Genomic DNA, 55,954 nt, shown 5'->3' with positions numbered 1-55,954 from the left:
GTCGAACTCCTCGCCCCCTTCGATGGACGCCCAGTAGCAGTCGCCACCGAAAGCCTCCATCGCCTTGGCTGCATTGGCCAAATGATCGGGCGTCCAGACATCGTCGGAGTCGAGAAAGGCAACATATCGCGTCGCCTCCGGCACATGATCGAGTCCCGTGTTCCGGGCACCGCCCGGTCCGGCATTCGGCTGGGCGATCACCGTGACACGCGCCCTATCCTCCTCCGACAGCGACGCTAGGTCCGCATCCGGAGAGCGTGGCGACTGGTCGTCGACGACGATGACATCAACATCCTTGAAGCTTTGCGAGAAGACCGACGCCAGGGCGCGGCTGAGAATGCCGTCCTGACGTTGGTAGAAGGGGATGATGATCGTGAAGGTCGCCATACGCTCTCCTTGAGATACGCGAAGTGATGTTTTCCGCCCCTGACGCATCTAGGGGTGAATGAAAGTGCAGCAAGTCTGCTGCACTGCAAAATGATGACGTTCATTTCGGCCGAAGTTTGTCAAAGCGGGTGATCTGAGCGGGTCGTCCCAAACTGTATCGGAACGAAACGGCCGTTCAGTCCCAAGCCGCAATTCGGCCACGATCGGAGCAATTCGTCAGCCTCGCGTTGTAACAATCGTTCACTAGTCAACAAAAACTTTCAGGCCCCGCGGCGCATAAAGAACCCAGAAATTGATGAATATCATCATGTTATGAAATGCACTGCTCACGTTGACGTTGAGCTCGATTCGGCAGACCCCTGCGTAGGCGTTTTCCCATACTGAGCCAGGACAGAACGACTGTTACGAAGTGGGACCGCCGATCACTTTTTGCTGCAGTGCCATATTTTCTTCCGGGAATCCGCCGTAGCTTTCTCGGCGCGGGCTCGAGTCTGCTCTGATTGAAAACGGTCGCAAGGGGAGGTGCGGCCCAAAAGGGGTGACTGATAACGTGAATGTTGATGCGAATGTATCGTCGCGGATCAATCTGATGCGCATCGTGCTCATTTCGGGCATTGTGTTTGTTCACATACCGTTCGATGCCGCCAGCAGTCCCTACGACGGGACCTACGGCGCATTTGACTGGATTCGGGTTTTCCTGACGGAGGCGCTCTTTCGCGTCGGCGTTCCCTGCCTGAGCGCGATCTCGGGCTATCTGCTGTTTCGCGGCGGACAGGAAAACTTCAGCTACAGGAAAACCGTGCGCACGAAAGTGCAGACGGTGTTCCTGCCATTCCTGCTCTGGAACTGCGCGTTCATTGCAGCGATCATTCTGGCGACCAGTGTCGGCATCGGTGACGGCTATCTGCCTGATCCGCTGAACGCGTCCGGCCGCGATCTCATGACGCAAGTGCTGGCAGTGGAGAATTTTCCTGACAATGTGCCGCTCTACTTCCTCCGCGATCTCTTCGTCTGCATCCTGCTTTCACCGATCCTCGCGTGGCTGATCAGCCGTGCGCCGATTTTGACGTTGACCGCCTTGCTGGTGATCGCGCTGATTCCGGAGCTGTCGATCTACATCGTTCTCAAGCGCTCGATCCTCTTCAGCTTCAGTCTCGGCATCTTCATTGCCCTGCAGCAGTTCGACTTGAAGGCTCTCGATCGCTTTGCGCCGGTTGGCGTCTTTCTCTTGCTCGCCGCCTCGGCGCTCCTCGCAACGGCGATCTTCTTCACGGGCCCGTCCTTGCCGGACTGGGTGCAATTGTTTCGCAACGCGCTAGCAATCGTCGGCGCTCTTGGCTTCTGGCTGCTATCGGCGCCGCTGATCAAGACGCAACTCGGCCAACGGCTCGCGAAAACGGGAAGCCTGAGCTTCTGGATCTTCTGCGCCCACTATCCGCTACTCGTCTTTTTCTGGATCCTATGGGGCAAGTCGGACCTGAGCTTCTACCCGCTCTTCTTCGTTCTGTCTTTCGCGCTGCTGTTTCCGTTTCTCACGTTCTCGAACGGGCTCTGCCGGAAGAATTTTCCGCGGCTCTACGCAATCCTGACGGGTGGCAGAACCAAACGGTCCGCAAAACCGACGTCGCCGCACGACGTCTCCCCCGAACTTGCTACACAGCAAAGGTGACACATGACGACCCAAATCGCCCATGCGCGAAAACTTTGCCTCGGCCTGATCGCCATTACGGCAGCCTGCGCTTCAGCGCTGCCGGCTTCAGCACAGCAGGCATCCGGAAAGTCCTTCGTCGACGATTTCGACAAGATCAACCATGGCTTCTGGTACGTTTCTGACGGCTGGAACAACGGCGCCCACCAGAATTGCACCTGGTCGAAGAACAACGCGAAGGCCGAGGACGGCGCCCTTCAGCTTTCGTTCGCCGACGGAAAATCGAACGACCGCAACTACTTGTGTGGTGAGATCCAGACGACCAAGCGTTACAGCTACGGCACCTACGAAGCCCGCATCAAGGCTGGAACAGGCTCGGGGCTGAACTCCGCTTTCTTCACCTATATCGGTCCAGCCGACAAGCAGAAGCACGATGAGATCGACTTCGAAGTGCTGGGCAAGAACACCGGCGAGGTGCAGGTGAACCAGTATGTGCAGGCCAAGGGTGGCAACGAGAAACTCGTTCCGGTTGGCAACAAAGCCGATGAGGGCTTCAATGACTATGCCTTTATCTGGGAAAAGGATCGACTGCGTTACTACCTGAACGGCAAGCTTGTTCAGGACGTTACTGATCCGTCGAAGATACCGTCCAACCCGCAGAAGATCTTCTTCAGCCTATGGGGTTCCGACACACTTTCGAACTGGATGGGGCGCTTCAACTACACGAAGCCAACCACTCTCAGCGTTGACCGCGTGGCCTTCACCGCGCTCGGCGACAAGTGCCAGTTCCCTGAATCGATCGCATGCACGCTCAACTGACCAGCGCGGGCCAAGCCCATACAGCAAAAGGAACGTCGATGCTCAAAGTGCTCTACCTCGTGCACGACCTGGCAGATCCGGCCGTCAGACGGCGGGTGCTGATGCTGCGCGAGGGCGGCGCCGAGGTCGTGCTTGCCGGTTTCCGCCGCGGCGAGAACCGGCTTGCGGAAGTGCATGGCGTCACGCCGATCGAGCTTGGACGCACGGCCGATGCCAAATTTGCGCAGCGCATGAGCGCCGTCGCAAAGGCGATGACCGGCCTCAAGGCTCTGTTGAAGAACGTAGAGAAGCCCGATCTCATCATCGGCCGCAATCTGGAGGCACTGGCCGTCGCGCACAAAGCCAACACGCTTTTCGGTGGCAACGTTCCCGTTGTCTACGAATGCCTGGATATCCATCGCCTTCTGCTGCGCGACGACGTGGTCGGCAAGGCGATCCGCCGCGCAGAGGCGCATTTCGGCAGGAATACCAAGCTCATTCTGACCAGCTCTCCGGCTTTCATCGAGAACTATTTCAATCCTCGCTCCGGCGTCAAAGCCGAGATGCTTCTGATCGAGAACAAGGTCATCGCCCTTGACGAAGCCGCTATCGAGCCGGCATTTGGCCGTCCCCTGAAGCAACCGGGCGAGCCGTGGAAGATCGGCTGGTTCGGTGCGCTTCGCTGCCGCAAGTCGCTCGGCCTTCTTGCCGAATTCTCGCGCCGCATGGAAGGCAAGGTCGAGATCGTTCTGCGTGGTCGCCCCGCCTACTCGGAGTTCGAGGATTTCGATGCCTTCGTGCGCGACGAGCCCTATCTTCGTTTCGAAGGCCCCTATCGCAATCCCGAGGATTTGCGGGCGATCTACGACGACGTCCATTTCTCCTGGGCGATCGATTTCTTCGAGGACGGCCTCAATTCGAGCTGGCTCCTGCCGAACCGGCTCTATGAGGGATGCCTGTATGGCGCCGTGCCGATTGCCCTCGAAGGCACGGAGACCGCGCGCTTCCTCCAGTCACGCGACATCGGCCTAGAGCTTTCCGAAGCCAACGTTTCGCAGCTCGCAGAGTTGTTCGAAACCATGACAGGCGAGCGGCACCGCGCATTGAGCGAGGCCGTCGCCGCCAAGGATCGCAAGATCTGGCTTGCCGACCGCAGCGATTGCGCGGCCCTCGTCGCAAGCCTTTCCCGCCTTGTCCCGGCAACCGCAGAGAGGGGCGGTGCCGGCGCAATCATTCCAACAAGCGTGTCTCCAGAAGGGTGGACAACCATGAAGCCTGATGTCGGTGCCAGCGTCTCCAGTCTCATCATCATTCCCTGCCTGAACGAAGAGAAGCATATCGAGGCGTTGCTCGCCAAATTGAGCCTCGAAATCGATCACATGGATGCCCGGATCGTCGTCGCCGACGGCGGCAGCACGGATGCGACACGCGACATCGTCGCTCGCATCAGCGCTGCCGATCCGCGGATCGTGCTCTTGCACAATCCCCGACGGATCCAGAGTGCGGCGGTCAATCTCGCGGTTCAGACCTTTGGCCGTGACTACGACTACCTGATCCGGATCGACGCACACGGCGATTACCCCGCCGATTACTGCCGACGCCTCGTTCAGGAGGCCGTGCTCACCCAGGCGGACTCCGTCGTGGTCGCCATGGAAACGGTCGGCTTCGGTGTCTTCCAGAAGGCAACTGCCTTTGCTCAGAATTCCAAACTCGGGAATGGCGGTTCCAAGCATCGCGAGGGCGCCAAGGGGCATTGGACCAATCACGGCCATCACGCGCTGATGCGCATCGCGGCCTTCGACGCGGTCGGCGGCTACGATGAAACCTTCAGCCACAACGAGGATGCGGAGCTCGACTACCGCCTGAAGCAGGCGGGCTTCGGCATCTGGATGACCGACAAGACGCGAATGACCTACTATCCGCGCTCGACCATTTCGACGTTGTTCCGCCAATATCTTGGCTATGGCAGAGGTCGCGCGAAGAACATCCTGAAGCATGGCAGCATGCCCAATCTTCGGCAGATGCTCCCGCTTCTCGTCGTTCCGGTCTTTATCGGCGCATTTCTTGCCGTTCTGAACTGGGCGGCCGTTATCCCATTCAGCCTCTGGGCCGTCGCATGCGTCGGCTACGGCTTCTGGATGGCCATCGGCCACAAGAATCCATACGGCCCGCTTGCCGCTGTTTCGGCAATGGTGATGCACTTCGCCTGGTCTGCCGGTTTCTGGATGGAGCTTCTGAGCTTCCGCGGCAGAAAGGTCTCTTCATGAACGACATGCCCCCCCTGCAGATCGATATCGGCATTTGCACTTACCGCCGCGCTTCGCTTGACGAAGCGCTGCTTTCGCTTGCGGTCCTCGCGGTGCCCGATGGAGCAACGCTGCGGATCATCGTCGCCGACAACGACAAGGTTCCGAGCGCCAAGGAACGGGTCGATGCGCTTCGTCCGACCATTCCGCATGAAATTGCCTATGTGCACTGCCCGGCATCGAACATTTCGATTGCCCGCAATGCATGCCTGGAAAATGCGACGGGCGATTTCCTTGCCTTCATCGACGATGATGAGGATGCCAGCGAGGAATGGCTGGTGGAATTGCTTGCCGTTGCCAGGAAGACCAAGGCGGATGCGGTGCTTGGCCCCGTCCGCAGCGTCTACTCGTCCACGGCGCCGAACTGGATGCGCGAGGGCGACTTCCACTCGACCCTGCCCGTATGGGTCTGCGGTGAAATCCGCACCGGTTACACCTGCAACGTCCTTCTTCGCCTCGATTCGCCCCATGTGGTCGGGCGCCGCTTCAACCTTGCACTTGGGCGCACCGGCGGCGAGGACACGGAGTTCTTCAGCCACATGCATGCCGATGGCGGCGGGATTGCCTTTGCACCCGAGGCCTATGTTTATGAACCGGTGACCGAAAGCCGCGCTGGCCTGTCCTGGCTTGCCAAGCGCCGCTTCCGCTTCGGCCAGACGCATGGGCGGCTGCTCCAGGAAAAGAACGCTGGCCCGCAGCGGCTAAAGCAGATCGGCCTGGCGGCAGCCAAGGCGGCCTTCTGCTACGGCGCGGCGCTTGCCTGCGTCTTTTCTCCGGTTCTGCGGTATCGCTACGCCCTTCGCGGCCTCATGCATACCGGCGTGGTGAGTGGCCTGCTCGGCGTTCGTGAGATTCGTCAGTATGGAACGGCGGAGGCTGCATGACGCAAACCCAGCCCGACGTCAGCTTCATCGTCGCTGCCTACAATGCCGAGGAGACGCTCGCCAAGGCGATCGACAGCGCCCTTGCACAAGAGGGCGTGTCGGTTGAGGTGATCGTCGCCGATGACTGCTCAACGGACGAGACGAGAACCATTGCGGAAAGTTACGCGAACAGGGGCGTGAAGCTCCTGGCGCTTGGGCGCAATGGTGGGCCGGCGGCAGCGCGCAATGCCGCGTTGTCGGCTGCAACCGGCCGGTGGCTTGCAGTGCTCGACTCCGACGACACGGTCGAGCCGCAGCGTTTGCAGCGCATGATCAAGCGCGCAGAGAATGCCGGTGCCCAGATTGCCGTCGACAATCTCCGTGTCATTCGCGCCGACGGCACGCCGCCGGAGACGATGTTTATCCAGCAGTCGTTGGCCGAGACACCTGAGCTGACGCTTCCGATATTCATACGATCGAATGCCCTTTTTCAGACAACGCATAACTTTGGTTATCTCAAGCCGATCTTTCAGCGCGCCTTTATCGAACAGCATGGACTTCGCTTCAACGAAGCCCTCAAGGTCGGTGAGGACTATCTGTTTCTCGCCTCGGCCATGGCGCTTGGTGGGCGTTGCGTGATCGAGCCAATCCCTGGCTACGACTATCAGATTCGTGAGGGATCGATTTCACGCGTTCTTGCCCTTCATCACATCGATGCCATGATCGAGGGTGATAAGGCCTTCCTTCGAGATCACACGCTGGATGCGGAGGCGGCGGCCGCACAGGAGTTTCGCGAACAAAGCCTCCGCCGGGGCCGCGCATTCCTCATCCTCGTACAGAACATCAAAGACCGGTCGATCTCCGGAGCGATCAAGACGGCCTGGAGCAATCCGTCGGCGTTGGCCCATCTGAGGATGCCAATAGCCATTCGGATCAATCGCGCACTCGCGCCGCTTCGCCACTTGGTAAGCCCTCGGACCGACCTTACAGCCATCGATGGCGTGACCCGCTCCCGCAAAGGATAGAGCCATGAACCAACGGAACCTGACCTTGCACAGCACTCTGCCCAAAGCGGCCGACGATTCCGATTCTTTCATCGACATCGATCGCCTGATTGCCATCCTGATCCGGCGCGCCGGATCAATCGCGCTCTGCGTTGCCGCAACCGTGACGCTCGCCGTCATCTTTCTGCTCCTTGCGACCCCGCAATATACGTCGATGACGCAGATCCTGCTCGATGACGACATCGCGAAATACGCGCAGGATCCGACGCCGGCCGCCAGCTCGCAGCAGGTCGACATGCAGATCGCCAGCGCCGTCGAAATTCTCAAGTCGAACGAACTTGCGCTTCGCGTCGTCGATGCCGAGAAACTTCAGGACAATTCGACAATCCTTGACCCTTCGAAGTCGCCAGTTGAGCTAGTCAAGTCCGGCGTGAAGCTGATCGTCAGCGCCTTGGCGCCCGGCGGTCCGCCGGTAACGGAAGACGATGCGCGCAACGGCCGCCGCCAGAAGGCGGCCGCCCTGCTGCAGGAGGCCGTGGCGGTATCGCGGGTCAATCGCAGCTCCGTTCTCGCGGTTTCCTTCCGTTCGACCGACAAGCTTCTGGCACAACGGATCACCAAGGCGTACGCCACCGCCTACCTGAACGATCAGCTGAACGCCAACTTCGACGCCACGGAAAGCGCCTCGGTGTGGCTGCAGCAGCGCCTTGCGGATCTTCGCGAGCGGTCGCAGCAGGCTGCCCTCGATGTCGCGAAGTTCAAGTCCGACAACGGCCTCACGTCGGCCAATGGCGAACTGATGTCGGAACAGCAGCTTGCCGACCTGAACAAGCAACTGATCGTCGCCCAGGCAGACAGTGCCAGCGCGTCGGCCCGCTACAGCCAGTTCAAATCGATCATCGACCTTGGTCCGGAGAGCGCTGTGAACAACGCCGCGATCTCGTCAGGCCAAGCGGATAATACCGTGATCAAGGATTTGCGCACGCGTTACGCCGCGGTGAACAAGCGCGAGCAGGAGGTTACAACCAACTTCGGGGAAGACCATCCGCAGGCCGTCGCTTTGCGTGCCGAAAAGCAGGACCTGACCCGCCAGATCTATCAGGAACTGCAGCAACTGACGGCCAGCTACCACAACGAATCCGAAGTCGCGCGCGTACGCGAGGCCTCGCTCCGCCAGAACATCGAACACCTGACTGGCAAGAATTCGGAGGCCGACAGGTCGCTCGTCCAACTCAACGATCTCGAGCAGCGCGCGACCGCCCTGAAGACCCTTTATGAATCCTACCTCGGCAAATACGAGGAAGCCTCGCAGCAACAGTCCTTCCCGATCGCCAAGGCTCGCGTCATCTCTGAAGCCGGCGTGCCGGCATCGCCGTCCAGCCCGAAAAAGACCATGACGCTTGGCCTCGCCATCGTTCTCGGCCTGATGGCCGGGGGTGGACTTACGGCGTTCCAGGAATTCCGTGAACGGTTCTTCCGTGTCGAAGGCGATGTCAGGACGATCCTTGGCCTCAAGTTCCTCGGCTACCTGCCGCTCATCGGCAAGGCGCCGCGGGAGGGTAAGATCTTCCGGCCGCGCACCAATCCGCCGGTCGAAGCCGCCGAAGCAGAGTCGGATGCAACCTTCGAACGCATCATGCGCGTCGTCCTCGAGGCGCCACGCTCGGTCTTCGCCGAAACGCTGCGCAACGCGAAGCTTGCAAGCGACGTCATGTTCCTGGGCAAGTCGGACCGCGTCATCGGAGTCGTCTCGGCGATGCCGGGAGAAGGCAAGTCGACCACGGCGGCCAATTTCGCAGCACTTCTCGCCTCCAGCGGCAAGCGCACGCTGCTGATTGACGCCGACCTGCGCAATCCGGGCCTGACCCGTATGCTGCGGAACCCACCGCAACAGGGTCTTGTCGAAGCAGTCCTCGGTGAGGTTCCGTGGGCGAGTGCCGTCAAGATCGATCCGATAACGAAGCTCGCGATCCTGCCGGTTCTGCCGAACGATCACCTTATGCACACGAGCGAACTGCTTGCTTCGCAGGGCATGTTCAATCTGATGGAAAATGCCCGCAAGATGTTCGACTACATCGTGGTCGACCTTGCACCGCTCGGCCCTGTTATCGACGCCAAGGCGTTTGCTCCGCAGGTAGACGGCTTCCTGTTTGTGACCGAATGGGGCTCGACACCGACATCAGTCGTGCGCGACCTTCTGAATTCCGAGCCGCAGATCAAGTCGAAGATTCTGGGTGTGATCCTCAACAAGACCGACATGACGGAACTCGGCAAGTTCACCAACTTCGGCGGCACTGAACGCTACCGCCACAAATATGTGAGCTACTACACCGAAGAGACGTCAAGGAAGCGGGAGCCCGCAGAAGCCGGCGCCTGATCACGTCTGGAAGAGATGCACGCGCCCTCTCCACAGTCTGGCAACCGTAAGTCTGCCGCTGTGGAAGGCGCCTGTATCAAGGTTGAGCCTCATCGGCAGGACCTCGGGCTCATCGTTCGGCGTATGGCCATGAACGATCACTTTCGGCAGCGGCCGGCTGCTCTCGAAAAAGCGATGGCGGATGAAAACGAGATCCTCGTCGCTTTGCGCATCGATCGGCAGCATCGGATCGATGCCGGCATGAACGAACAGAACATTCGGCGTGTCGACGAAGATCGGCAGGGATCGCAGGAAATCTATGTGCGGCTTCGGTATTGACTGCTTGATGTAGCCCACGAGCTTGGCGGCGTTCGGAAAAACCAGCGGCAGTTGTTCCGGATCGAGCCCGTAGGAGCGTAGCAGCGCATCCGACCCCATCCGCATCCAATCCGAGAAGGAAACCAGACCGTCGAGATAGTCGAGCATCGTGGTCTCGTGGTTCCCGGTCAGGCAGATGCGGTCGAAATTCGCCGCTGGAGGCATCATCAGGTGCGAGATCACCTGTGCCGAAGAGGGGCCGCGATCAATGTAGTCACCGAGCGTGATGATAAGCTTGCGCCCCGGGATCACGGCAGCGTCGTCAATGATGGCCTGCTCCGCCTTCAGCAGCAGGTCGTACCTGCCATGAATGTCACCGATGGCGTAGATCGGAATGTCGCCGGGATCCAGTTTCAGCCGCTCATGGACTGTTGAAGGCATGTTGAACCTCTCATTGCGGACAGCGAAGCGTCGCACGCTTCGCATTAGTGCAATCAAGCGACAATAAAATTCAATCGCTCGTGCATTCGTAGAAAAACGCGCCTTATCATTGCACCCGCGATCCAGCAATCCTAGAGGCGCAACTGATAGGAGAAGCGATGGGAACCGTATCGCGGTTTCAAGACCGGACAAGACCAGCCGCGCACCGTATCGAAACCGAGGAAGAGGCGATAGCCACCGCGCGCCGCCTTGCCGCGGACTTTGCGCTGCAGGCGAGCGAGCGTGACATCAACCGGGTGTTTCCTCGCGCGGAGCTCGACGCCCTTTTCCAGTCGGGACTGACGGCCGTGACCGTGCCGCCTGAGAACGAGGGGCTGGACGTCGGCAATGCGCTTCTCGGCGAGATCGTTGCCATAATCGCTGAAGGCGATTCTTCCATCGGGGAGTGCCTCGAACGCCATTTCACGGTGCTCGAGGAACTCCGGAGTGAACAGAATGAAGAGCGAAAGGCACTCTTCTTCGCTCACGTCCTTGCCGGCGATCATTTCGTCGCAGCAGATTTTCCCGAAGCCGGTGCGGCTGTTCCCTCCGGCCTCCATTATCAATTAAGCGGCCGGAGCTTGCGTGCGCCCGGCATCCTCTTTGCCGATTGGATCGCTGTCGAAGCGACTGACACGCAAGGGCAATCGGTTCGCTTCTACCTTCCCCGCGAAGCCGCGGGCCTGCAGATCATCGATGACTGGGATGGTTTCGGGCAACGGACGAATGGCGCCGGAACCGCTGTCGCCCAAGGTGTCACCGGGAACGCCGAAGAGACGGACAATCAACGGCAACGCCACTCGACCAGTTCGGCGCTGGCCGCCCTACTCCATGCAGGCACGGACCTCGGCATTGCCCGGGCCGCGCTCGCCAACCTCCGGGAGGCGCCGCTCTCAGCCAGCATCGGCAAGCTTGCCCTTTCCGTGCAGGCGACTGCAGCGCTCCTGGAAAGCGCCGGCAACAAACTCGATTTTTCCCAGGTCGGCCCATCGACCGGCGCGGTCGAACTCGCGTTCTTCTCCGCTTCAGCTGCCAAGATCATGGCAAGCAGGACGGCCCTGGAAGTCGCCAACGCACTGTTCGAGCTGTCGGGCTCCGGCGCGACAAGCATCGGCCGGAATCTCGATCGACATTGGAGAAATGCGCGAATTCGCGCGAATGATGCGGCCGACGACGATCTTTACCGGGCGGCAGCAGAGCATTATTTTGGCGGTAGCTGATGCTGCTTAGTTGGCAACCGAGATAGCGACTTCCTCGTCCGCATCGTCCAGCTTGCTGCCCGACGCGACGAACTGCTCAAGCGTCATATTGTCAAGAATGTCTGCGATCGCATCGCGGACCTCAGTCATGGAGCGCCGCACCTGACAGTTTTCGGGATCGGAACAGTCGTCGCAAGCTTCGTAAGCTGTACGGCTCGCACAGCGAATAGGCGCCAAAGGCCCGTCAAGCGTGCGGATGACGTGGCCAATGCGAATTTCAGACGCCGGACGCGACAGCGAGTACCCGCCACCGGGGCCCTTTTTCGACCGAAGAATGCCGACATTTCGCAATTCGAGAAGAATCGTATCCAGGAATTTCTTCGGAATGTTGTTGCGCGAAGCAACGTCATTGATGAAGGCGGTTTCCCCCGGCGCAAGCCGCGCCAAGTCAACCAGCGCCTTCAGCCCATACTTTCCCTTTTTCGTCAGCATTTCTTGTTGCCTTACGCCCCCGTACTCTCCATCCCCATTATTCAGCAAATAACGCCAAAACCGTGAACACACAACAAATAGCTATTATTTATATAGTTTATATTCGCCTTCTGCTCGCCCCGGGAACGACTCCGGAAGGCGAAAGAGCTCGACCTTCTCCGAGAAGCCCTTGAGCGCGTGCCAGCCCACCGAGACGGCCTCGGCCTGAGCCTCGCACCGGAATGCATCGGACATCAGGAGCGGGACGCGAAGATCTCCGCATGCCGTTTGGATGCGGCTGACCAGATTCACGTCGGGACCGATCAACGTGAAATCGAGGCGGCGACCGGATCCGATATTGCCGTAGCTGACTTCGCCATGGTGCAGGGCGATCCCGACGTTGAGAGCGATATCGCCGAACTCGAATTTATCGATCTCACGCAGAATGTCCTTGGCGGCGATCAATGCCGAAGCGCTACTGCGGGCCGGATCATAGCCAGGAAAGAACGCAAGGACGGCATCGCCCATAAATTTCAGAACTTCGCCGCCTTCGCGCGTGATGGCGGGAATGACCTTGTCGAAATAGGCGTTGAGCAACTCGAGCACGCTGTTGCTTGGCAGCCTGTTGGATATCTCCGTGAACCCGCGCAGATCGCAAAGCAGAAGAGCCGCCTCAATGGACTCGATCTCGCCCTGCCGGACTCGCCCGGCAAGGATGCGCTGCGCTGTGAGCGGACCGATATAGGTGTCGAGCAGGCTGAGTTCGACTTGACGCATCACCCGCAATTCGCAGGTGTTGCGCAACGCCGGGAGGATCCGCTCGAGAGCCTGGATTTCGGCAGGTGTAAAGCCGCCGGGCCGCCGGGTCCCGAAGGCAGCCGCGCTCACCGGCCCGTCGGCATTGCAAAGAGGCGCGATCATCAATTGCACGAGGCCACGGCCTGCAAAGATATCGATATCCTGCCAGCGGCCGTGCATGCTGTCACCCAGCCCGACAACCAGCGGCTCGCGGCTGTCCATGACCTTGCGCAAAGGACTGCTGGCAAAGGTCTGGCGCGCGCTGTGTTCGCGATCGTGGATCTCGACCGGATCGCCCGGAGCCCAGGCAAGCGTACGGCCAATCAGTTCCGGATGAAGCGTCATGAGATGAAGCGTCATGCGATCGATAGGCAGTCCGAGTGCCAGTAGGCGGCGGCCGAGGGTGGAGATCAGGCCGGGCTCATCGAGCGCATGGCATTCATCGCCGGAGAGCCACTCGATCAACGACAGCAGTGAGTTTGTATTGCCTGCTACGCGATCTGTCTTTGAGGGGCGGGTCTCGGTTTCGATTTGGAGGATGCGGTTCATGGCGTTTCTCCCTGGTGGCGGAGTGAGGCGCTAGTGAGCGCCGCCCCCGGACAGATGACCCGGCTTCTTCAGCAGCAGCGTTGCGAGCAGTGCGACGAGCAATGCAGCACCGAGCACGAAGAATGTGTCGCTGAAGGCCATGATGTTGGCCTGCTTGCGCAGCTTGAGCGCGATGGCGACGACGGCCTTGTTGGTGGCAACGGCCTGATCGCTGACACCGTGACTCATGAAGTAGGCGGTCAGTTTCGCTACACGATCCCGAGTGGCTTCTTCGAAGACCGAGATCGAATTCGTCAGGATATTCGAATGGAATTGCTCGCGCTTGCTCAGAAAGGTCTGCAGGCTTGCGATGCCGACGGCGCCTCCGAGGTTACGCATCATGTTGAAGAGCGCGGATGCGGAACCTGCATTTTCCTGTTCGATGCCCGCTGTTGCGACGGCCGAGAGCGGCGCGAAGACAAGCGCCTGCCCGACGGCGCGGATGACGTTTGGCCAGAAGAGCTGGTCACTCGCATAGTCGGCGGTCATGTAGACATTCATGAAATTCGAAGCGGCAAACAGCGCAAAACCGAAGGCGATCAGTAAGCGAACGTCAAAACGCTTCATCAGGCGGGGCACCAGCGGGATCAACAGCAGCTGCGGAATGCCCGTCCAGGCGAGGACCATGCCGATCTGCTCGGAATTGTAGCCCTGGATGCGCGACAGATAGATTGGAAGAACGAAGGCAGAGCCATAAAGGGCGATCCCAAGCAGGACGTTCGCCACAATCCCGAAGCCGAAGTTGCGACGGACGAGGAGCCTGAGGTTTAGCAGCGGATGGGCGGTCTTCAGCTCGATAATGAGGAACAGCGTCAACGACACGACAGCGATGATCGACAGGCGGACGATGAAATCCGATCCGAACCAGTCCTCCTTGTTCCCCTCTTCCAACACCGTCTGCAGGGCGGCAAGGCCGATTGCCATGGTGATGATGCCCGGCCAATCGCCCTTGGCGAGCAGACCGAGTTTCATCGGAGCGCGATCGAGCGACGCCCAGAGCATTCCCACCATGAGCAAACCGGGAACCAGATTGACGTAGAAGATGAACTCCCAGCCGTAGTTCTCGGTCAGATATCCGCCGATGGTAGGCCCGATGGCAGGAGCAAAGGTCGCCGAGAGGGCAAAGAGGGCCAGACCGATCGGCTGCTTGGGCTTCGGCAGAAGCGTGATGATGATGGTGAACGCCATGGGGATCAGCACGCCGCCCGCAAAGCCCTGAACGGCGCGCAGCACGATCATCTGCTGGAGGTTCGCCGCGAAAGCACAGGCGACGGAAAATAGCAGGAACAAAATGGCGTTGGTCAGGAGATACTTGCGGACGGAAAAGACCTGAGCAAGCCAACCGCTGAGAGGGATGACCACGATCTCCGCAATCAGGTAGGAGGTCGAAATCCAGCCACCGTCGTCCTTGCCCGCGCCGATCGCACCCTGGATATCCGCGAGCGAAGCGTTGACGATCTGGATATTGAGGACGGCCATGAACGCGCCGAGCGTCGAACCGACGACGGCGCTCCACATGCGAAAGGCGCTCATCGCAGCTGCGGGCTTCGGAGCCGCAGCGTCCACTGGACGCGGGCTGGAATTGTTGGCGACGATCTGAAGTGTAGCCATGACGTCTCTCCTTCCGGCTATGCGGAAACAATCTCATGACGAGGTTCGGCTGATAATTCGGGAAAGGAGGGAAGGATCATCCAGTCAGGCTGGATAATCCTTCCCGGTACCACCTACCTGACGGCCGCTTTGGTATCGATCTCAGGCTCGACGGACATTCCGGCGCGAAGCAAACCGCTCACTTTCTCGTCGTCGATGACGATCTTTACCGGGATGCGCTGGACGATCTTGGTGAAGTTGCCGGTCGCATTGTCAGGGGGTAGCAGTGAGAACTCCAGCCCGCTCGCTGGTGAAATACTGTCGACATGGCCCTTGATTTCCACGTCGGGGAAACTGTCCACCTTGACCTCGACAGGCTGCCCGGCGCGTACATGAGTGAGCTGTGTTTCCTTGAAGTTGGCGACGACATAGACGGAATGCAGCGGCACGACCGCCATCAACTGCGTCCCCGAGGTTACGAACTGTCCGACTCGAATGGTGCGGGCGCCGACGGTGCCGTCGACCGGAGCGATGATCTGTGTATAGGAAAGGTTAAGTTCAGCCTGATGCTGGGCGGCGGCGGCGCGCTCACGCTGCGCGACAGCCTGCTCGCGCTGTGTCTGAAGAACGGGCACCTTCTTTTCCGCGGCGACCAGCGCGGCCCGATCCCGTTCAAGTGCCGCCTGCGCCTGATCGCGAAGTGATTGGCTCTGTTCCGCCCGCGACTGCGTACCGGCACCATTGGTGATCAGCCGTTGCGAACGGGCCGCATCGGAGCGAGCAAAATCCAGCGTCGCCAGTGATGCATCGATCGTCGCCCTGGCCTGGCCGATGATCGACTGCTGCAGTTCGATCTGCGCATCGAGATTTGTGATGGCTGCAGTTGCGGCCTTGACGTCGGCCTTGACCTGGGACAATGCGGCCTGATGGTCGCGATCGTCGATCTTGGCGAGCACCTGCCCAGCCTTGACTGCATCGTTATCACCGACAAGGACTGCGGCGACATAGCCCGAGACCTTCGGTGCAACGGTCGTATAGTCGGCCTTCACATAGGCATCATCAGTGGATTCGATGAAACGGCCAACCGTCCAATAGTGATGGCCGTAGTCCGCCACAAAGGCGGCACCGGCAAGAAACGCGGCAGCCAAGATCGTCCGCTTAACGAGCTTGCGACCCTTCTTGCCTTTGGCTTCGACGGCAGAGGCAACGTCCGCTGCCGGTGCAGCCGGGGCTTCGGTGACCCTTGCAACCTCGGGCTCGCCGGCCGCCTCGAAGGCTTCCTTGCGGGGTAATTCGACCATTGTCCTTCTCCAGTGGTTTGCCTCGTCAGGCGAGGCTAAATTCGATGAGACAGACAATGCGTCGTTACGCGCGATCTGATAATCTGCTTAAATCGGGAAGGATCATCAACTCAGAGCGGATAATCTAGGGGGTGCAATGGATCGGCTGACGAGCCTCACAGTCTTTGGTCGCGTGGTGGAGTGCGGCGGCTTTTCAGCGGCCGCGCGCCGTCTCAACATGTCGGTGACGATGGTCGGCAACCACGTGCAGTCCCTCGAGGACAGGCTGGGCGTCAGGTTGCTCAACCGCACCACGCGCAAGGTCAGCCTCACGGAAACCGGCAAGTACTACTACGAACGCTCGGCTCAGATACTTGCCGATCTCGAGGAAGCCGACAGCACGGCCGGTGCAATGAGCTCGACACCGCGCGGCACGCTCAAGGTCTATACCAGCGCGGCCATCGTCCGCTTCCTGCTGCCCGTCGTCAGCGAGTATCTTGAGCTATATCCCTCGATCGCGCTCGACCTGAGTGTTGGGGAGAGGATGATCGATATGGTCGAGGAAGGTTACGACCTCGTGATCCGCACCGTGCCGCCACCGGATTCGAGCCTTGTTGTCAGGAAGTTGACGCCATGGCGCCATATCCTGGTCTGCTCGCCGAACTACCTTGAGAACCATCCGGCGCCACAGGTCCCGGCGGATTTGGCAAATCACAACTGCCTCCAATATACGTATTACCCCTACGGAGACGAATGGCGCTTCGAAGATGCAGATGGCGCCCAGATGAGTGTGAAGATTGGCGGCAACGTCGTATCCAACAGTGCCGAGACCCTGCGGCACCTCACGACGACGGGCCAGGGCATATTCCTGGCACCAAGTTTCGTTGTGTTTGATGACATCGCCTCCGGACGATTTGTCCGGGTCATGCGCGACTATCGCGCCGTCGAGTTCAGCATCAATGCCATCTATCCGAACCGCAACCACTTGCCGACGAAAGTTCGCCTGTTCATCGACCTCCTCGCGGAGCGCTTCGCGGAGCACCGGAAATGGATGACGTGAGGGCCTTGGTCAGTTCGTGTTCTGCGTCGGCGGCGGTGCGGTGCTGGGGCTGCTTGCCCCTGCCGGTGCTCTCGGTGCAGGGCTGGTGCCACCGCCCGTCCAAACGCTGAACGCCAAGAGGACCGCGGCAACCACGAAGGCGACAGCGCCCAGCAACGCCCAGGCGGACAGGCTGCGCCCTTCTCGGGACAGCGCCGTTTCCTGCGCTTCGTAAGCAGTTTGCCGATCGCTGGAATGATTGTCCGGCCTGTTGTCATTGGCGGTCATCATTGCACCTCTGGCAACGAAACGCCGGCGGCGTTCGCCAAGTTCCAAGAGATCAGATCAGAGGATCCCGTCCTTCGGCAACGGCGAGGTTCAGTTCGCGGGCGATGTCCTCCGCGTCCCTCTTGCTAAGGCCGACGAAATCCCTTCCGTCCGTTGCCGCCGGCAAGGACGTCAAGGTATCGACGATCGTCCACCTGCCACGCGGCTCCTGACGGATTTCGTAACGGGGAAGATCCTCGGATGGACAAGCTTCATCTGTCACGTTCTTACCGCTACCTCAGAGTGCTCCTGGGCCACATCTGGCGCGATGCATGGCTTTTGCAAGGCATCTCTGCCTACGCCTTTACATCCGGAACGTTCGCTTTCAATTCCTTGAGCCATATCCGGGCGTTGCCGTCCGACGGCGCGCGCCAATCTCCGCGGGGAGACAGGGAACCACCCGACGTCACCTTCGGGCCGTTCGGCGATGCCGACCGCTTGAACTGGCTGATCGTGAAGAACCGAAAGAGGAAGACCTCCATCCAGTGCTTGATGACAGGCAGATCGAAACTGCGGCGCTTGTCGGCGGGGAAATGCGGCGGCCAGACGCCGACCTCGGCGTCCCGCCAGGCATTGTAGGCAAGGAAGGCGATTTTCGACGGGCGAAGCCCGAAACGAGTCGTGTAGTAGAGTGCGAAGTCGTGCAGATCGTATGGGCCGATCTTGTCCTCCGTGCTCTGCATGACGCCATTTTCATCGGCAGGCACCAGTTCCGGCGAAATCAGCGTGCCAAGAACGCTTTCCAATGTCGCATTGGCTTCCTCGTTGAAATCCCCTGAGCGGATCACCCAGCGGATCAGGTGCTGGATCAAGGTCTTGGGCACCGATGCGTTGACGTTGTAGTGGCTCATCTGGTCGCCAACGCCGTAGGTCGACCAGCCGAGGCCGATTTCCGACAGGTCTCCGGTTCCCAGCACCAGCGCGTTTCGCTGGTTTGCCGCACGGAACAGGAAGTCCGTGCGCAGGCCGGCCTGAACGTTTTCGAAGGTCGTATCGTAGAACGGCTCGCCGCCTGCGAAGGGATGCTTCAGATCCTTTAGCAACTGTAGCGCCAACGGCCTGATATCGACCTCCTCCGCCGTGACGCCCATGCTGCGCATCAAGGCCCAGGCGTTCGACTTGGTGGCGTCGCCCGTCGCAAATCCCGGCATGGTGAAGCAAAGAATATCCGAGCGCGGCCAGCCGAGCTGGTCGAAGGCACGCGCCGCGACGAGTAGCGCATGGGTGGAATCGAGCCCACCCGAAATGCCAATGCAAAGCCGCTTGATGCCGGTCGAGCGCAGCCGCTTCATCAGTCCCTGCACCTGGATGTTGAACGTCTCATAGCAATCCAGATCGAGGCGGCTTTCGTCAGCCGGCACGAAGGGGAAGCGCGCAACATGGCGTTTGAGGCCAATGTCGCCCTTCGGCTTCTTGAACTGGAACCCTACTCGCCGGAATTCGCGACCGGCGGTAAGAGTGAGCATCGCCGCATCATTGAACGTGCCCGTTCGCAGCCGCTCCAGCCGCAGTCTCTCGACATCGATGTCCGCAACGCACATTTGCGACGAAATTGGGAAGCGGTCGGTTTCGGCAAGCAGGCTGCCGAGCTCATAGATGCAGGCCTGGCCGTCCCAGGCGAGGTCCGTCGTCGATTCGCCGGGGCCGGCCGCCGAATAGACATAAGCCGACAAGCTGCGCGCCGATTGTGCCGAGCACAAAAGCTTGCGGGTCTCAGCCTTTCCGACCGTTATGTTGCTGGCCGAGAGATTTGCGAGAATCAATGCGCCGGCCAACGCGCCGAAATCGCTCGGCGGCGCCGGAGCCCAGAGGTCTTCGCAGATCTCGATATGGAAGATGAAATCATCCATGTCCTCGGCGGCGAAGACGAGATCCGTGCCGAATGGCACCACCTCGCCGGCGGCACGAATGCTCTCGCCTCGTACGTCTCGTCCCGACGCGAACCAGCGCTTCTCGTAGAATTCGCGATAGTTCGGGAGATGCATCTTCGGAACGACGCCGAGAATACGACCAGCGTGAATGGCGACCGCGCAGTTATAGAGCCGACCGCCACTCTGCAGCGGCGCGCCGACAAGAAGTACCGGCGTCAGGTCGCGACTTGCCCGGACGATATCGCCGATTGCAGCATCCACACCCCTGAGAAGCGCATCCTGCCCCAAAAGGTCGTCGATCGCGTAGCTGGAAATCCCGAGTTCGGGGAACACCATGAGGCCAACACCTTCGGCGTGTCCCTGCCGCGCCAGTTCCAACGTTGCCTGCGCGTTGAAATCGGGATCGCCGATCTCGCAATTCGGGGTGCAGGCCGCGACACGGACAAAACCTTGATCGTAAACCGAATAGAAATTCACCAATGCCTCCAGCAGTCACGCGCCTTATGACTGACCATTACATCCAAATGCCTCCGGGCAAAACCTGATCTCGCCCACCCGGCAATCTTATTCGACATCGCTCATGCAAGCGGTAAATAGTATCGTTTAAAATGAATGGCTTATCGACAGTTGTGACAATGTGAAAATCAACATCACTGCCCAGAATAAAATTACCAAACTGTCATAAAACTATGGAAGAGACAGCCTATATCGCTCGCGCGCACACTTCGATTTACCCTCTTCCAGAGCGATCAATGTCCAACTTTATCCGCGTCCGCGCCGGGCTGCTTCGGGAAACACATCCCGGTGAGCGTCGCGTTGCGTTGACGCCGGAGGACGTGCGGCGGCTTTCCAAGCGTGTGTCGGTTCGTTTCGAGCGCGGTTGCGGTGTCGGCGCGGGCCACGTTGATGAGGCCTATGTCGTCGCCGGCGGCGAACCGGCCGAGTTCGCTGATATGGTGCCCTCCTCGGACATATTCGTGAGCGTGCGGCAGCCGGCAACCACGCGGGTATTTCCAGCGACCGCGACCCTCGTTTTCCTTGGTTCGCACGCACCCCTGGCCACCCGTCTTCCCAGCGGAGCGCGACCGCTCCACCTCGACATCGCCCGCCTCTCCTGTGTGCAGGGGGTCAAGGGCGCCGACATCTCATCGAGACAAGCGGCAATCACCGGCCACGCCGCCGTCCTTGAGGCCGCCAGGCAGTTCGGCATTTCGCACCCAATGTTGATGGTGGACGGCAGCTTCGTGCGGCCGGTGAGAATGGCTGCCTTGGGCGGCGATGCTGCAAGCCTGCAGGCATTGGCGACCGCCCGTCGCCTCGGCGCACTGACTCATGGCTTTGGCCTTGCCAAGGATTCGCAGGACAAGATCGAACGGCTCGGGGCCAGATTTCTCGGCACGACCCTAGCTCCGATGCCCTTTCCCCGCGCATTGCCGGAGCAACAACTGGCACGGCTTCGCCGAGAGCTTTCGGATCCCCTCTCGAAGATGCAATTGATCACCACAAACGCCGTGATACCCGGTCAAACTGCCCCTCTCCTCCTCGACGAAGACATGCTTTCGCGGCTGAGTCCAGGAACGGTCATTGTCGACCTTGCCGCAGAAAACGGCGGAAATTGCGCACTGACGCGAGCCGACGAAGTCATCAACGTCTTCGGCGTGCGGATCATCGGCTCCACGACACTTGCGAGCCACGAGGCTGCCGAAGCGAGCCGGCATTTCAGTGAGGGTGTGAGAAACCTGCTGGAACACCTGATCAACACGGATGGTGTTCTTAGGCTCGATCCATCCGATCCCACCGCTGCCGCGCTGCTGAAAGAAGTGGCCAAAACGACGCGCGCGTCATCGTGATTCAGGCCCAGCGTTGACAAAAGGATGAGCCGCAGGGCGATGCAAATGCTGCGATGCAACAATATTATCCGGATGACATCCATATAAAAAACCCTTTGAATACCAAACTGTTACAGGTTGCATTAGCAACCCTCTTCTTGCGCAGAAAGTGACAGTTGCGATTGCGCAACACCCCGATTTCGCTTTGCAGCAAAACCCAATTTTTGACTGTATCTATTATTGATACATTTAACGGGAAATGTAATTTGGCGCTGCGGACGTACCGCGTTTCCCGCAAGGGCTTGTACGAAACAATTTGGGGTAGGTAGAGCCGGTTTCGGCAGTGATGACCTGTGCCCAATCGACAAAAGATTGGACTGAGAATGAACATTAAGATGATCCTTATGAGCTCGGCGGCGGCCCTGGCTGCCTTTACGAGCGCCCAGGCTGCTGACGCCATCGTTGCTGCTGAGCCGGAACCAGTTGAATACGTCCGCGTTTGCGACGCTTACGGCAGCGGCTACTTCTACATCCCGGGCACCGAAACCTGCCTGAAGATCAGCGGTTACATCCGTTTCCAGGTTAACGCCGGCCCGAATGCCAGCGCAACCACTGGCAACGGTACCTATGTTGCGAATGACTCCGACTGGGATGCCTACACCCGTGGTCAGGTCCAGTTCACCGCCAAGAGCGACACCGAATACGGCCCGCTCACCGGTGTTATCGTCCTGCAGACGAATGCCGACAACTCTAAGTCGCAGGCATCTTTGCTTGACTCCGCTTACATCGACATCGCTGGCTTCCGCGCCGGTCTGTTCTACAGCTGGTGGGACGATGGTCTCTCGGGCGAAACGGACGACATCGGCAGCAAGGTCACGCTACACAACTCCATCCGTTATCAGTACGAAGCTGAAAACTTCTACGCTGGCATCAGCGTTGACGAGCTGGAAGACGGCTACTTCAGCGCTGGTGAAAACCCGAACAACGTCGGCGTAGCAGTCGGCATCGGCGGCAAGGCTGGCATCTTCAGCTACCAGATCACGGCCGGCTACGACACAGATAACGAAGAAGGTGCCGTTCGCGCCATGGGTACCGTTGCCGTCGGCCCGGGCACCCTCGGCCTCGCAGCGATCTACTCCAGCGGCCCGAACTCCTACTATCAGACCGCCGAATGGGTTGTCGCGGCTGAGTACGCCATCAAGGCGACCGACAAGCTGAAGATCACCCCGGCCGCTCAGTACTACGGCAACTACGGCATCGTCGCGGGCGACTTCGACGACAACAACGACGCCTGGAAGGTCGGTGTCACAGTTGATTATCAGATCGTCGACAACCTCTACGCCAAGGCAACCGTCAATTACTTCGACTCGGACAAGGCTGACGACGTCACGACGGGCTTCTTCCGCCTCCAGCGCGCATTCTAACTAAAAAAGCGGCGCCGCGTTTCCGCCTCTCTCCGTTGCTAAAGTCACGGGGAAAGGCAGCGCGGCGCCGCGCTTTAAGAGTTCTGATCAGATTGACCTCCGATCAGTTAGGAGGGGTGGCACGGGTTCCCTGCCCGGCCGCCCCTTTCCAGTTTAAGGATGAAATTATTCGGCGGGGTGGCGATCGCGCACGAGGCTAGCATCCGCCGAGTGCTGATGTCCGGCAGATTTCTCGGCCTCGAGTCGACGCAGCTCCGCCACACTGTCCTCGATGGTCACCGAACCAAGCATGTCGACGACAGCCTGCTCCGCTCGATCACACAGAAACTCCGAAAGGTCGCCGATATTCTCACCCACGAGTCCCTCATGCGGAATATCGTGCCGAGTCGCCCAGATCTTCTTGTCACCGGTCACGGCGGCATAGATCTGGCTGAGCAAAATCTGGTCACGTGGTCGTGCCAAACGAATGCCCCCCTTGCCGCCCTGGGAGGTAGCAAGAATTCCGTTCTCATTGAGCGGAAGCAACAGCTTGCGGACAAAGCTTGCGCTTGTATCGAGCCCTTGCGCAAGTGATTGGCTCGTGGTGCGGAGATTGGCCTCTTCATTGACGGCAACGCTGATGACAATCTGTAAAGCGGTCGAAAAGCGCGTGTCGATCATGCTGAGCTGAGGCCTTGCGTCGGAAGCCGGAGAGCACAGATATTTACCGCTAAAACTCATTGTCAAGAACGCGTGGTTGAAATCACGCCAACTTGACTGAAACCTCGACAGGCGCGTGTACGACCACCGTACGATGTGTACTGCGAAATGAGCCAAAAGCCGGGCCGCGGGGGCCGCACCCTTCAGACTCCTCCCGAGGTCCCATCACGTGATTTCGATTTTACGCCGAGACTTACCTGCAATACGCTTCCTTCCGCTAGAAATTTCAACCGGGGAGAGACGCCATGAGACGCAGGTTTGCCTATATCGCGGCCGCTTTGGCCTTTTCAGCGGTCGGGGTCCATGCTCAGGACGCCGCCATGAGTTTCTTCGTGACCAGTGTAAATCCAGGCAAGGGTGGCGATCTCGGTGGTCTCGCCGGTGCGGACGCCTATTGCAACACGCTTGCCACGGCCGCTGGCTCGACGGGCAAGACCTGGAAAGCCTATCTTTCCACCGACGCCGAAAATGCAAAGGACCGCATTGGCTCTGGGCCCTGGTATAACGCCAAAGGCGAAAAGATCGCCGACGACGTGGCCTCTCTGCACAGCGACAAGAACAACCTGACCAAGCAGACCGCGCTCAATGAGAAGGGCGAAATCATCAACGGCCGAGGCGACACGCCGAACCGGCACGACATGCTCACCGGTTCGAAAGCCGATGGCACTGCGGCGCCGGAGACATGCGGCAACTGGACGATGGGCGGCGCTGAAGGTGTCGCGATCGTCGGCCACAGCGACCGAACAGGCCTTGATGACTCCGCCCAAGCGAAGTCGTGGAACTCCTCGCACCCGACACGCGGCGGCTGCACCGTCAAAGCCTTCAATGGGACTGGTGGCGACGGCCTGTTCTACTGCTTCGCAGCGAATTGATCGCATAGAGGACAGCGCATTCAAGGCTCGTAGTCTGGGACGATGCCGTGCTCTAAAGCCAGCCGATACGCCGAAGCACCCAGAGCGTCGCAACGGATGTGATCGTCACGAATACGACAATGATGATGAAAGCCCAGGTGTCGTTGACCCCCGGAATGCCTCCGACATTCATTCCGAACAAGCCGGCCACGACACTCGGAGGCAGTAGCAACGCCGCCAGCGCCGCCAGCCGGTTGGAATTGCGCGCGATGCGCTCGCTGATCACCGTCGAAAGGTCGTCGTGCAGAATACCCGTACGGTCGCGGATGGCATCGAGGTACTCGATGAAGCGCATCAGCTTGTCGATCACCTCGCGCATCCGCAGCTTGTCGCGCTCCAGCAGCCATGGCGCATCATCATGCTCGATGCGGTTCAACGCATCGCGCTGCGGCGCCAGATAGCGGCGAAGCTGGACAGAACGCCGACGCAGCAGCTTGAGGCGTTCGCGCACTTGGCCTGCCTCGCCGTGAAAGATCATCTCGTCAAGCTCGTCCACCTCCTCGTCCATGGAGTCGAGCACTGGCTCCAGGTCGCGCACAAGCTTGTCGCCGATCAACGCCAGCAGGTCACCGGTGCGTAGCGGGCCCTTGCCTTTCTGGAGCGCCTGGCGAATGTCGCGAAGGGCGGTAATGTAGTGACCGCTGTCCCGCAGCGAAATCACCTTGTTCGCATCGACCCACATATGGAGCGGCACGAGATCGATGTCGGTCTGCTTTTCCGACGCTTCGTCCGGCGCAGTCGCACAGACGCCGCGAAGGATGATCAGCAGGCCATCGTTGACTGGCTCGACGCGAGGCCGTGTTTCCTCTTCGAGAAGAGCTTCGGTCACGAAGCTATCGAGACCGCTTTCCCGGTTGACCCAATTGGCCGCCGCCGCATGGTCGCGCTCGAGGTGCAGCCAGATGATCCCATCTTCCGGCTTCCACATTTGCGCCCGGGCAATGTCCAACTGCGTGCAGCCGCCACACCCGTCCAAGAGCAGGGCGAAGCGTAATCCCGGCTCCGCGCCATAGGTCAGCTTAGAGGTAACTGCCGTCTCCATCGCGCCCCGCATATAGCTAGAGGGAACCAAAAAATGCAGCCGACACAAAAGCTTGGCACCGGAGATTCTAGCAGGTCGCGATAAAGGCGCAAGACCGGCGGAATCGGCACCGGGATTCGGCAGCCACCGGCTTCGGTGCTTAAAATAGGTCGCCTTCCTCTGCCAAGGCGATTTCAACGCCGGTCAGATTAGCGTATTATTCCAGTGCAACCGTGCGGGCCGATCCATGAAGGAGGGCCAGATTGATCACGACAACCACCGACGACCGCAACTGGTCACAAGGCTTCAGCGCATCTCACGATGGTGCGGCTCCACGCAACGTTCGTGATCTCACCAGCCATGCCGATATTGTCGTGCTGCTGCCCGATCCAGCCTCGGCACAAACCTGCCTCGATCTGGCCGACGACGCGGCCGATGCCGTGCAGGACAACATTGCCGCCGTGCACATCGGTGCCGATCCACTGTCGATGCTCGTATCCGCCGAGGAAATCGAACTGCAAATGATGCGCGACCTGGAGGAAGGTTCGACGCACGAGCGGTACGAACACGTCAGGCAGCTGTTCGAGGAGTGGAAATTGCATGCGCCTCACCGGCAAGACCTGATGCTCGGCGATTGCCAGGGCGATCTGCGCCGCTGCGTCAGCACTGTCTGCCGGAATGCATCGCTTGTCGTAACGCCCTACAGAGGCAATCTCGACGCTCGTGATGCCTTTCACGATGTCCTCTTTCATGAAGGCAAGCTGGTGCTGGTCCCCCCAGCCAGTGGCTATCGGGGGCACCTGCTGGACCACGTCCTCGTTGGCTGGAAGCCGCATGACCACGCACGACGGACAATGGTCGCCGCAAGGCCCTGGCTTGCCGCCGCCAACCGCATCACGGTGCTCTGCGTCGATGACAAACCGAACAGGCAGTACGAGAAGTCGGCCAGGGAAATCTGCCATCAGCTGGGGCTGGATGCCGAGATTGTCGTTACCTCGTCATCGGGCCGCTCGGTCGGCAACACCATCCTCGACTTTGGCACGTCGACGAACGCCACCTGCATTCTGATCGGTGCGTTCAAGCACGGTTATCTGCTCGAGCTGCTTCTCGGCCGCGTCACCTATCGCCTGCTGTCCCATGCCACTATTCCTCTACTTATGAGCCATTGATGGAGCCGACTAGACCGGCGCTTGATCGACGCCGCGCGCGACAAGGCGCGGAACGCTTCGTGCGGGTCAAACCGCCTGTTCACGCAGACAGCTAGGAGGCGAATATGTCCCGAATATTCAATGAAAATTTGCGTTCACGGATCATGACGGCCGAGGACGCGGCATCGCTGATAACCAGCGGCTCGACGGTGGGGATGAGCGGCTTTACCGGATCGGGTTATCCGAAATCAGTACCGCTTGCACTTGCGGCCAAGATCGAAGCAGAGCATGCGGGGGGCAATCCTTTCCATCTTCGTGTCTGGACTGGCGCCTCCACCGGTCCCGAACTCGACGGCGCGCTCGCCCGAGTGAACGGCATCGAGTTTCGACTGCCCTACAACTCTGATCCATACGCCCGCGAAAAGATCAACCGAGGCGAAATGGAATACTTCGATATGCATCTTTCTCAGGTCGCGCCCATGGCCTGGCAGGGCTTTCTCGGCCCCCTTGATACCGCGATTGTCGAAGTCTCCGGCATTCGCGCCGATGGCTCGCTTATTCCGTCCTCCTCGGTCGGCAACAACAAGACCTGGCTCGACCGCGCAGAGAAGGTCATACTCGAGGTCAATCGTTGGCAGAGTCCGGCGCTCGAAGGCATGCACGACATCTATTATGGCACGGCACTGCCGCCGCACCGGGTCCCGATACCGTTGGTTCGGCCGGATGACCGGATCGGCGAAACGGCGTTCCGCTGCGATCCCGACAAGATCGTCGCTATTGTCGAGACCGATGCGCCGGATCGCAACTTGCCCTTTACGCCGCCGGACGACGCCGCCAAGGCCATTGCCGGCCACCTGCTGGAATTCTTCGGTCACGAAGTTGCCAAGGGGCGTTTGCAGGCTTCGCTTCTGCCAATCCAGTCCGGCGTCGGCAATATCGCCAATGCCGTGCTGACTGGCTTGATCGACAGCCCTTTCGAGAACATGACGGCATTTACCGAGGTCATCCAGGACGGCATGCTCGACCTGCTCGATGCCGGTAAGCTCAGGATGGCTTCCGCGACCGCCTTCTCACTCAGCCCGGAGGCGGCACGTCGTCTTAACGAGAACATGCCAACCTATCGTGACAGGATGGTGCTGCGGCCGCAGGAGATCAGCAATCATCCCGAACTGATCCGCCGTCTTGCCTGTCTTGCGATGAATGGCCTGATCGAGGCTGATATCTACGGCAATGTTAACTCGACCCACATCATGGGCTCGCGCATCCAGAACGGTATCGGCGGCTCCGGGGATTTTGCGCGCAATGCCTATATCTCCATTTTCATGACTCCATCGACTGCCAAGGGCAGCAAGATTTCTGCGATTGTGCCGCAGGCAAGTCGTGTCGATCACATCAACCAGGACGTCCAGGTGCTGGTGACGGAACAGGGCCTTGCGGATCTGCGCGGGCTTTCGCCGAAGCAACGCGCGCGGACGATCATCGACAACTGTTCCCATCCCACCTACCGGCCCGCTCTTCTTGACTATTTCGAGCGCGCGCTTGCCGGCTCTTACGGTTTACAAACCCCAACCTTGCCGAAGGAAGCCTTGTCGTGGCACCAGCGCTTTATCGATACCGGCTCGATGTTGTGACGGAGCCAGGTTGCCATCCAAGCCATTGTTGTACGCTGGTGGCCGCTGTCTGCGCAAAGCCGTCAGTTGCCAATGATCGCCCCAAGCGGACGCGTTCCGTTCCGCGATGGGTGTTGCCGTTGAATCGGGTGTTGGCAGGAGAGAATTCGCCGGCCGCCCTTTATGAAGCGATCGACGCCGTAAGGTCTGATTTCTCCTCGGTCCGGAGGTTGCCGCATTCGTGCTGACTGACGATGTTGTGTGAAAGATCGCCGGATCCTCGGCGGTCAGACCGTTGCGAGACTGCAGAACTGACTATACGTTTCGTCATCCAACCTCGACGGGAGCGGAAAATGCAAATTGATCTTACTGGTAAGAGGGCGCTGGTCACAGGATCAACGGAAGGCATCGGCTACGCAATTGCCCGCCAGCTTTCAAGGGCTGGAGCGGATGTCGTTGTCAACGGCCGGTCCGAAGACAAAACCGCAAAGGCCGCCGCACGGCTCAAGAGCGAAGGTCCCGGTGGCAAAGTCAAGTCTGCTGCCGCCGACCTCTCAACCGCCGAGGGGTGTGCAGCGCTTGTCGCCCAAATTCCTCAGGTAGACATCCTGATTAACAACGCGGGCATCTTCCAGCCAATCGACTTTTTCGACGCTGAGGACGAGGTCTGGGATCGACACTGGCAGGTCAACGTCATGTCCACCGTCAGGCTCTCCCGCGCCTATCTCCCAGGCATGCAGAAGTTAAACTGGGGCCGCGTGATATTCCTGGCCTCCGAATCCGGTTTCAACATTCCGGTCGAGATGATCCACTATGGCGTCAGCAAGACCGCCGACATCGCGGTTGCCCGTGGTCTCGCCAAGCGCATGGCCGGCACGGGCATCACAGTGAACTCCGTCCTCCCTGGGCCCACGCTTTCCGAAGGCGTAGAAACGATGCTTGCCGAAGAGCAAGCTAGAACCGGACTGCCGCTGGAGGAGGTCGCTGCCGCCTTCGTCAAGCAGCATCGCAGCAGCTCGATCATTCAACGTGCCGCCACCGTCGAGGAAGTCGCCAACTTGGTGACCTATCTTGCGTCGCCGTTCGCTTCCGCGACCACGGGCGCGTCCGTTCGCGTGGACGGTGGGGTCATCGACACTCTCTGACAGCAGACTTTTGCCGGGTTCGACCTGCCTGGAGCCACTACTCGGGAAGAGCAGCTCTCACGCCGGTGAACCGCGACTCCATGGTCCTTGATCTCTGCGTGCCGCGCCTCCGATGGCTGCCTCGTGGCAGCCGGCAGAGCGCAGAGCAGGACGCAAAGGCGCGGGAACTCGTCCCGCGCGATGGCGACGGGCGCTAAGCGTTCTGGTCTGACCCCTTGGGCAGGTTCGCCCATCCGAGTGCGTGGTAGAGGATAATCGCTCCGATCGTCGCGGTACCAATTCCGTCAAGCGTAAATCCCCCGACCGCGAGCTTGAAGTTGCCCGCACCCAGCACAAGCGCGACGCCAACCGTGATGAGGTTGCGCGGCTCGGCGAAGTCGACCTTGTTCTCGACCCATATGCGGCCTGCAGTCGCCGCGATGAGACCGAAAACGACGATCGAAAGCCCGCCGATAACAGGTCCGGGGATCGTCTGGATAAGGGCGCCGAATTTCGGCGAGAACCCGAGCAGGATGGCGACCGCGGCCGCAACGAGGAAGACGAGCGTGGAGAAGATGCGCGTTACCGCCATCACCCCCATGTTTTCGGCATAGGTCGTCATGCCGGTACCGCCGAAGGCACCCGAAACCATGGTCGCGATACCGTCGCCGATGAAGGCGCGGCCGAGATAGGGGTCGAGATTGCGCCCCGTCATTGCCCCGATTGCTTTGATGTGCCCAAGATTTTCGGCAATGAGGATAACGACGACTGGGGCGATCAGCGTGATCGCGGAGCCGGAAAAGACCGGCGCCGTGAAGTGAGGCCAACCGAACCAAGGGGCCGCCGCGACGCCGGAAAAATTGATCGGCGCGCCGTGGCCCAAACCGTTCGCGACAAAGAAATAGGCGAGATAGGCGAGCGCGCCGCCGAGAAGAATCGGCAGGCGGCGGGCAATGCCCGGCGCGTAGACCGCGACCAGGCCGACGGCGGCGAACGTCAGAATTGCGACCCAGCGCGAGAGCTGGTCGCCCTCAGGGTTGGCAGGGCCAATGCCCGAGGCGCTGGATATGGCGATCGGCGCGAGAACAAGCCCGATTGCGGCGACGATTGCGCCGGTGAGGACTGGTGGCATTAGCCGTTCAATCCAGCGATGACCGGCGAGCGCGACCGCGACGCCGATCAGCGCATAAATCGCCCCCGCGGCGATGATGCCACCGAGCGCCAGCGCGATGTTCGGGTTGGGTGCCCCGGCGACCGCCCCCGTTGCAGCAAGAACGGGACCGATGAAGGCGAAGGACGAGCCGAGATAGCTCGGCACGCGCCCGCCTACGGCGACAAAGAAAATCAACGTCGAAAGGCCGGAAAACAGAATCGAGACGTTGGGGTCGAAACCCATGATTATCGGAGCAAGCACCGTTGAGCCAAACATTGCCACGACATGCTGGAGGCCCAGCACCATCGTCTGCCCTGTGGGCAGCCGCTCGTCGGGCAGAATGCGCCCCTCCGTCTTCAGCCGCCAACGCGGAAAATAGCCATTTGTGTCGCGCATCGCTCGCCCCGTTCCGTTCGATTTCGCCAAGCGACCTTGAAGAATTTTGAGATGGGTCGGAGGCGCTAAATAGAGTTATCGGTCATCCGAATACTCAACCGTCGCTAGGCTTAGACTTCTTGTACCGGCTTACCCGATGCTTCGATACTGATATCGGCCGCCGCTGTCATGGGGTCGGAACACTTTCCCACAACATCGACCCGCTGAATGATTCAGGCGAGGAATAAGCTGTCGGACAATACCTGTCGGCCGAATGACCGCTTGCGGTGCATCCCGGCCGAAGCTGTCTTTTGGGCGAGCGTCGACCACCTGGCGGCAGAGCACTCATTCCGATGCCAGCACCGGATTGCCCGGTCGAAACTGTGTTTCGTAGAAGATCCGGACTGACAGGACTACCCCAACAATAAGAATGGCGACTCCTGCGGTTTCTACAGCGCTCGGCCATCGCACATGGACTGCCAGCCCGCCGATGACACCAAACGCGGTTTCCGAAACGATCAATTGCGCGGCCAGTGCGACAGGCAAGTTTCTTGAGGCAATGTTCCAGGCCCACACGCCGCATACCGTTGCCAGTAGTGCGAACGATACGCCCCAAACATAGAGCGAGCCGGCGGAATGCCAGCCGAAGCCGAGCTTGGGAAGCTGGAAGAGACCCATTGCAGCTCCGGCCGGGTAGAAGGCAAGCATCAAGACGCCTCCACCGACGAGAATAAGAGCGGACCACACACCAGATGGCATGTCAGGCCGGGCGGCCAGTGCGGCCTGGTTGGAAATCGCGAACCAGACCCACAACGCGACCGCTGCAAGCGCCAATGGAACGCCGATCCAGAATGAACGGACAGAATCTAATCCTTCGGCCGTGAATACCGTACCATTGACCAACATTAGACCGACCAGGACCAACATGAGGGGCATCAGCAGAAACCGCCATGGCAATGATGCCTGCCGTTGATTGCCGATGACCATCAGAGCGATTGGAACCAGACCAAGAAAGGCGGGAGCAATTACTGGCCCCGCAAAAATGGCAGCTCCCGTTACCGTCAGGAAGTAACCGACATAGCCAATGAAGGAGAGCCAGATCGTGGAAAGCACGTTTCGGAGCGTGAGATATTGTACCGCCCCCTTATTCGAAAACAGAACGCACAAGCCGACCAATGCGGAGGCTACATGGCGGACAAGGGCAAAATCAAAGGTCGAATAGCCACCAATTATGAAGGGCACAACGAAGTTGAGCGAAAAGGCAAAAGCCGCGAAGAGTGCGGCAAGTACGCCTATGTAGAAGCCTTTTTCCATCGTCCTGCCCTCTGGTCTTCCAAACACCGGTACATCCTTGGCTGCTGCCCTGTCGACGATCTTCCAAAATCGGCGTTGAGCAACCGAGCGTTTGCGCGCGCGTTGGACTTGCCCAACATCGCGTCGGATTAGAGCGGCCGAATGTATACGGCGTGTGTTTGTTGAGCGTCGATTTGTACCGGAATGTACCTTAGGTCGCGGGTGCCGAGGTGCCGACGCATTCCAGGACGAAGGGCAAATTGACTTATCTGGCACGATCCGGACGTGATTGATCTTCTGCAGCCAGCCGGATTCGCCAAACGAACCTCAAAGTTTTCCCGAGGGTCGATCGGGGCATGGGCTCTCAGCCCTGCCTTACCTTCTGCTCCAGGCCAAGAACGGCCGATAGTGTCGCTGGACTATAAGCAGAGTTCGATCGGGCTGGATGACATAGATCTCCTCGACCTCACGCCCCGTCTGATCCGTGAACGTATGGGGGAACGAAGAGCCGATCGGCGCCTTCGTCAGCTTCGTTCGAGGCTGGCCGCCATAGGTTATGCTGCCGGGAATAGGCGCATATCCTTCCCCCGAATAGGAAACCGACGTGACCGCGCAACCCGCAACAAGAACTGCCATCATCGCCGCCGCTACTATTTGGATCATCCTCAGGCCCCCAGGTTATAGTCAGATTCTCGCACATGTAGTCACCGCCGATCAATGGTGTACCTTATTTCTCGATGTGTTTGTCGCAGAAAGCGATCGGACGCTTGAGGCTGCCTAAGGCCTGAGCGATCCAGATTGTTTGCTCTGCTGCTGCATAGGCGCAATGCGCCCCTCGCACCCAGAACCGCGGAAATGTTCGCCCTGGCGTGACCGCCATCTCAATGCGAACGGCGCGCCGCGAGCAGCTTGTCACCGGACAGCTGCCGGCCCAATGCCATCGGAATGAACAAAACGATTTCCATGACTTATCGGAGGAATTCAAGGTGTGGACATTGTATCGCAATGTATCCAAAGATCCGTTGGATACAGAGACATGCAAGCCCGCAGGCCGTAAACATACGGCGGATACATCAGGGGCGTCGCTAGCAGTGCAATAATGGAGATCGCGCGATGGAGCACATCGACCACATCCTGATCGTCGATGACGATCGCGAAATCAGGGAGCTCGTGTCGAGCTACCTGAAGAAAAACGGCCTGCGTGTCACCGCCGTCGCCGACGGCCGGCAAATGCGCGCATTCCTCGACGCGAACTCGGTCGATCTCATCATCCTCGATGTCATGATGCCCGGCGACGATGGCCTCGTTCTGAGCCGCGAGTTGCGGGCCGGACGACACAAGGCCGTTCCGATCGTCATGCTGACAGCGCGCACCGACGAGATGGATCGCATCATCGGTCTCGAGATGGGCGCAGACGACTACCTGGCCAAACCATTTTCGGCACGCGAATTGTTGGCGCGCATCAAGGCCGTGCTCCGGCGTACCCGCATGCTGCCGCCCAATCTGCAGGTGTCGGAAGCCGGCCAACTGCTGAGCTTCGGCAAGTGGAAGCTCGATACGACAGCACGCCATCTTGTCGATTCCGACGGAACGGTCATCGCACTCAGCGGCGCCGAATATCGCCTTCTGCGCGTCTTTATCGACCACCCCCAACGGGTGCTGAACCGCGATCAGCTTCTCAACCTGACACAGGGCCGCGACGCCGAGCTTTTCGACCGCTCGATCGACCTTCTGGTCAGCCGTGTCCGCCAGCGGCTTGGCGACGATGCCCGCGAACCGACCTACATCAAGACCGTCCGCAGCGAAGGCTATGTCTTCTCCATGCCGATCGAGATCACCGAGGCCCGCTGATGGCGACGCACGCCCTTCTGAATGGATTTCGTCTGTGGCCGCGCACCCTCGGAGCGCGGCTATTTCTTATTCTGCTTGCGGGCCTGGCGGTCGCCCATGCCATGTCGTTCACCGTGCTGTTTTTCGAGCGCTACACGGCCGCCAGATCGGTGATGTTCAACACCCTCGAAAACGATGTTTCGACCTCGATCGCCATCCTCGATCGCCTCCCGCCAGACGAGCGCGCCGACTGGCTCGATCGCCTTGACCGGGGAAGCTACAGCTTTGTTCTGGGGCCGGGCCTGCCAGGAAAACCGGCGCTCGATGCACGCGGCACCGAATTTGCCGCCAAGGTACGGGCGGCGATCGGGCCGAAATTTCCGATCACGGTCGAAACCATCCCCGGTCCGAATTTCCGCCTTCAGGCGCATCTCGCCCTCAGCGATGGAACGCCCCTGACGATAGACGTCAATCCCGCGGGCATTATGCCCCTCGCCGACTGGCTGCCCTATGTACTCGCCGCGCAACTGGCTTTGTTGGTCCTCTGCAGCTGGTTTGCCGTGCGTCAGGCCATTCGTCCTCTCGTCAATCTCGCAAAAGCGGCTGACACACTTGATCCGAACGTGAAGGCCCTTCGCCTGAGTGAGACGGGACCAAGCGAAGTCGCCTATGCCGCAACCGCCTTCAACGCAATGCGCGAGCGCATCGCTCAATATCTAGAGGAGCGCGTCCAGATACTTGCAGCCATATCGCATGATCTGCAGACGCCGATCACGCGCATGAAGCTCCGGGCAGAAATGGCCGAGGATTTCGGCGATCGGGACAAGTTGATGCAGGATCTCGGCGAGATCGAACGTCTCGTCAAGGAAGGCGTCGCCTATGCTCGTAGCGCCCACGGCAATGTCGAAAAACCTTCGCGCATCGACCTGTCCTCGTTCATCGAGAGCCTTGTCTACGACTACCAGGACACCGGCAAGGCCGTTGCTATCAAGGAGATGAGCGGCGGCGCGATCATGACGCGGCCGCATGCCTTGAGGCGCGTTTTGACCAACCTCATCGACAATGCACTGAAGTTCGGCGGCAGCGCCGAGATCGAGGTGAAACGCCGCTCCGATGAGGGCATCGTGATCAGCGTGCTCGATCACGGCCCCGGCATTCCGGATGATCAGTTGGAAGCCGTCCTCAAGCCTTTCTTCCGGCTGGAACAGTCGCGCAATCGCGACACCGGCGGAACCGGACTTGGCCTTGCTATTGCCGTGCAGCTGGCCGCGGCAATCGGTGGGTCGCTGACGCTGCGCAACCGCGACGGCGGTGGCCTCGTGGCGGAAATCGCCATCAACAAAACCGCGGCTTAACCCGCCGCCGGGCACACTCTCCAATAAAAAGAGCGGCAGCCGTGACGGCTGCCGCTCCTCAACATCACACACCCGATCTGACGGGGAGGACCGTTTTTCTTATCTCGTCAGACGAGGTTTATGGTGACGTTGATATTGCCGCGTGTTGCCTTGGAATACGGGCAGGTCTGGTGTGCCGCGTCGACAATGGCCCGCGCAGTTTCCTGATCAATGCCCGGCAGGCTGACGTTGAGGCGTGCCTGAAGAGAGTAGCCGCCGGTGCTGCTGCAAAGGTCCACCTCGGTATCAACCGCAAGGTTGGCCGGAAGCGCGACCTTCAGGCTGCCGGCGGCAAAGCCCATTGCGCCAATGAAGCAGGCCGACCAGCCGGCGGCAAAAAGCTGCTCGGGGTTCGTCCCCTGCCCCGTGCTGCCCGGCGAGGACAGCTTGACGTCAAGGCGACCGTCGGAGCTGTGCGATGCTCCATCGCGGCCGCCGGTCGTGTGTGTCTTACCAGTGTAGATGACTTTCTGGTTCTCACTCATACTGTTCTTCCTTTCGACGAAATGGACGCCGCCGAGGCCCGATTGCCTCGCTTGCGGTCGAACACAGATGGCGCTCCGCACGTGTCTGGAATGTTTCGCCGTCACGCTGAAATGTAACCAACTCCCCCACAGACGTGGGGCCGATACACTGCGATACGAACCACAGGCGAAAGGCCGATATCTCAACCAATTGCCGGACGCAGATTGCGACTGATGAGATCGCTTCACACGCGTACCCATGAAAAAACCCGGCGTGAACGCCGAAAACGCTCTCCGCCAGGTTCAGAATTCCAAAGGCCAAACCGGAAAAGCCGCGGCTATCCACCGGTAGAGCGATCAGAACCGGTCGACGTCGACCACGGCCTGTGCAAAGGCTTGAGGCGCTTCTTGCGGCAGATTGTGACCAATGCCGCCGGTGATCAGCCGATGCTCATACTTGCCCGAGAACTTCTTGGCATAGGCCTCCGGCTGCGGATGAGGCGCACCATTGGCGTCACCTTCTAACGTAATTGTCGGCACGCCGATAAACGGGAACTTGGCAAGCTGTGCTTCGAACTTGTCATACTTCCGCTCGCCCTTGGCCGCACTGATACGCCAGCGGTAGTTGTGAATGGTGATGTCGACGTGATCGGGATTTTCAAAGGCGGCGGCGCTGCGGTTGAAGGTCGCGTCGTCGAAATTCCACTTGGGGGACGCGAGTTGCCAGATGAGCTTGGCAAACTCGCTCCGGTATTGCTCATAGCCTTTGCGACCGCGTTCGGTCGCGAAGTAGAACTGATACCACCAGGCTAGCTCCGCCTTCGGCGGTAGCGGCGCCTTGTTGGCTTCCTGGCTGCCAATGAGGTAACCGCTGACGGAAACCAGGGCCTTGCAGCGCTGCGGCCAAAGCGCCGCGATGATGTCGGCCGTCCGAGCGCCCCAGTCGCAACCGGCGATCAGCGCCTTCTCGATCTTCAGGACATCCATGAACGCCACGATATCGGCAGCAATCGCAGCCTGCTGACCGTTGCGCATCGTCTTGTCGGAGAGGAAACGCGTAGTGCCGTAGCCACGCAGATAAGGCACGATGACGCGATAGCCGGCGGCGGCCAGCAGTGGCGCGACGTCGACATAGGTGTGGATGTCATAGGGCCAGCCATGCAGGAGAATGACCGGAGGCGCGTCGCTCGCTCCAAGTTCGGCGTAGCCGACGTTAAGCATGCCTGCATCGATCTGCTTGATTGTGCCGAACGACGTGTTGGTGCCTGGCGCGATGGCAGGAATGCGGGCAGCAGCCGGCGTCGCCGCCTGGGCAAGGCTCGTCCCGATGCCCCCTAATTGTGCGGCTGCGACGGTCAGTGCCGCCACGCCCATGAACCGCCGCCGTTGTTGATTGACTTCCTCTGCCATCGCTACTCTCCAGACTTTGTTAAAGACACCGATATTAAGCATGATCGATGTGTATCGTTTGTGTGTCCGCTGGCTGGAATTGAAACCCAATGTAGATACGTTTGTTGAGAGATACATTGGTATACATTGCACTGCTTTTGTCCGCTCCCAGCACAACCTACAACAACTCACGCGCGCGAAAATCAGCAAGGCCGGGCCAACGCGTGACCCGACCTCGAGGGCTGAAGCACCCAGCGGTTGAATATCCTAGATTCCCTGTGCGGACGACCCGATGTGGCGACAATCAAGCGGCGCGGCATTCGGCCGCACTGCGAGCCATCAAGGCTAAGAATCCGGCAGCGGTACTGGTTGAACAGCAAGGATCTCAGCTTCGGGGCGCCGGACCATTGTCGGCAAAGGCGGGGATCTCTCGAAGCCTGGCGACAACCGCTGCAATTCGGGGCCACTGGTCGAGCGGAAGCCCAGTCCGCTCCGCATTGATCGCCTGTGGGAAGAGGCAGATGTCGGCCATCGACGGCGCATCGCCGGCTACATACTGACCTGTCTGCCGCCGCGCGAGCAATTCTTCCACTGCCGTCAGGCCGACACGGATCCAGTGGCGGCTCCATTCCGCGATGTCCTCGGCCTTGACGCCGATCGTTCCCAGGTGCGCGGCCACCCGGGGCGGAAGAAGCGGATGGATATCCGCGGCGATCGCCAGGGCGACGGTCCGCGCAAAGGCGCGATCTTCAAGCTTGCCGGGCAGGAGTGGAGGTTCGGGGTAACGCTCGTCGAGATATTCGATGATGGCGAGAGACTGCGTCAGCAATACGCCTTCATCCGTCAGCAAAGCCGGAACGAGCCCCTGCGGATTGAGTTGCAGATACTCCGGCTTCCGGTTGAGTGCATCCGGCCCAAGAATTCCGATCGCCTCGCGCTCGACGTCCAGACCCTTCAGCGCAAGTGCGATCCTGACACGGGACGCAGCCGACGAGATCTTGTCCTGGAAGAGTTTCATTGTTGATTTCCTCAATAGTTCGCGTGTTGGAGCAATAGGTTATCAGACGTCACGAAGGAAGCCTTTGCAATCTGCGCGGGCTCCTGCGAGCCGGCATCCGCCGCCGGCGACAACAGCGAGAACAGTGCCGCGATCGGGGGCGGCTCGCCCGGAGCGCTATCCCAGGCGCATGGCACAGCTGCCAACGCAAGCACGGCATAAGTGATGACCAGAATGCGCATTTTTTCTTTCTCCTCGATTGCTCGGTCTGTTCGGGCCAGCGGCCGAAAAACTCAGATTGCTCGTCAGCGGGTTGAATTCAGCGTGACGGCAGCGCGTATCGTGAATGTGTTCGAATGTGCTGAGAACTGTACCTCTGTGTAAGACTCGGGATCGGGCGGAACCCGAGCCGATCTGTATTGACCATTCCTGGCCACGCGCCGCGTCGCGCGGCTAGCGTCAGCGTGACTGGTCCGCGACGAGCACTGGTCGCTCGCGATACTGCTCCGGGAAAAGCCGCTTCAGAGCTTCGATCTTCGGCTGCTCGTAGATGTAGACATAGGGCTGGCTGGGATTGTTGTAGACGTAGTCCTGATGATAGGCCTCGGCGCGATAGAACGTTTTCCCAACTTCGATCGACGTCGCAATCGGGCGACCGAACGCGCCTTCCTTGCCGAGTCGCGCGATGTAGTCGGAGGCGACCTTGGCCTGCTCGTCGTTCAGCGGAAAGATCGCCGACCTATATTGCTTGCCGACGTCAGGCCCTTGCTGATCCACCTGTGTCGGATCGTGAACCACAGAGAAGAAGATCTGCAGCAACTGGCCGTAGGTGACTTGCTTCGGATTGTAGACGATCTCCACGGCTTCAGCATGACCGGTCTGCCCTGTCTCGGTCATCTCGTAGGTCGCGGTCGAGGCACTTCCGCCGGCGTACCCCGCCGTGGCACTCACGACGCCGGCAACGTGCTGAAACGCACCTTGGACGCCCCAGAAGCAACCGCCGGCAAGCACCAGCGATTGCTTTCCGGGCGTCGCTGCCACGTCATGCAGAGCCGGAGGAACGTGCTTGGCTTCCTCGGGCTTCGAACCGCCATTCAAACTCAGCGCCACGCCGCCGCCACCGATCACCGCCAGCGCCACAAGGCCGAGGCGTGCAATGGCGCGGAATGAGGCCGAAGGGTCTTTCCGTCGATTTTTCATTGTTCTGCCCTTTCATCCGAAGGTAAAGACGAATGCCTCGACACCAGGATCGAGGAAGCGGATCTCGAACGTCCGTTCCCGAACCTCTCCCGATTGTCGCACCAGTTGATAGAGCCGGGTTTCCGAAACGGTACCGTTTCCCTCAGCGTCGATATCCGAACCGTGGTCCGCGCCGGGGGCCACGCCATCCACCTTCACCTGAAAGCGGATCTTCTTGCCGTCAGCGCCTGGCCCAAGCACGAGGTGCAAATCCCGTGCGCTGAACCGATAGGTGATGCCGCCGCCGGCCTGATCCAGCGAGGCCTGCTCACCGCCCACGGTCCACTTGCCTGTCAGACCCCATTCGTTGAGATCGGGCTTTCCCACCGTATAGTCGCGCGCAGCGTCTGCTCCGACGCCTTCCGGTGAGATGAAGTTGGCGGCGCGGAGGTAGCCGATATAGGATTCGCCGGATTGCAGCTGCGCGAAGTCGGGCGCCGCCTCGGCGCCCTTGGCATCGAGCGTGACGGTAGCTGCGTCGACCTTCTTGCTTCCAGCGGCTTCCGCCAGCAAGTCCTGGATCACCCGTTCGGACTGTTCGTAGTCTCCCTCGCCGAACTGGGTGTGCCGGATCTGGCCCTTGGCATCGATGAAGTAGTGGGCGGGCCAGTAGTTGTTGGCGAATGACCGCCAGATCTTGAAGTCGTTGTCGATCGCAACGGGATAGCCAATCTGGAACTTGTCGATCGCCTGACGGACGTTATCAACACGCTTCTCGAAGGCAAATTCGGGCGAATGGACTCCGATCACGACGAGGCCCTGATCCCGGTACTTCTCTGCCCAGGCCCGAACGTAGGGGATCGTCCGGATGCAGTTGATGCAGGAGTAGGTCCAGAAATCGACCAGAACGACCTTGCCGCGCAATTCTTCAGCCGTAAGCGGCTTCGAATTCAACCATTCCACGGCACCGTCAAGCGACACGAAGCGGCCGAGCACAGGCAGATCGCTTTGGTATCCCTTGCGCGCATCGTTCGCGGCGAGCTGCATCGCACTGCCCGACGGCTTTCCGGCCGTATCGCTTGCGTTATGCAGCCTGTCGAGCAACGACTGCTCGATGCGGGTACTACTCGCATAGGAAAGGCGCGACAACAGGCCGGTATCGAGCCCGAGCGCAATTGCCGTGACACCGGCCAGCACGGCGACGCCAAGCGCCTGCCTCAGACGTTCCCCAATGCCGAGCGATCGCTTCATCGCGGCAAAGACCTTCTCCCCGGCAAGGACAGCCATTGCTAGCGAGGTAGCAGCACCCGCAGCGTAGGCCGTCAGCAGGAGCGTCGTCTGAACGTTTGCCCCTTGCAGTGCGGCGCCAGTCAGGACGAGCCCGAGGATCGGACCGGCGCAGGGCGCCCAGAGAAGGCCGGTTGCGACGCCGAGAAGGAAGGACGTGCCCACGCTCCCCTTCTTGCCGCTCGCCTGCTGTGACAGGCGGCTGCCCAGGGCCACCGCGGGCCTCGTTACCACCGCGGCGATACGCGGCGAAAGCAGCGTCACGCCAAAGCCGGCGATCAGGGCGACGGCAGCGTATCGACCAATTTCGTTGGCATGCACAGCCCAGCTTCCGCCGACCGCAGCAAGCGTTGCCACGCCGGCAAAGGTCACGATCATACCGAGTAACATCGGCAGGATGCTTCGTGTAAACGGCTGACCTGCCCGCGACAGGACGAATGGCAGGACCGGGAGAATGCAAGGGCTGACGATGGTCAGCGCCCCTGCGAGATAAGCAATCAGGAATAGGATCATGTCGTCATCCCCTGCAGTTGACCGATGCTCACACACTGGTCGTTGATGGTGCCTGCATAGGACCGGTCCGAAGTATCCCGGATGTGTCGCATTCCCCCCGAATTGTATCAGAATGCAAGCGACCTCAGCAGCCGCCGATCAACGGCGAAAGCCGCCAACTTGGCCCGCGCCAATTGCCAAATGGCGGTAGTCACTTCCCGCTGCCAATCTCCTTGCGCCACTTGGATTGGTATACTTACCAGAAGCCAGTTGCTCCCGGCCCATGCGTATTTACTTCCCACCGACTTCGGGTGAATACTCGCCGCCGAACAATCACTATTCCGCGAGGCGGCAGAATGGATCGCATCGACGCAATGAAGGTGTTTGTGACGGCAATTGACGAGGGCAGTCTCGCCGGAGCCGCCCGTAATCTCAAACGATCGCCAACGGCAGTCAGCCGCGCTCTGAGCTTCCTGGAGGCGCATGTCGGTGTCGAACTGCTCCACCGGACGACCCGGACGCTGAAGCTGAGCGAGGCAGGTCAACGGTATGCGGCGGCCTGTCGGCGTGTGCTGGTGGATCTCGAGGAAGCCGACATGCTTGCCGGCGGCGAGCGCGCGGCACCGCGCGGAACGCTGACAATTTCGGCGCCGCCGATCCTGGGAGAAGAGGTGTTGCGCCCCATAGTGGACGACTTCCTCGAACTTCACCCGACGGTCTCTGTCCGGTTTCTTATGCTGGATCGGTTGGTGAACCTGGTTGATGAGGGCGTCGACCTTACCGTGCGCATTGGTCACCTGCCGGACTCCTCGCATGTCTCCACCCGTCTCGGTGGCGACGTGCGACGCGTCGTCGTCGCCTCCCCTCGCTATCTGGCCAACCATCCTCGTATCGTCGAACCCGCCGACCTGGCGAAACATCAGATTGTCGCGTTCAGCAACTTCGGCCTGGATTCCTGGAGCTTCACGCCGGCGAAGGGCTCGTCCATTCCGCGCACGGTTCACTTCACACCGCGCTGCATCGTCAACAGCGTTCGTGCAGCAGCGGCATCCGCTGCTGCAGGCGGCGGCTTGACGAGGCTCTACTCCTACCATGTGGCATCTTATGTGCGCGATGAACGCCTGAAGATCGTGCTCGCCGACGCCGAACACCCGCCACTTCCGGTGCACCTGCTCGCGCCGCAGGGCCGGATGTCTGTGCCGAAGGTTCGCGCCTTTGTCGATTTCGCGACACCTCGCCTCCGTTCCGAATTCGCGAATATGGCAGCGGCAGCAGGCACTCTCGCCTGATTATGCCGACATTCGGTTGATTGTTGTCCGAACAGCGACAATTCTCTCAAATGTCGAATGGATCTAAATAAATTGCACCAACGCCGAGGGCGGAGGGCGGCCTCACCTGAAACGGCCGCGGCAATTGAAAGGATCACATCATGAACACGCAACAGAAGGTCGCCATCATCACCGGCGCATCGCAAGGCATCGGCGCAGAATTGGTGCGGGCCTACCGCGACCGGAACTATCGCGTCGTCGCCACCTCCCGGTCGATCAAGCCCAGCGTCGATGCGGACATTATTGACGTCGCAGGCGATATCGGCAAACCGGAGACCGCGGAGCGGATCGTGCGCGAAACGCTCGAGCGCTTCGGCCGCATCGACACACTGGTGAACAATGCAGGCGTTTTCCTGGCCAAGCCGTTCGTCGAAATGACCCAGGAAGACTACGACCATAACCTCGGTGTCAATGTGGCTGGTTTCTTCCACATCACCCAGCGCGCCGCCACGGAGATGCTGAAGCAAGGTTCGGGGCACATCGTCAACATTACCACCAGCCTCGTCGACCAGCCAATCGCTGGCGTGCCCTCTGTGCTTGCTTCCCTGACCAAGGGCGGTCTGAACGCGGCCACCCGGTCGCTGGCGATGGAGTTCTCGAAGAGCGGCATTCGTGTAAACGCGGTTTCTCCAGGGATTATCAAGACGCCGATGCATGCGGTTGAAAAGCACTCGGCACTGGCCGGGCTTAATCCGGTCGGCCGCATGGGCGACATTCGCGATGTCGTCGACGCCGTTCTCTATCTGGAGACCGCGGGCTTCATCACCGGCGAGATTCTCCATGTCGACGGCGGCTCGAACGCGGGCCGCTGGTAGCCAGCACTATGGAGCGGCTGCGCTGCAACAGCGCGACTGCCGTCAATGACGCAACCAACCCTCTTTCATTGGAGACGGAAATGCCTATCGTCACTGTACAGGTTACCCGCGAAGGAACCACGCCTGATCGCAATTCGGTCACGGCCGAAGAGAAGGCCGCAATCATCGAGGGCGTCAGCCAGGTTCTGCTCGACGTCCTCAACAAGCCGCTTGAATCGACCTATGTGGTGATCGAAGAAGTCGATCTCGACAATTGGGGCTGGGGCGGTCTGCCGACCGTCCAATACCGCAAACAGCGCGCCGCGGCAGCCAAATCCTGACACTCTCCGAAACCTCGACCGAACCCGTCGCTCGCACTCTGAGCGTCGGGTTCGGCTTGTTTTAGCGACGATACTTCCGATGGCGCCACCCCTTGTCGGGATCAATCTATGATGTGATAGCCGCCATCGATGTAGATGGTATCGCCCGTCATCAATCGCGCCGCGTCATGCGCCAAGAAGGCAGTCGCCATGCCGACATCGTCAATCGATACGAGGCTGCGCGCCGGGGCCGTTTCCTGGGCCTTGTTCAGGAGTTCGTCGAACTCGGGAATGCCCGAGGCTGCCCGCGTTGCCAGCGGGCCCGGCGAGATCGCATGCACGCGGATGCCTTTGGGTCCGAGTTCCGCGGCAATGTACCGAACGGCGCTTTCCAGCGCCGCCTTGGCGACCCCCATGACGTTGTAGTTCTTCACGACCATCTGGCTGCCGTAGTAGGTCATCGTGAACAGGCTGCCGCCGCGTTTCATCAGCGGTTCGGCAAGATGCGCCATGCGAATGAACGACCAGCAGGAAATGTCCATCGTCTTCAAAAACCCCTCCTGCGGCACATCCACGACGCGTCCCTGCAGCGTATCCTTCGGCGAAAAGGCGATCGAATGCACGAGAAAATCGAGTTCGCCCCATTGCTCCGCGACGCGGTCGAACACCGCCTCCAATTGTCCCGGGACCGCGACGTCGAGCGGCATGAAGATCGGCGCTTTCAGCGCCTCGGCCAGTGGCTCGACATGAGGCCTGGCCTTGTCGTTGAGATAGGTCACTGCAAGCTCCGCGCCCAAGGCGCGAAATGACCTTGCGCAACCCCAGGCAATCGACTGGTCATTGGCAATGCCGACCACCAGTCCGCGCTTTCCTTCGAGAAGCTTGGCCTTTACCTCGGGAATCATGTCAGCCCTCTCTTCAGCTCAATAGGTGTGGCAGGCGCCTATGCAGCGATAAGCGCGAACGTATGCCGTGCGATCATCAGTTCCTCGTCGGTCGGCACCACATAAAGAGCGACTTTGCTGTCGTCGCTCGAGACGAGCAACTCACTGGCCTCGTTTCGTGCTGGGTCGAGCGAGGCTCCAAGCCAGCCAAGTTTTTTGGCAATCCGGGCGCGCATCACCGCTGAATTTTCACCGACACCCGCCGTAAACACGAAGGCGTCCAGCCCGCCGAGGGCCGCAACCAGCGCGCCGGCATTGAGGCCGATGCGATGCACGAAATGGTCGAGCGCGAGCCTCGCGCCGGCGTCGTCGCTGGCAAGCAGGTCGCGCACGTCGTTGCTGATGCCGGAAAGCCCCTTGAAGCCCGACTCCTTGTAGAGGAGATCCTGCAACTGCGGTGCCGTCATTCCATGCTGCTGGAGCAGGTAGAGAAGTACACCAGGATCGATCTGCCCGCATCGCGTGCCCATCGGCAACCCGTCGAGCGCCGTGAATCCGAGCGTGCTCTCGACGCTTAGCCCCTTATACAGCGCGCACATGGATGCGCCGCTCCCGAGATGCGCGACGATGACCCGTCCGTTGCCAACGTCAGGCGCGATCTCGGCCAGGCGTCCGGCCACATATTCGTAGGACAGCCCGTGAAAACCATAGCGCCGGATACCCTCGTCGAAATAGTGCGCCGGAATGGCATAGTGGTCCGTCATTGGGTCATGGCCGCGATGAAAGGCGGTGTCGAAGCAGGCGACCTGTGCAAGCTGCGGCTGGCGTTCCAGCAACACACGGATCGGCGCGAGGTTGTTGGGCTGGTGCAAGGGCGCCAGCGGCGTGTATTGCTCCAATTCGCGGAGCAACTCCTCATTGATGCGCGCTGGACGTGAATGGTTCGGACCGCCATGAACAACCCGGTGGCCGACAGCAACCAACCGGCCCTGCTGCCTCTGACGCAACCACTCCCCCACCAGCCGCATCGCCGCCGGCAGATCGGGAACCGTTTCGGGTGGATGATTTTCGTTCTCCAGCCGCTCGCCGCCGGCGCTCTTGACGGTCAGGTGCGGCGCGGTGCCGATCCCCTCCATCTGCCCCTTGATCAGCCGCTCCAACGAGTCCGCGACCGAAAATACCTCGAACTTCAGGCTGGACGAACCGGCATTCACGACGAGGATGGTGTCCATGGCCTCAACCACCCTGTATCGGTGCCGTGCGGCGGCGCGCATCGGCAAGCAAGACGCCGACGGCGCAAGAGGCAAGACGGGCCCGCACCGAATCTGCCCGCGATGTCAGGATGATCGGCACGCGCGCACCGAGCACGATGCCAGCTGCATCTGCCCTTGCCAGGAAGGTGAGGTTCTTCGCCAACATGTTGCCGGCTTCCAGATTGGGAACGACGAGGATTTCGGCGTGGCCGGCAACCGGAGAGTGGATACCCTTTATCCTCGCCGCTTCCGGGTCGATTGCATTGTCGAAGGCAAGCGGTCCGTCGAGAATACCGCCGGTAATCTGTCCGCGCTCGGCCATCTTGCAGAGCGCGGCGGCGTCGATTGTCGAAGGGATCTTCGACGTGACCGTCTCGACGGCCGAAAGGATCGCCACCCGCGGCGTGCCAAGGCCGATCTGCGTGAAAAGGTCGATGGCGTTCTGGATAATGTCCCGCTTGGCGTCGAGATCCGGCGCGATGTTGATGGCTGCGTCGGTGATGAAGAGCGTTTCCGCATGATGCGGGACGTCCATGACGAAGACATGGCTGATCCGCCGCGCTGTCCTCAGTCCTGTGGCTGATGAGGTCACGGCCCGCATGAGCTCGTCCGTGTGCAGGCTGCCCTTCATCAGCAGTTCAGCACCGCCTTCGCGGATGATTTCCACTGCCTTTGCCGCGGCCGCGTCGCTGTGCGGCGTGTCGATCAGTTCGAACGGCGAGATATCGAGGCCGTGCGATTTTGCGACCGCACGCACCTTTTCCACCGGCCCGACAAGGATCGGATGCATCAGCCCGACCTCGGCTGCTTCGACAGCGCCGCGCAGCGACGTCTCATCGCAAGGATGGACGACGACCGTTCGCATCCGCGGAACCTGCTTTGCTTTAGCGATCAGCCGCTCGTATTTCTCATGACTCTCGGCTTCTTCCCTGGCGTTGTTCAGATCCGGCATCTGCGTCTGCTCCATGTTGAAAAGACCGGGTTCAAGCCCCGCGTCTGACAGCCTTGACCGGGGTGGGCTTCATCGGCGGCGTTACGGGCTCGGCGACGGTCTCGCTGCCAACGTCGAAGAGCCCGATGATCCTCTGCCACCGCTTCTCGGCTTCTTCCGAAAGCGGACCCCGCGCATTCAGAACCTGCCGAAGCGAATCCAATGCTTGGCGGCGAACGCCCTCCTCCGCCGGCAGCAGGCGGGGGATCGCGTTCACGGCGTCTTCCTCATCGATCAGCAGCATGAAGAACTGATCGCGGATTAACGCCTTGAATTCGCTGAGCGTCATTGCCGGCATTCCGTCCTCGGCGCGCCGCATCCGGCGGATGGCGGCAAAGCCACGCTCATCGGCTGCGCCACTCGCCATCGCGACGTAAAGCAGGCTGCGCGCCATGCCCTCCCGAAGCCCGCCGTTGCCGATTTGCGCCTTGAGTTCCTCGATCCTCGCCTTGAGCATCTGGACATGCATGCCGGTCTTGGCCGCGCGCCGATGTGGCGTTGCATCGGACGGATCGATACCGACAGCCGCCTGCAGCAGCGGAGACCCATAAACAGTGAGAAAGGTCGCCTCACTCAGCGCCTCCATCCCCTCGCGCCAGGCGTCCAGCCCCGCTACCATCTGGCGCGAGACGGCCTGCTCCATGGCCAGAAACGGATTGTCCGCAGGAACCGGACGACGTTCGTCCGCCACCTCGACAGCGAGATCCGCAATCGGCGCCATCCAGGGATTAACGTCGGAGAAGAGCTCATATTGCAGCCGCAGCGGGTGCGTTGCCCGCAATTGTTCCGCCGCCCAGTCGGGCACCATGGCGCGGACGAAAGGCTGGAGGAACGTCTTGTAGAGCGACAGGTTGATGTCCGAGACCTTTGCGACGGTCGCAAAGCGGCGATCGTCCTCGGCGTCATTGCAACCGAGCTCACGGATATCGTCGAGCGTTCTTGCCTCGCATCGCATGATCCAATCGCCCTCGACCAGGTCTCCGCCGATGGTCTCGTCTGTCCTTGCTTCGAAGGTCGCTTCGTAGAGACCGGGCGGCAGCGCATCGATCAGGTCGATATTGCTGGAGAACTCGCCGTGCTCCTTGCGGGCAACGCTCGCAGACACGAAGATCCCGAGATGGCCGATCGTTTCATGTACCGTGTAGACGATCGTCTGCCCGTGCGAACGTATCTCGTTCACATCGTCGTAGAGGTCCAGCACCCAGCCGAGCGCCTGCGCGGGCGGCGTGATGTTGTCCCCTTTCGAGCAGAAGACGACGATCGGCGCGCGAATATTGCGTAGGTCGATCGCCTCGCCATTCGATGTCTTTATGCGGCCCGCCGCTAGATTATTGCCGACGAAGAGCTCGTCCACGATGAATTGGATCTCTTCGGCATTCAGGCTGACGTGCCCGCCCCACCACTCTTCGAAGCCGAGATAGCGCGGCGCCTCGGTGTCGATCTTGGAGTAGAGGTTGTACTGCTTGGTCCAGAGCGTGTTGGCCGGGTTCTGGTTCTCGAAATTCTGCACCAGCCATACGCCGTCGAACTGCCCGTGTCCGAGGTCGCTGGTAAGCGCCGTCAGCCAGCTGCCGCCGAGCAACCCACCCGAGTAGCGCATCGGGTATTTGCCGCGTTCGCCGGCCCAATAGGACAGCGGCGCGCCGGCAATGATGACCGAGCCGAACAGTTCCGGGCGCATGGCGGCCAGCATCATGACGGCCCATCCGGCCTGGCAATTTCCAATCACACAGGGCTTGGCGTCCGCCTGAGGATGCAGGGAAATCACCTTTACAAGAAAAGCAGCCTCGGCCTGCGCGATGTCTTCGATCGTCTGCCCCGGCACTGGCTGTGGGAGGAAGCCGATGAAATAGCAAGGATGCCCAGCCTTGAGCGCGACACCGATCTCGCTGTCCGCCTTGAAGCCGCCGATGCCGGGCCCGTGTCCGGCTCTCGGATCGACGACAACGAACGGCCGGCGCGTGTCGTCAACCTCGATCCCCTTGGGCGGGACGATCCGAACCAGCGCGTAGTTGACGGGTCTCGGGAGGGAACGTCCATCAATGACGATCTCCGGCGTGAAGCTCAGTACATGCGGCGCCGTCGCTTCGGCGTGAGCCCGATATTGGTTGCCGCGCTTTCGCATGACATCCCAGAACAGCACGCTGCGCTGCGTGGCATCCATGGCATAGTCGAAAAAGAAGCCCGCAGGACCGAAGTGAGTGGCGAAATCAGCTGTCGGAAGATACGAAGGGTACCGCATGCCAAATCTCCTCGTTCACCCTCTCGGCGAGAGGTCAAAGACTTATGCTCGGAGTGTATTCGCGATCTGCGTCTGCACTGTGAATAGTTAACCGCACCGTCATTCATGCGCTTTGTTCGCACATGCAGCATAAGTCCATTCGGTCCACGGCACCAACGTATTTTACGGTAGCATACGGAATTCGACGCAGGTCGGGCGAGACCGCGATGGAGCGACGTGCAAAACGACCGCAGCGCGTCACGAAGATTATTTGCTGCCCCAACATCAGGTCACAAGCATTTTATAGGCTGGCAGCATGGCTACAGCGTTACCCAGCCTGAGGAACCGTCGCGCTCAATTACCTCGAGGGACCGGCGTCCGGTCAACGGTCGTGGTTAACCTCAGCGCCTGGGTTGGCTCGGTTGCAGATCCTGAAAGCCGATCTCAGGACATCCTCGAATGTTGGCAAAGGTGATATCGCGGCGTTCACCCCACTCGGTCAGCCCTCTCAGCGTCACGACGTTCTCGTCGCGATAGACCAGGTCAGTCCGACGGATACCTGCTCGCCGTGCCCTGTTTTGCGCTTGGCTGACGTTGCAGGTGCCTTCCGATGGCGACACTTGCCAGGTGCTCGTCCCTCTGCCGTCGGATTGCCAGCCGCCTGACTGAGCTGAGGCCACCGACGGCGCTAAAGCGACGAGGATCATCAAGGTCTTGTGGAAGGCGGCTTTCATGATCCCTGCCCCGGTTGCACTGCGCTTGAGCACTCAGGGCCAAGATAGACGGACCTGCGCATAGCGCAATCACCAGTGGGCGGACCCGCGCTCCATTTGCTCGCAAATGAAGGTGAAGTCGTGCGCCAGCGTTAATAACCGCCTAACGCTGGCGCCGATCGTCTGAGTTATCGAACCCGCAACTACCGCGCAAGCTCGCCCTCGGGACGACCGCGTCCAAGCTTGTCAGGGAGCGGCTGCCCTTTCGGCGTGAACTCGAGCGACCCTGAATTTATGCAGAAGCGCTCGCCTGTCGGAGGCGGGCCGTCGAGAAAGACGTGCCCCTGATGCGCGCCGCAGCGTGCGCAAACGATCTCTGTTCTGACCATGCCGTAGCGGGTATCGCGAATGCGCCGCAGGTGATCCTTGGCGGCAGGCGCAGTGAAGCTCGGCCAGCCTGTCCCGCTTTCGAATTTGGAAACGGCCTTGAACAGGGGAAGACCGCAGAGGCGGCAAGTATAGAGCCCCTCGCGTCGCTCGTGGAGGAAGACGCCACAAAACGGCGCCTCCTCGCCATGCTCCAAGAGCAGATGACGGTCGTCCTCACTGAGATCCGCCACAAGCTGCTGCATCTGTTCTTGTGTGGGAGGGGTGAGATCGAACTGCAATTCGACGACATCACGCATTCCTGTTTCTCCTTGGGTGCTCCGGCGGATTGCCGGAACGTCACATGAGTTTACCTCAGCAGGGCCGGCGCCGATGTAGCGCTGCGCCGGGCGCGTTCTTCATCCGTTCAGATGAGATTGAGCGCCACGTCGATATTGCCGCGCGTTGCCTTGGAGTACGGGCAGATCTCGTGCGCTGCGTGGATCAGTTCCTCTGCGACATCTCGGTCGATGCCCTGCAGGCTGACGTTGAGCCGCGCGCGCAGAAAAAAGGATCCGCCGTCGGCGTTCAGATCGATTTCCGTGTCGATCTCGGGCTCGACGGGCAGCTTGATCTTTCTCTGGGCTGCAGCGAGCTCGATGGCGCCAATGAAACAAGCAGACCATGCGGCGCCAAAAAGGCGTTCGGCAGCCGGGTGCGGCTGCGACAGGCGAAGATCCAGCTCGCCATCGCTGCTGCGTGTGAAACCGTCGCGACCACCCTTGTTATGGGTCTTGCCGGTAAAGAGGAGCTTCTCAGTCATCGTAAAATCCTTTCGGGTCAGCTTTTCATTCGCATCCGCTTTAATCGAATACGATCTAAATATGTTGCTCGAAAGGTGTCGTCAATACCATTGCGATTTAATCGGATGCGATTTATATAGAGAGAAGCGAAAAGCAACCGAGTAGGATCTCCCATGTCCGCATCCAAAACCGCCAAAACCCTGGAGACAGAGGCGCCCGTTTCCGGCGAGGCCGACAGCAAGAACAACAAGCTTTCGAACTTCCTATGCTTCGCGGTCTATTCCGCAAACCTGGCCTTCGGCCGTGCGTACAAGCCGATCCTGGACCAGCTGAACCTGACCTACACTCAATACATCGCGCTGGTTGCCCTCTCCGATAAAGACGACCAGACGGTCGGAACACTGGGCGAAAAGCTATTCCTGGAATCGAACACGCTGACCCCCATGCTCAAAAAACTTGAATCTCTGGGCTATATCCGCCGCAAACGCGATCCCGCTGATGAGCGGCAGGTACGATTGAGCCTGACGGCGGCTGGACGCGACCTTGTCGCTGCGGATCCCGGCGCGCCACTGGTCGATGCGACCGGCCTCGGAGAGGACTTCCCAGTCGTGCAGAAATCCGTGGTACGCCTGCGCAACAACCTCCTGAAGGCAACGCAGGACGGATCGGCAAAGGATTGATCTCTACTGCGCCCGTGAGCGTCGATGTATTCGGCGCTCCGCCGCCTCAGGTGCAGATGCCACCAAGGAGAACTTCCATCCCGGCGATTGGCATGGCGCTTGGCAACTGCGCGCGTGAAATCGCCTGCATAGGGTGGAGAAAGACGGGTTGCCCCTTATCTGAGGAAGGAGATCCGAAACGGAGACCGAAAGGACCCGCGCAATGGCAAAGAACACGATCTGCCTGTGGTACGACAAAGATGGTGAGGCTGCCGCCCGGTTTTACGCCGAAACTTTTCCCGATAGCGCAGTGGACGCCGTCATTCGCGCACCTGGAGACTATCCAGACGGCAAGCAGGGAGATGTATTGGTTGTCGAATTCACGGTTGCGGGCATTCCGTGCATCGCCTTGAATGGCGGTCCAGTATTCAAGCAGACCGAAGCCTTCTCATTTCAGATCGCAACGGAGGATCAGGCGGAGACCGACCGCTATTGGAACGCCATTGTCGGCAATGGCGGTCAAGAGAGCGAGTGTGGCTGGTGCAAGGACAAGTGGGGTGTGTCCTGGCAGATCATACCGCGCATCCTGACCGACGCGCTTGCGGCAGGCGGTGATCAGGCAAAGCGTGCTTTTGATGCGATGATGACCATGAAGAAGATTGACGTTGCGGTGATCGAAGCCGCCCGGCGTGGTTGAGGTGCCAGCGCGGCGCGCCACATCCTCTCTCCGCCCGAACGTCCATCTAGCGCGCAGCCACGGTAAGGGGCTGCAGTGGCAGTACGCCGGCAATTCTCCTGAATGGGACGCGCGTCGGGCAGCGTTTACCCTAGCGAGCTGACACCATCGGAAGCTCATTTGCCTCCATCATCTCGGCCGCCTTGGCGTATCCGCCACCCATGCCGTCCAGAAAGTGCAGATGCGAATCTGGTTTGCCCGAAGGCACGAAGCAGGTCATGAGCGCGTGAGATTGGCGATGCAGTCCGAAGTTGACCTCACCCCGCGCCTTTGCTGCAACCAGGATGGCTTCGACCGCTTCAATCTGTTCGCGTGTGCAATCCAACGTTAGACGCAGGCCATCGTCAAATTTGCGGAAGTCTGAGTTGGAGGCGACCGCCAACCAGGTTTCGAGGTTGACCGACCTCGCCCTGTCCTTGGTGATGGCGGTATCCCGCGACAGGGGATGGGCTTGCCGCGTGCCGGCGTCGAGAACGGAAAGCACGCACTTCGCCAATGCCGCGAAGGCTTCGGGGCTCCGGCCCTCGGATGGCTCGACCAGTAGCGACAGGATCTCGCCCCTCTGGCTCGGAAACGGCTCCCAATCGCAGCTCAGGCCGGTCAGATCGGGCTCGGTTGTGTAGCTGCCTGGCTTCACCAGATATCGGCCGTTCTTGATTTGCCGCTCTGCCCACTTGAGACCGCCGCCGGCAAACATCGCGTAAGTCGCGTCTTCAGAGGCGGCGTAGCGCGCGACGCGCACGTCGCGTCCGTTGGCACGTATCTCGCCCACGGACAGGTGGCCGGCCCGGAGAGCAAGGTTGAGATTGGTCTTGGCAAAGGCGACAACCTGCCGCAACGCTGATGTCGCGGTCATGATCCCCTGCGGTGGCAGCGCGAATGCCGCACCGTCTCCGCGAAACACAAAGGGGAAATCAAAGTCGCCCCAGGCATTCCCAACCGCGGCAATCACCGATGCGCCGGCATAGTTGACGTCTTCATAGCGCCCGGACTTGATCGCGGACGTCGAACCGACGACGTCTGTTATGCCGACCAGCCAATCGTCGGGCAGCGCCTCATAGATAGACGGGTCAAGCACTCGCGAAAACTCACTATAGGCCTGGGGCGCGTTTGGGTGTTGGCCGCCCATCGCGCGTTCATCGGTTTGCACGGCATCGACGGCTGGCTCCATGAACCTTTTCCCTTGCCTCATAGCAAAGTCCCTTTCTGTTGATTTACTTCGTACACGAATAACTCGGATGCGCTTTAAGTACACAAACAGGATCGCGAGGTCAATACATTTGCGATTTAATCGGATGCGATGTATGCGTCGCGGAAAATTGCGAAGATCACTCGGCGCCAGTAGGACCGAGACAGTCGCCGCGGCTTTCTTCGAAAATTCGGACCTGGGACATCCTGACCCGCAGCGGAAAGAGCATCATCCGAATTGGGGTCGGCTACGAACGGCGGATCACCATTCGAGCCCGGCATTCCCCGAAAGGTTCATAGCGGACATCCGCGAAACAGGTGACAGCTCCCAAAGTTCATGTGGATTACCGTATGTGATAAATTCCCTATTTCCATACTTCAGGTAGCATGTGCTTGGATGATTACATTTCCTAGTCATCAAGAGGTCACTGCAAAACTCACATCGTCTGTTTTGCGGTGACCTCGCCAAAATCCCAACCAAAATCTCAGCGGACCGACGCTTAGAGACGCCCTCTCAGAGTTTGGCCGCAATGTCGCCCGCAACATAGAGCAAGCAGCGTCGACGGCGTAGGCGACGGGCGTATGACGCAACGAAGCCTTGCAACGCATCGCTCGCGTTCCCATCTTATGGCGGTCACCCGAAAAATTCGAACCTGACATGGTCGACGCATCGTGCGTCCCATCTCACTGCGTTTCCTCCGGTCTGCGTGATGGAAACAAAGGTCGCCATGTCGAGCATGCCGCCAGTGCGGCAAAGGACTTCAATTGAACAAACCCATTACCGCCGCCGCCCCAGCGGCGAGTCCGCGCGAGCGCGATGACGCCGCTCGCCGCCCGGACAAGAACTGGAAACCTTACCCCTGCCTTCTCACCCGTCGTGAGCTGCAGGAGCTGATCGCCGAGCAGCTTGGCTGAGAGGCACTCAATCGCAACAACAAGGAGAAAAAGATGCAGGTCATTGTCAGAGACAACAACGTCGAACAGGCCATGCGCGCATTGAAAAAGAAGATGCAGCGCGAGGGTGTTTTCCGCGAAATGAAGGAACGCCGGGCTTACGAGAAGCCATCGGAGCGACGCGTGCGCGAACGAGCACAGGCGATCGCCAGACAACGCAAGGCCAACCGCAAGAAGTTGCAGCGCGAAGGTCTCCTGGCCTCGCCCAAGCACCGCTCATCGGGCCGATAACTTTATAAGATGACCGCCGGGAGTCCTCGGCGGCATTCCACCCCAAGAAAGGGTCGATTATGGAAGAACTGCATAGCTTGACTGTTTCGGACGAACGACTCGAAGACTGCCGGGAGGTGATCGAGCCAGATCTTCAGGATCTGATCCGAACGACGATAGCATCCGGCTTTACCGCTGAAGAGGTTCTGATCGCAATCAGCGAACTTGTGGCGGAGGACTTCGCCGTATCGGCAAGACTGCCAAGTGTCCACTGACTCGCGTCGAGTTGGCTGCCGAAACAGCCTCGCATCAATATGTTGTCGAGGCATCGTCTTGAGGGCGGGATAGGTGTTGAACGGCTCCCGCGAACACCTACATCCCGCTTATCGTTTGTTGGCAGAGAGGAGGTTCATCATGAACACGATCAGCCATGCAACCGAACCAAGGTGGGCCGCACCGGTGGCTATCCGGATTGGAACGCGCCCCTCTGAACATATTCATGGTCCGGCTGAAGCTGTTGACTATCTGGAGCACAGGTGGCCACTCCAAAGCAGCATGCACGTTGAGGCGGCGAAGCGTCGGTGCGTGGAAGCCATGAACCACCTTGCACACCTGGAAGCCGCCAGAGATGCCTTTGTCGCAGCCGCGGTCGAGGCCAAGGTTTTGGCGTGACTTGCTCCGAGGCGAAGGCCGCTGATGATCACGGTCGTCTTCGCCGCCCAGTTGCGCAAAGTCCAACAGCTGCGCCCGACATCCGAACGCCCTGTGTCAAACCACGTTGGCCCGGGCGGGGAAGGCGCTGACGATTAGTGTGTCGTGACGGACTTTGGAGAACGCGTGCGACGGGGCTTGTCTCCGGGCGCAGCCGTTATCGCGATCGCGGCCGCCTTTGTCTTCTTCGCCGTAGGCTTGTCGGCAGCGGGTTTCGGCGCGGCGCGCGGCTTGGCGGATTTGGCCTTGGCCGTCGGCTTGCTTGCATTGTCTGCCTGCTGGCCGAATTCCTTGAACGCCTGTAGCCAGTGTTTCATATCCTGGCCGTGCGGGCGCCCCTCCTGCTCCCAGATTTCATAAGCACGACGACGGATTTTCTCTTCACGCTCGTTCATGATGGGACCCTGCTTTTGGTTGAAACCCAATCTTAATTGGAGCAAGCGGTCCAATAGGCAATGGAGATACCAGCGGTCGATTGATCGAACGAAGCAGGCTTGGCGGCGAACTAAAAGCAACAATTGTCTTTTCCGAAATCCCTCTATCTACCCTCGCGCGAATTAAATCGAACAGGAAGGAAAGCGAGATGAAACGCACGTCGATTTTGCTGCTTCTGGCAGGGGCCACGATTGCCGGATGCACGCCCACCGAGCAAGGCGCGGGAATTGGTGCAGCCTCCGGCGCGGTCATCGGTGGCGTGGCGACCGGCAACGTGCGCGGTGCCGCCGTGGGCGCAGCGATCGGCGGTGCCACTGGCGCGGTCATTGGCAACGTCGCTGGGCGGCCTGGTCAGTGCTACTTCCGTGACCGTTACGGTCGGCGATACATCGCCAGCTGCCCGCGTTGAGCGGGCGCTCGCGGCACGGGCTCGAGGATCAGCTCTC

General features: G+C 60.1%; 56 protein-coding genes (2 of these 56 running past the window's edge). 26 read left to right on the top strand and 30 right to left on the bottom strand.

The window, feature by feature from the left end:
• Positions 1-387, bottom strand: partial view of a glycosyltransferase family 2 protein gene (locus AF71_RS17280; protein ID WP_113471286.1) — the beginning only. It extends 573 nt beyond the left edge of the window; only the first 387 of its 960 coding nucleotides appear in the window; it begins with the start codon at positions 385-387; the stop codon falls past the left edge of the window.
• A gap of 589 nt (positions 388-976) precedes the next feature.
• Between AF71_RS17280 and AF71_RS17275 the strand changes: the two genes are divergently transcribed.
• The 6 genes from AF71_RS17275 to AF71_RS17250 all read left to right on the top strand — a co-directional run bounded on the left by AF71_RS17275 (position 977) and on the right by AF71_RS17250 (position 9,383).
• Entirely contained in the window at positions 977-2,056 is a 1,080-nt protein-coding gene (locus AF71_RS17275) for an acyltransferase (protein ID WP_210258301.1), read from the top strand.
• Between the two features lie 3 nt (positions 2,057-2,059).
• Positions 2,060-2,854 carry a glycoside hydrolase family 16 protein gene (locus tag AF71_RS17270; protein ID WP_018857333.1) on the top strand — a complete coding sequence of 265 codons (795 nt, stop codon included), beginning with the start codon at positions 2,060-2,062 and terminating at the stop codon, positions 2,852-2,854.
• Positions 2,855-4,101: 1,247 nt separating this feature from the next.
• Entirely contained in the window at positions 4,102-5,100 is a 999-nt protein-coding gene (locus tag AF71_RS31345; protein WP_026371804.1) for a glycosyltransferase family 2 protein, read from the top strand.
• Positions 5,097-6,023: a glycosyltransferase family 2 protein gene (locus AF71_RS17260; protein WP_169682263.1), complete on the top strand. Its 927-nt coding sequence runs from the start codon at positions 5,097-5,099 to the stop codon at positions 6,021-6,023. The genes AF71_RS31345 and AF71_RS17260 overlap by 4 nt, the downstream gene beginning before the upstream one ends.
• Complete coding sequence (locus tag AF71_RS17255) at positions 6,020-7,027, top strand: glycosyltransferase family 2 protein (RefSeq protein WP_169682261.1); 1,008 nt, start codon at positions 6,020-6,022, stop codon at positions 7,025-7,027. The genes AF71_RS17260 and AF71_RS17255 overlap by 4 nt, the downstream gene beginning before the upstream one ends.
• A 4-nt stretch (positions 7,028-7,031) precedes the next feature.
• Entirely contained in the window at positions 7,032-9,383 is a 2,352-nt protein-coding gene (locus AF71_RS17250) for a polysaccharide biosynthesis tyrosine autokinase (protein WP_018857329.1), read from the top strand.
• On the opposite strand, the gene AF71_RS17245 is transcribed toward AF71_RS17250, so the two are convergent.
• Positions 9,384-10,121 carry a metallophosphoesterase gene (locus AF71_RS17245; RefSeq protein ID WP_018857328.1) on the bottom strand — a complete coding sequence of 246 codons (738 nt, stop codon included), beginning with the start codon at positions 10,119-10,121 and terminating at the stop codon, positions 9,384-9,386.
• A 158-nt stretch (positions 10,122-10,279) separates the two neighbouring features.
• Between AF71_RS17245 and AF71_RS17240 the strand changes: the two genes are divergently transcribed.
• Entirely contained in the window at positions 10,280-11,380 is a 1,101-nt protein-coding gene (locus AF71_RS17240; RefSeq protein WP_169682259.1) for a monooxygenase, read from the top strand.
• A 6-nt stretch (positions 11,381-11,386) separates the two neighbouring features.
• Here AF71_RS17240 and AF71_RS17235 read toward each other — a convergent pair whose 3' ends face one another.
• The 4 genes from AF71_RS17235 to AF71_RS17220 all read right to left on the bottom strand — a co-directional run bounded on the left by AF71_RS17235 (position 11,387) and on the right by AF71_RS17220 (position 16,107).
• Positions 11,387-11,851, bottom strand: a complete 465-nt coding sequence (locus AF71_RS17235; protein WP_018117230.1) for an Rrf2 family transcriptional regulator — start codon at positions 11,849-11,851, stop codon at positions 11,387-11,389.
• 84 nt (positions 11,852-11,935) lie between these two features.
• A complete protein-coding gene (locus tag AF71_RS17230; RefSeq protein ID WP_018117229.1) occupies positions 11,936-13,177 on the bottom strand; it encodes an adenylate/guanylate cyclase domain-containing protein in 1,242 nt (413 codons plus the stop codon).
• Between the two features lie 30 nt (positions 13,178-13,207).
• A complete protein-coding gene (locus AF71_RS17225) occupies positions 13,208-14,827 on the bottom strand; it encodes an MDR family MFS transporter (RefSeq protein WP_018857326.1) in 1,620 nt (539 codons plus the stop codon).
• A gap of 113 nt (positions 14,828-14,940) precedes the next feature.
• Positions 14,941-16,107 carry an HlyD family secretion protein gene (locus AF71_RS17220; RefSeq protein WP_018857325.1) on the bottom strand — a complete coding sequence of 389 codons (1,167 nt, stop codon included), beginning with the start codon at positions 16,105-16,107 and terminating at the stop codon, positions 14,941-14,943.
• A 136-nt stretch (positions 16,108-16,243) separates the two neighbouring features.
• Here AF71_RS17220 and AF71_RS17215 point away from each other — a divergent pair, with 136 nt between their 5' ends.
• A complete protein-coding gene (locus AF71_RS17215) occupies positions 16,244-17,146 on the top strand; it encodes a LysR family transcriptional regulator (protein ID WP_025660030.1) in 903 nt (300 codons plus the stop codon).
• A gap of 9 nt (positions 17,147-17,155) precedes the next feature.
• On the opposite strand, the gene AF71_RS17210 is transcribed toward AF71_RS17215, so the two are convergent.
• The 3 genes from AF71_RS17210 to AF71_RS17200 all read right to left on the bottom strand — a co-directional run bounded on the left by AF71_RS17210 (position 17,156) and on the right by AF71_RS17200 (position 19,800).
• Positions 17,156-17,413, bottom strand: coding sequence for a hypothetical protein (locus tag AF71_RS17210; protein WP_245267954.1), 258 nt, complete (start codon positions 17,411-17,413; stop codon positions 17,156-17,158).
• A gap of 52 nt (positions 17,414-17,465) precedes the next feature.
• Complete coding sequence (locus AF71_RS17205; RefSeq protein WP_018857322.1) at positions 17,466-17,675, bottom strand: hypothetical protein; 210 nt, start codon at positions 17,673-17,675, stop codon at positions 17,466-17,468.
• Between the two features lie 73 nt (positions 17,676-17,748).
• Positions 17,749-19,800, bottom strand: coding sequence for an NAD(+) synthase (locus AF71_RS17200; protein WP_018857321.1), 2,052 nt, complete (start codon positions 19,798-19,800; stop codon positions 17,749-17,751).
• A gap of 275 nt (positions 19,801-20,075) precedes the next feature.
• On the opposite strand from AF71_RS17200, the gene AF71_RS17195 reads away from it, so the two are divergent.
• Together AF71_RS17195 and AF71_RS17190 are read left to right on the top strand one after the other, a co-directional pair.
• A complete protein-coding gene (locus tag AF71_RS17195; protein WP_018857320.1) occupies positions 20,076-21,173 on the top strand; it encodes an NAD/NADP transhydrogenase subunit alpha in 1,098 nt (365 codons plus the stop codon).
• 362 nt (positions 21,174-21,535) lie between these two features.
• Positions 21,536-22,576: a porin gene (locus tag AF71_RS17190; protein ID WP_018857319.1), complete on the top strand. Its 1,041-nt coding sequence runs from the start codon at positions 21,536-21,538 to the stop codon at positions 22,574-22,576.
• A gap of 165 nt (positions 22,577-22,741) precedes the next feature.
• On the opposite strand, the gene AF71_RS17185 is transcribed toward AF71_RS17190, so the two are convergent.
• Positions 22,742-23,236, bottom strand: a complete 495-nt coding sequence (locus tag AF71_RS17185) for an Rrf2 family transcriptional regulator (RefSeq protein ID WP_018117220.1) — start codon at positions 23,234-23,236, stop codon at positions 22,742-22,744.
• 284 nt (positions 23,237-23,520) lie between these two features.
• Here AF71_RS17185 and AF71_RS17180 point away from each other — a divergent pair, with 284 nt between their 5' ends.
• Entirely contained in the window at positions 23,521-24,147 is a 627-nt protein-coding gene (locus AF71_RS17180) for a hypothetical protein (protein WP_169682257.1), read from the top strand.
• 52 nt (positions 24,148-24,199) lie between these two features.
• Here the strand turns inward: AF71_RS17180 and AF71_RS17175 are convergent, their stop codons facing one another.
• A complete protein-coding gene (locus AF71_RS17175) occupies positions 24,200-25,228 on the bottom strand; it encodes a CorA family divalent cation transporter (RefSeq protein ID WP_025660036.1) in 1,029 nt (342 codons plus the stop codon).
• 242 nt (positions 25,229-25,470) lie between these two features.
• Here AF71_RS17175 and AF71_RS17170 point away from each other — a divergent pair, with 242 nt between their 5' ends.
• The 3 genes from AF71_RS17170 (at position 25,471) to AF71_RS17160 (ending at position 29,110) form a co-directional block, all read left to right on the top strand.
• On the top strand, positions 25,471-26,376 hold the full coding sequence (locus AF71_RS17170; RefSeq protein WP_169682255.1) for a universal stress protein: 906 nt from the start codon (positions 25,471-25,473) through the stop codon (positions 26,374-26,376).
• Positions 26,377-26,480: 104 nt separating this feature from the next.
• A complete protein-coding gene (locus tag AF71_RS17165) occupies positions 26,481-27,986 on the top strand; it encodes an acetyl-CoA hydrolase/transferase family protein (protein WP_169682254.1) in 1,506 nt (501 codons plus the stop codon).
• 332 nt (positions 27,987-28,318) lie between these two features.
• On the top strand, positions 28,319-29,110 hold the full coding sequence (locus tag AF71_RS17160) for an SDR family oxidoreductase (protein ID WP_018857314.1): 792 nt from the start codon (positions 28,319-28,321) through the stop codon (positions 29,108-29,110).
• Between the two features lie 193 nt (positions 29,111-29,303).
• Here the strand turns inward: AF71_RS17160 and AF71_RS17155 are convergent, their stop codons facing one another.
• The 3 genes from AF71_RS17155 to AF71_RS17145 all read right to left on the bottom strand — a co-directional run bounded on the left by AF71_RS17155 (position 29,304) and on the right by AF71_RS17145 (position 32,573).
• Positions 29,304-30,638 carry a solute carrier family 23 protein gene (locus AF71_RS17155; protein WP_018857312.1) on the bottom strand — a complete coding sequence of 445 codons (1,335 nt, stop codon included), beginning with the start codon at positions 30,636-30,638 and terminating at the stop codon, positions 29,304-29,306.
• A gap of 324 nt (positions 30,639-30,962) precedes the next feature.
• The gene (locus AF71_RS17150) at positions 30,963-31,931 is read right to left on the bottom strand and encodes a DMT family transporter (RefSeq protein WP_169682290.1); all 969 of its coding nucleotides are present in this window, start codon (positions 31,929-31,931) and stop codon (positions 30,963-30,965) included.
• 354 nt (positions 31,932-32,285) lie between these two features.
• Positions 32,286-32,573: a hypothetical protein gene (locus AF71_RS17145; RefSeq protein ID WP_018117211.1), complete on the bottom strand. Its 288-nt coding sequence runs from the start codon at positions 32,571-32,573 to the stop codon at positions 32,286-32,288.
• Positions 32,574-33,023: 450 nt separating this feature from the next.
• On the opposite strand from AF71_RS17145, the gene AF71_RS17140 reads away from it, so the two are divergent.
• Positions 33,024-33,761 carry a response regulator gene (locus AF71_RS17140; RefSeq protein ID WP_018117210.1) on the top strand — a complete coding sequence of 246 codons (738 nt, stop codon included), beginning with the start codon at positions 33,024-33,026 and terminating at the stop codon, positions 33,759-33,761.
• The gene (locus tag AF71_RS17135) at positions 33,761-35,095 is read left to right on the top strand and encodes a HAMP domain-containing sensor histidine kinase (RefSeq protein ID WP_169682251.1); all 1,335 of its coding nucleotides are present in this window, start codon (positions 33,761-33,763) and stop codon (positions 35,093-35,095) included. The genes AF71_RS17140 and AF71_RS17135 overlap by 1 nt, the downstream gene beginning before the upstream one ends.
• A gap of 107 nt (positions 35,096-35,202) precedes the next feature.
• Here the strand turns inward: AF71_RS17135 and AF71_RS17130 are convergent, their stop codons facing one another.
• The 6 genes from AF71_RS17130 to AF71_RS17105 all read right to left on the bottom strand — a co-directional run bounded on the left by AF71_RS17130 (position 35,203) and on the right by AF71_RS17105 (position 40,963).
• Positions 35,203-35,619, bottom strand: a complete 417-nt coding sequence (locus AF71_RS17130) for an Ohr family peroxiredoxin (RefSeq protein ID WP_018117208.1) — start codon at positions 35,617-35,619, stop codon at positions 35,203-35,205.
• A 336-nt stretch (positions 35,620-35,955) separates the two neighbouring features.
• The gene (locus tag AF71_RS17125) at positions 35,956-37,008 is read right to left on the bottom strand and encodes an alpha/beta hydrolase (protein ID WP_018857309.1); all 1,053 of its coding nucleotides are present in this window, start codon (positions 37,006-37,008) and stop codon (positions 35,956-35,958) included.
• 364 nt (positions 37,009-37,372) lie between these two features.
• The gene (gene maiA, locus AF71_RS17120) at positions 37,373-38,005 is read right to left on the bottom strand and encodes a maleylacetoacetate isomerase (protein WP_018857308.1); all 633 of its coding nucleotides are present in this window, start codon (positions 38,003-38,005) and stop codon (positions 37,373-37,375) included.
• Between the two features lie 11 nt (positions 38,006-38,016).
• Positions 38,017-38,226, bottom strand: coding sequence for a hypothetical protein (locus tag AF71_RS17115; protein WP_018857307.1), 210 nt, complete (start codon positions 38,224-38,226; stop codon positions 38,017-38,019).
• 217 nt (positions 38,227-38,443) lie between these two features.
• Complete coding sequence (msrA, locus tag AF71_RS17110; RefSeq protein ID WP_210258299.1) at positions 38,444-39,184, bottom strand: peptide-methionine (S)-S-oxide reductase MsrA; 741 nt, start codon at positions 39,182-39,184, stop codon at positions 38,444-38,446.
• A gap of 12 nt (positions 39,185-39,196) precedes the next feature.
• Positions 39,197-40,963 carry a cytochrome c biogenesis protein DipZ gene (locus tag AF71_RS17105; protein WP_169682249.1) on the bottom strand — a complete coding sequence of 589 codons (1,767 nt, stop codon included), beginning with the start codon at positions 40,961-40,963 and terminating at the stop codon, positions 39,197-39,199.
• A 335-nt stretch (positions 40,964-41,298) separates the two neighbouring features.
• On the opposite strand from AF71_RS17105, the gene AF71_RS17100 reads away from it, so the two are divergent.
• The 3 genes from AF71_RS17100 (at position 41,299) to AF71_RS17090 (ending at position 43,405) form a co-directional block, all read left to right on the top strand.
• Positions 41,299-42,231: a LysR family transcriptional regulator gene (locus AF71_RS17100; RefSeq protein ID WP_018117202.1), complete on the top strand. Its 933-nt coding sequence runs from the start codon at positions 41,299-41,301 to the stop codon at positions 42,229-42,231.
• 140 nt (positions 42,232-42,371) lie between these two features.
• On the top strand, positions 42,372-43,085 hold the full coding sequence (locus tag AF71_RS17095; RefSeq protein WP_169682248.1) for an SDR family oxidoreductase: 714 nt from the start codon (positions 42,372-42,374) through the stop codon (positions 43,083-43,085).
• Between the two features lie 80 nt (positions 43,086-43,165).
• Entirely contained in the window at positions 43,166-43,405 is a 240-nt protein-coding gene (locus AF71_RS17090) for a 4-oxalocrotonate tautomerase family protein (RefSeq protein WP_018117200.1), read from the top strand.
• Between the two features lie 101 nt (positions 43,406-43,506).
• On the opposite strand, the gene fabI is transcribed toward AF71_RS17090, so the two are convergent.
• From fabI to AF71_RS17055, 7 genes are all read right to left on the bottom strand, one after another.
• Positions 43,507-44,289 (bottom strand): enoyl-ACP reductase FabI, encoded by a 783-nt coding sequence (gene fabI, locus AF71_RS17085; RefSeq protein WP_018857303.1) that lies wholly within the window; start codon positions 44,287-44,289, stop codon positions 43,507-43,509.
• Between the two features lie 38 nt (positions 44,290-44,327).
• Entirely contained in the window at positions 44,328-45,500 is a 1,173-nt protein-coding gene (locus AF71_RS17080) for an acetate/propionate family kinase (protein ID WP_018857302.1), read from the bottom strand.
• 4 nt (positions 45,501-45,504) lie between these two features.
• Positions 45,505-46,473 (bottom strand): phosphate acetyltransferase, encoded by a 969-nt coding sequence (locus tag AF71_RS17075; protein WP_245267953.1) that lies wholly within the window; start codon positions 46,471-46,473, stop codon positions 45,505-45,507.
• A gap of 31 nt (positions 46,474-46,504) precedes the next feature.
• Positions 46,505-48,754 carry a DUF3141 domain-containing protein gene (locus tag AF71_RS17070; RefSeq protein WP_018857300.1) on the bottom strand — a complete coding sequence of 750 codons (2,250 nt, stop codon included), beginning with the start codon at positions 48,752-48,754 and terminating at the stop codon, positions 46,505-46,507.
• Positions 48,755-49,134: 380 nt separating this feature from the next.
• Positions 49,135-49,467 carry a hypothetical protein gene (locus AF71_RS17065; protein ID WP_018117196.1) on the bottom strand — a complete coding sequence of 111 codons (333 nt, stop codon included), beginning with the start codon at positions 49,465-49,467 and terminating at the stop codon, positions 49,135-49,137.
• Between the two features lie 182 nt (positions 49,468-49,649).
• The gene (gene msrB / locus AF71_RS17060) at positions 49,650-50,132 is read right to left on the bottom strand and encodes a peptide-methionine (R)-S-oxide reductase MsrB (RefSeq protein WP_018857299.1); all 483 of its coding nucleotides are present in this window, start codon (positions 50,130-50,132) and stop codon (positions 49,650-49,652) included.
• A gap of 107 nt (positions 50,133-50,239) precedes the next feature.
• Positions 50,240-50,635 carry an organic hydroperoxide resistance protein gene (locus AF71_RS17055; protein WP_018857298.1) on the bottom strand — a complete coding sequence of 132 codons (396 nt, stop codon included), beginning with the start codon at positions 50,633-50,635 and terminating at the stop codon, positions 50,240-50,242.
• Positions 50,636-50,788: 153 nt separating this feature from the next.
• On the opposite strand from AF71_RS17055, the gene AF71_RS17050 reads away from it, so the two are divergent.
• The gene (locus AF71_RS17050; protein ID WP_018857297.1) at positions 50,789-51,295 is read left to right on the top strand and encodes a MarR family transcriptional regulator; all 507 of its coding nucleotides are present in this window, start codon (positions 50,789-50,791) and stop codon (positions 51,293-51,295) included.
• Between the two features lie 202 nt (positions 51,296-51,497).
• Entirely contained in the window at positions 51,498-51,971 is a 474-nt protein-coding gene (locus tag AF71_RS17045) for a VOC family protein (protein WP_018857296.1), read from the top strand.
• Between the two features lie 130 nt (positions 51,972-52,101).
• On the opposite strand, the gene AF71_RS17040 is transcribed toward AF71_RS17045, so the two are convergent.
• Positions 52,102-53,139, bottom strand: coding sequence for a DUF3095 family protein (locus tag AF71_RS17040; RefSeq protein ID WP_113471296.1), 1,038 nt, complete (start codon positions 53,137-53,139; stop codon positions 52,102-52,104).
• An 824-nt stretch (positions 53,140-53,963) separates the two neighbouring features.
• On the opposite strand from AF71_RS17040, the gene AF71_RS17035 reads away from it, so the two are divergent.
• The 4 genes from AF71_RS17035 to AF71_RS17020 all read left to right on the top strand — a co-directional run bounded on the left by AF71_RS17035 (position 53,964) and on the right by AF71_RS17020 (position 55,034).
• Positions 53,964-54,113, top strand: a complete 150-nt coding sequence (locus tag AF71_RS17035; RefSeq protein ID WP_167354905.1) for a hypothetical protein — start codon at positions 53,964-53,966, stop codon at positions 54,111-54,113.
• Between the two features lie 33 nt (positions 54,114-54,146).
• Positions 54,147-54,383 carry a 30S ribosomal protein S21 gene (gene rpsU / locus AF71_RS17030; protein WP_169682246.1) on the top strand — a complete coding sequence of 79 codons (237 nt, stop codon included), beginning with the start codon at positions 54,147-54,149 and terminating at the stop codon, positions 54,381-54,383.
• A gap of 59 nt (positions 54,384-54,442) precedes the next feature.
• Positions 54,443-54,637, top strand: a complete 195-nt coding sequence (locus tag AF71_RS17025) for a hypothetical protein (RefSeq protein WP_018117188.1) — start codon at positions 54,443-54,445, stop codon at positions 54,635-54,637.
• A 139-nt stretch (positions 54,638-54,776) separates the two neighbouring features.
• Positions 54,777-55,034 carry a DUF982 domain-containing protein gene (locus AF71_RS17020; protein ID WP_018117187.1) on the top strand — a complete coding sequence of 86 codons (258 nt, stop codon included), beginning with the start codon at positions 54,777-54,779 and terminating at the stop codon, positions 55,032-55,034.
• 134 nt (positions 55,035-55,168) lie between these two features.
• Here the strand turns inward: AF71_RS17020 and AF71_RS17015 are convergent, their stop codons facing one another.
• The gene (locus tag AF71_RS17015) at positions 55,169-55,468 is read right to left on the bottom strand and encodes a DUF2934 domain-containing protein (protein ID WP_018857291.1); all 300 of its coding nucleotides are present in this window, start codon (positions 55,466-55,468) and stop codon (positions 55,169-55,171) included.
• 188 nt (positions 55,469-55,656) lie between these two features.
• On the opposite strand from AF71_RS17015, the gene AF71_RS17010 reads away from it, so the two are divergent.
• Positions 55,657-55,917 (top strand): YMGG-like glycine zipper-containing protein, encoded by a 261-nt coding sequence (locus tag AF71_RS17010; RefSeq protein ID WP_018857290.1) that lies wholly within the window; start codon positions 55,657-55,659, stop codon positions 55,915-55,917.
• A 28-nt stretch (positions 55,918-55,945) separates the two neighbouring features.
• Here AF71_RS17010 and AF71_RS17005 read toward each other — a convergent pair whose 3' ends face one another.
• Positions 55,946-55,954, bottom strand: partial view of a 3-keto-5-aminohexanoate cleavage protein gene (locus AF71_RS17005; RefSeq protein WP_018857289.1) — the 3' portion only. Its footprint extends 714 nt past the window's final position; only the last 9 of its 723 coding nucleotides appear in the window; its start codon lies beyond the right edge, outside the window — the gene reads right to left on this strand; the stop codon is at positions 55,946-55,948.

This window comes from Rhizobium sp. 57MFTsu3.2, assembly GCF_012932765.1.
In the GTDB taxonomy this organism is placed as follows: domain Bacteria; phylum Pseudomonadota; class Alphaproteobacteria; order Rhizobiales; family Rhizobiaceae; genus Rhizobium; species Rhizobium altiplani.
The sequence above is the reverse complement of the archived record's forward strand: the minus strand, read 5'-3'. Positions and strand labels throughout refer to the sequence as shown.

Bases quoted from the DNA above. Each gene is read 5' to 3' on its own strand.
- msrA (WP_210258299.1), bottom strand. From the start codon at position 39,184: ATGAAAAATCGACGGAAAGACCCTTCGGCCTCATTCCGCGCCATTGCA.
- AF71_RS17010 (WP_018857290.1), top strand. From the start codon at position 55,657: ATGAAACGCACGTCGATTTTGCTGCTTCTGGCAGGGGCCACGATTGCC.
- AF71_RS17220 (WP_018857325.1), bottom strand. From the start codon at position 16,107: ATGGTCGAATTACCCCGCAAGGAAGCCTTCGAGGCGGCCGGCGAGCCC.
- AF71_RS17195 (WP_018857320.1), top strand. From the start codon at position 20,076: ATGTCCAACTTTATCCGCGTCCGCGCCGGGCTGCTTCGGGAAACACAT.
- AF71_RS17075 (WP_245267953.1), bottom strand. From the start codon at position 46,473: ATGCCGGATCTGAACAACGCCAGGGAAGAAGCCGAGAGTCATGAGAAA.
- AF71_RS17255 (WP_169682261.1), top strand. From the start codon at position 6,020: ATGACGCAAACCCAGCCCGACGTCAGCTTCATCGTCGCTGCCTACAAT.
- AF71_RS17065 (WP_018117196.1), bottom strand. From the start codon at position 49,467: ATGAAAGCCGCCTTCCACAAGACCTTGATGATCCTCGTCGCTTTAGCG.
- AF71_RS17090 (WP_018117200.1), top strand. From the start codon at position 43,166: ATGCCTATCGTCACTGTACAGGTTACCCGCGAAGGAACCACGCCTGAT.
- AF71_RS17100 (WP_018117202.1), top strand. From the start codon at position 41,299: ATGGATCGCATCGACGCAATGAAGGTGTTTGTGACGGCAATTGACGAG.
- AF71_RS17125 (WP_018857309.1), bottom strand. From the start codon at position 37,008: ATGGCAGAGGAAGTCAATCAACAACGGCGGCGGTTCATGGGCGTGGCG.
- AF71_RS17160 (WP_018857314.1), top strand. From the start codon at position 28,319: ATGCAAATTGATCTTACTGGTAAGAGGGCGCTGGTCACAGGATCAACG.
- AF71_RS17175 (WP_025660036.1), bottom strand. From the start codon at position 25,228: ATGGAGACGGCAGTTACCTCTAAGCTGACCTATGGCGCGGAGCCGGGA.
- AF71_RS17240 (WP_169682259.1), top strand. From the start codon at position 10,280: ATGGGAACCGTATCGCGGTTTCAAGACCGGACAAGACCAGCCGCGCAC.
- AF71_RS17130 (WP_018117208.1), bottom strand. From the start codon at position 35,619: ATGAGTGAGAACCAGAAAGTCATCTACACTGGTAAGACACACACGACC.
- AF71_RS17210 (WP_245267954.1), bottom strand. From the start codon at position 17,413: ATGACCGCCAATGACAACAGGCCGGACAATCATTCCAGCGATCGGCAA.
- AF71_RS17225 (WP_018857326.1), bottom strand. From the start codon at position 14,827: ATGGCTACACTTCAGATCGTCGCCAACAATTCCAGCCCGCGTCCAGTG.
- AF71_RS17105 (WP_169682249.1), bottom strand. From the start codon at position 40,963: ATGATCCTATTCCTGATTGCTTATCTCGCAGGGGCGCTGACCATCGTC.
- AF71_RS17015 (WP_018857291.1), bottom strand. From the start codon at position 55,468: ATGAACGAGCGTGAAGAGAAAATCCGTCGTCGTGCTTATGAAATCTGG.
- AF71_RS17040 (WP_113471296.1), bottom strand. From the start codon at position 53,139: ATGGGCGGCCAACACCCAAACGCGCCCCAGGCCTATAGTGAGTTTTCG.
- AF71_RS17270 (WP_018857333.1), top strand. From the start codon at position 2,060: ATGACGACCCAAATCGCCCATGCGCGAAAACTTTGCCTCGGCCTGATC.
- AF71_RS17080 (WP_018857302.1), bottom strand. From the start codon at position 45,500: ATGGACACCATCCTCGTCGTGAATGCCGGTTCGTCCAGCCTGAAGTTC.
- AF71_RS17115 (WP_018857307.1), bottom strand. From the start codon at position 38,226: ATGCGCATTCTGGTCATCACTTATGCCGTGCTTGCGTTGGCAGCTGTG.
- AF71_RS17245 (WP_018857328.1), bottom strand. From the start codon at position 10,121: ATGCCTTCAACAGTCCATGAGCGGCTGAAACTGGATCCCGGCGACATT.
- AF71_RS17275 (WP_210258301.1), top strand. From the start codon at position 977: ATGCGCATCGTGCTCATTTCGGGCATTGTGTTTGTTCACATACCGTTC.
- msrB (WP_018857299.1), bottom strand. From the start codon at position 50,132: ATGCGTGATGTCGTCGAATTGCAGTTCGATCTCACCCCTCCCACACAA.
- fabI (WP_018857303.1), bottom strand. From the start codon at position 44,289: ATGATTCCCGAGGTAAAGGCCAAGCTTCTCGAAGGAAAGCGCGGACTG.
- AF71_RS17095 (WP_169682248.1), top strand. From the start codon at position 42,372: ATGAACACGCAACAGAAGGTCGCCATCATCACCGGCGCATCGCAAGGC.
- rpsU (WP_169682246.1), top strand. From the start codon at position 54,147: ATGCAGGTCATTGTCAGAGACAACAACGTCGAACAGGCCATGCGCGCA.
- AF71_RS17135 (WP_169682251.1), top strand. From the start codon at position 33,761: ATGGCGACGCACGCCCTTCTGAATGGATTTCGTCTGTGGCCGCGCACC.
- AF71_RS17140 (WP_018117210.1), top strand. From the start codon at position 33,024: ATGGAGCACATCGACCACATCCTGATCGTCGATGACGATCGCGAAATC.
- AF71_RS17185 (WP_018117220.1), bottom strand. From the start codon at position 23,236: ATGATCGACACGCGCTTTTCGACCGCTTTACAGATTGTCATCAGCGTT.
- AF71_RS17250 (WP_018857329.1), top strand. From the start codon at position 7,032: ATGAACCAACGGAACCTGACCTTGCACAGCACTCTGCCCAAAGCGGCC.
- AF71_RS17165 (WP_169682254.1), top strand. From the start codon at position 26,481: ATGTCCCGAATATTCAATGAAAATTTGCGTTCACGGATCATGACGGCC.
- maiA (WP_018857308.1), bottom strand. From the start codon at position 38,005: ATGAAACTCTTCCAGGACAAGATCTCGTCGGCTGCGTCCCGTGTCAGG.
- AF71_RS17145 (WP_018117211.1), bottom strand. From the start codon at position 32,573: ATGATCCAAATAGTAGCGGCGGCGATGATGGCAGTTCTTGTTGCGGGT.
- AF71_RS17050 (WP_018857297.1), top strand. From the start codon at position 50,789: ATGTCCGCATCCAAAACCGCCAAAACCCTGGAGACAGAGGCGCCCGTT.
- AF71_RS17020 (WP_018117187.1), top strand. From the start codon at position 54,777: ATGAACACGATCAGCCATGCAACCGAACCAAGGTGGGCCGCACCGGTG.
- AF71_RS31345 (WP_026371804.1), top strand. From the start codon at position 4,102: ATGAAGCCTGATGTCGGTGCCAGCGTCTCCAGTCTCATCATCATTCCC.
- AF71_RS17045 (WP_018857296.1), top strand. From the start codon at position 51,498: ATGGCAAAGAACACGATCTGCCTGTGGTACGACAAAGATGGTGAGGCT.
- AF71_RS17260 (WP_169682263.1), top strand. From the start codon at position 5,097: ATGAACGACATGCCCCCCCTGCAGATCGATATCGGCATTTGCACTTAC.
- AF71_RS17155 (WP_018857312.1), bottom strand. From the start codon at position 30,638: ATGCGCGACACAAATGGCTATTTTCCGCGTTGGCGGCTGAAGACGGAG.
- AF71_RS17230 (WP_018117229.1), bottom strand. From the start codon at position 13,177: ATGAACCGCATCCTCCAAATCGAAACCGAGACCCGCCCCTCAAAGACA.
- AF71_RS17070 (WP_018857300.1), bottom strand. From the start codon at position 48,754: ATGCGGTACCCTTCGTATCTTCCGACAGCTGATTTCGCCACTCACTTC.
- AF71_RS17190 (WP_018857319.1), top strand. From the start codon at position 21,536: ATGAACATTAAGATGATCCTTATGAGCTCGGCGGCGGCCCTGGCTGCC.
- AF71_RS17215 (WP_025660030.1), top strand. From the start codon at position 16,244: ATGGATCGGCTGACGAGCCTCACAGTCTTTGGTCGCGTGGTGGAGTGC.
- AF71_RS17025 (WP_018117188.1), top strand. From the start codon at position 54,443: ATGGAAGAACTGCATAGCTTGACTGTTTCGGACGAACGACTCGAAGAC.
- AF71_RS17180 (WP_169682257.1), top strand. From the start codon at position 23,521: ATGAGACGCAGGTTTGCCTATATCGCGGCCGCTTTGGCCTTTTCAGCG.
- AF71_RS17055 (WP_018857298.1), bottom strand. From the start codon at position 50,635: ATGACTGAGAAGCTCCTCTTTACCGGCAAGACCCATAACAAGGGTGGT.
- AF71_RS17235 (WP_018117230.1), bottom strand. From the start codon at position 11,851: ATGCTGACGAAAAAGGGAAAGTATGGGCTGAAGGCGCTGGTTGACTTG.
- AF71_RS17150 (WP_169682290.1), bottom strand. From the start codon at position 31,931: ATGGAAAAAGGCTTCTACATAGGCGTACTTGCCGCACTCTTCGCGGCT.